The sequence below is a fragment of the Caballeronia sp. ATUFL_F1_KS39 genome (assembly GCF_023630985.1).
Classification (GTDB): domain Bacteria; phylum Pseudomonadota; class Gammaproteobacteria; order Burkholderiales; family Burkholderiaceae; genus Caballeronia; species Caballeronia zhejiangensis.
In genome coordinates, this window is sequence record NZ_JALQDZ010000064.1 from 1 (window position 1) to 53,376 (window position 53,376).

Sequence of the window (53,376 nt, forward strand, 5' to 3'; positions counted from 1 at the left end):
ATCATCGGCGGCGCGCTCGGCGGCGGTGCGGGCACGGCGGCAGGCAACGCCATGGGCGGCCGCGGCGGCGGTCTGATCGGCGCGGCGCTCGGCGGCGGCGCGGGCGCGGCATTGGGCGGCAATGTATCGCGCTCGAATTCGTACGCGGACGACTACAGCCGCGGCTATAACGGCCGTCGCGGCAAGCATCACAAGCATCATCGCCACGACTGACGTTCACGCGTCGGCATGCTGTCTGCGCGCGCCTTTCATCGCATCGAGCACGGTCCTTGAATGCGATGGATGCGCGCAATGATCACGCACGTCGCAGAGGCGCCGCTTTCGGCGTCCGCGCGCTCGCGCGCCGCTTCGCCGGCCCGAGCGCGCATCCAAACGCAAAGCGACGCGTCCTCACCCTGCGCGGGTGCGTCGACTAAGGCTTCAGGACCACCTTGATGCACCCGTCCTGCTTATCGCGGAAGGTTTCGTACATCTGCGGCCCGTCCGCCAGATTCATCCGGTGCGTGATGACGAAGGACGGATCGATCTGTCCTTCTTCGATGCGCTTGAGCAAGTCGTCGCTCCATCGATTGACGTGCGTTTGCCCCATGCGCCAGGTGAGACCTTTGTTCATCGCCGCGCCGAACGGAATCTTGTCGATCAGTCCGCCATACACGCCCGGCACCGAGAGCACGCCCGCCGGACGGCACACGTAGATCATCTCGCGCAGCACATGCGGCCGGTCGGATTCGAGCATGACGGCCTGCTTGATTCGATCGTAGATGCCGTCGAACGAGCGCGTCGCGTGCGACTCCATGCCGACGGCATCGATACACTTCTCGGGGCCTTTGCCTTGTGTCAGATCGCGCAAGCGGTCGAGCACGCTTTCGTCCTTGAAGTTGATCGGGATCGCGCCCGCCGCCTGCGCCATCGCAAGCCGCTCGGGAATGTGATCGATGACGATGACCTGTCGCGCCCCCAGCAATATCGCGCTGCGGATCGCCATCTGCCCGACGGGGCCCGCGCCCCAGATCGCGACGGTGTCGGTCGGTTCGATTTCGCAATTGACCGCGGCCTGCCATCCAGTCGGGAAGATGTCGCCGAGAAAGAGCACCTGTTCGTCGGAAAGGCCATCGGGGATCTTGATATGGGTCTTGTCCGCGAACGGCACGCGTACGTATTCGGCCTGTCCGCCCGCATAGCCGCCTGTCAGATGCGTGTATCCGAAGAGGCCGGCCGTCGTATGACCGAAGAGTTTGTCGGCGGCGTCCTTGTTCCGGTTCGAGCGTTCGCAAACGGAGAAATTGCCCCGCTTGCATTGATCGCATTCGCCGCAGATGATCGTGAACGGCACCACGACACGATCGCCCACTTTGAGGGCGGTGTTATCACGGCCGACTTCGACCACTTCGCCCATGAATTCGTGACCCATCACATCGCCCGATTCCATGCCGGGCATGAAGCCATCGAACAGATGGAGGTCCGAGCCGCAGATCGCGCAAGTCGATACCTTGATGATCGCATCGCGGCCGTGCTCGATCACGGGGTCCGGAACGGTGTCGTAACGGATGTCTTTCTTGCCATGCCAGATGAGTGCCTTCAAGGTCGCCTCCTGCGGATTGATCCGATCGTCGGATAGGTGCGTCGTCGCTGCCATTCGACTTGCGCAACGCGTATTCCCGCCGAGGCATGGCACATGCACATGCACGCTTGAACGATTCCTCCGACATAAAGGATAAAGCGCGATGACAAACGGTATGGCCGACCTCTTCCGGCGTCTGACGGCAGGCGTCCATGTGATCGGCGTGGCGGACGGCGCGACCAAGAACGCGTTTACGGCGAGCTCCGTCATGCAGGTCTCGTTCGACCCGCTGCTCGTTGCGATCGCAATCAATCCGGCGCATGCGTCCTATCGGATACTGCAACGCGGACGCGCGTTCTCCATCAACGTGCTGCGTTCGGATCAGCAGACGTTGGCCGCGCACTTCGGGACACAATCGGGCCGCACGATCGACAAGCTGTCGTCGACGCCTTGGAAAACCGGCCGAAGCGGCGCGCCGATACTGCCCGATGCGCTGGCGTATTTCGACTGTCAGGCTATCGGCGATATCGAAGCCGGGGATCATCGCCTCGTGACAGGCAGCGTGATAGACGGTGCGGTGCTTTCTCCCGAAGCGCAGCCGTTGATCTATGCCGCGACGGAAGATCTGGACCGGAGCGCGCAGCTCTACGCCAAGTCGTTCAACGAATCGAAGTAGAAGTTACGCTTGCGGCGGCCGGTGACGAAGCGCGTCGCATGCTGTGTCGAGATTCGTTCATGGATCGATCAGGGAAAGCGGGTTCTCATTTCAGATCGGCCGGCACCTTGCCGCCGTTCTCCGCGAGCTTCGTCATGACCTGCTTGTGCAGCCAGATGTTCATCGTGGCGGAGTCGTCGGTGTTGCCGGTGTAGTGCAGTTCTTGCGCCAGCGCCTTGCGCGATTCGAGACTGCTATCGAGATCGAGCAGCTTCAGCAGATCGACGATGGACGATCGCCAGTTCAGCGCCGCGCCGTTTTGCTGCTGCTTTTGCGTGAGGATCGCAATGACGTCCACTTCGGGCAATGGCGTGACCGGTGGCCGTGCAGGCTCGACGCCGGGCGTTGCGGGCGTGCCGGCGGCGCCGCTCGCCGAACCCAGAGGCGTGCTGGTCGGATTGCCCGATGACGTCGTGCTCGATGGCGGCGCCGCATTGGGTGCCGCAGGCGGCACGGTCCCGCCGGAAGCGGTCGCCGCCGGATGGTCGTGCGGAAAGATCTTGTTCAATATGTTCGAGAAGATGCTCATGTTTTCCTCTGTGCGTCAGTGATGTCGATGTTCCGCGCATCGCGCATCGAGCGTGCCGCGCGTCTCGTCATGCGACGGGCCCGTGCACGAAGTAACGAAGCAACGGCGCGAAGGTCATCGCGTCGGTCGGCTTCGCGCAAAATGCGTCGAATCCCGCTTGCTTCGCGCGTTGCAGATCGGCCTCGCTTGCTGCCGCCGAATGGGCGATAAGAATGGTCCCGGACGTGTTCGCGTCCGCGCGAAGGCGGGCGGCGACTTCGAGCCCGGACATGTCGGGCATCCAGATATCCAGCAGGACGACTTCCGGTTTGCATCGCGTGGTCGCGTCGATTGCGCCGAGGCCGCCGTAGACGGCATCGGCATCGAATCCGCACACGGCCAGAACCATGCTGATGGCGTCGGCCGTGTCCACATAGTCGTCGACGACGAGCACGCGCGGCGTGCCGGGCGCGGTTTTCGTTCTACGTGTCCAGATCGCGCATTTCGGTACCAGGTATTCGCTCACGGCACTCATGATTCGTTGGCGCATCGATAACGCTCGAACGGCGCTGCCCCGAACCGGAGCAGCGCCGCGGGTCTTACACTTCGTTCGCCTTTCCAGCGCCCAGGTCGGCGCCGGTGGTCGGATCGGCGGACGGATCCGAAGCCGTGCGCGATGCCATCGCCTGCAGCACTTCGACATCGCGTTCGGTCACGGTCACGGTGGCCGCTCCGTCGCCGCCATCGACGGCCGGTTGCGGATCTTCGACGAACTTCCAGTCGCCGCCTTCGTTCCACGGCCCGCGCGCGTCATTGCCCTTCGACATGTTGAAGTACACGCTCGTGAACTCCGGCTCGCCCGGCAGCTTGCCTTGCGGGAAGTTCGGCTGAATCGAATGAAGCGCCTTTTCAAACGACTTCTGATGCGCAATTTCGCGCGTCATCAAAAAGCCCAGCGCTTCCTTGATGCCCGGATCGTCCGTCACGTTGATGAGACGCTCATAGACGATCTTCGCGCGTGCCTCAGCGGCGATATTCGAGCGCAGGTCGGCCGTCGGTTCGCCGATGGTGTCGATATAGGCAGCGGTCCAGGGCACGCCCGCGGAGTTGGTGAGGGCAGGGCCGCCGCCATAGAGCAGCGCGGTGGTGTGCGAATCGTTGCCGCCGCCCGTGAGCGAGCGATACAACTCGGCTTCCGATTCCACTGCTTCCGCGAGCTGGCCCTTTGCGCCCTTGTTCAGCATCGCGACGATCGAGCCGATCACTTCGAGATGGCTCAGTTCTTCGGTGGCGATATCGAACAACAGGTCCTTGCGGCCCGGATCGTCTTCGCCGACAGCTTGCGTGAAGTACCGGCACGCGGCAGCCAGTTCGCCCTGCGGCCCGCCGAACTGCTCGAGCATCAGATTGGCGAGACCCGGATTGGGCGCGCTCACGCGGACGGTGTATTGCAGACGCTTGTTATGCACGAACATTGCATGGCTCCTTTTAGGGCGCACGAAACCCTTCACGGTCCCGGCGCGAATCATCAAGGTTGGACGGTTATGCTCGCAGCGACCAAGAGGACGTCGAAGGCGTCGGTTACGGTCATGCTGCTGCAAGCCTCAGCGCGATGCATCGCGCTGGCGTATCGCGGGGGAAAGCCGCGTCGTGGAATGGAAGGCCGGCTGTCCGGATCGAGTCCGCGGCATCGGCCTGAATGGGAATCAGCAACGCGTATGCCACGCGATCCAACTGACTTCGAAGGAGCGGGCATCGACGATGCTTGATGCCGAGCGGATGAATCAACGGAGACAACCATGAACGTCAAGTCGCTTATGGGACGAACCTTCGCGTGGCCCGCACGCACGTTCAAACGTTTCAGCGCGGATCGTGCTGCGCCGATGGCCGCGAGCATCGCGTTCTATTCAGCGTTCTCGCTCGCGCCGACGCTCGTCATGGTGATCGCCGTCGCTGGCATCGTGTTCGGCGCGGAGGCCGCTCGCGGTCAGCTCTTTCATCAGATCAACGGCATGCTCGGCAAGGATGCCGCCGCGAGCGTGCAGGCGATCGTCGAGCACGCGCATCAGAGCGGCGGAAGCGGCATTGCCGCGGTGATCTCGTTCGTACTGCTGGCCGTGGGCGCATCGGCGACGTTTTCATCGTTGAACACGGCGCTATCGATCATCTGGCCGAAAAGCGGCAGAGAAAAATCGGGCGTCGCCACGCTCGTCAAGGTTCGGCTGATCTCGTTCGGTCTCGTGATGGGCGTCGCGTTCCTGCTGATCGTGTCGCTCGTGCTGGACACCGCCGTGCAGGCCGCGGGCAAATGGGTGTTCGGGGAATCGCCGCTCGTCGTCATCGGCGACATCGTGCAGTTCGTGCTCGGTCTCGCGATCCTTTCGTGCGCTTTCGCCGCGCTGTTGAAGTATCTGCCCGATGGTCACGTACCGTGGCGCGATGCGCTCGTAGGCGGCGTTATCTCCGCGGTGCTGTTCTCGGTCGGCAAGAAGCTGTTCGCGCTCTATCTCACGCATGCCGGGACCGCGAGCGCATTCGGCGCGGCCGGCTCGCTCGCCGTGCTCCTGATGTGGCTGTATTTCGCGGCAGCCGTCATGCTGCTGGGCGCGGAAGCCGCTGCAACGCGAGTCGAGGCGCGCGAAGGCAAGACCGACGAATCGAACGAGAAGCGCGAGCCTCATGCAGCGCCGGCGACGAACGTGCCCGCCAAGACAGGTCCGCAAACCGCGCCCGCGATGCAAACGCGCCCGAGCGTCGCGCCGAACGGTTCGCCGGTGATCGCGAAGGTAATCGGTGCGGTAAAAGCGAACCCGAGTCGATTCGCAATCGCCGCGGCAGGCGCGACGCTCTTCGTGTTCGCGAGGGGCGGACATCGACATCACACGGAAAGACGTTCCTGAGCAACTTCGGCACGGCGGATGCTGCGAAACGCGTGAGCGTTCGGCAAGGAGCCACACATGCAAGGGCATTTCGACGACCTGATGAAGCGGGCCATCTATTCAGGCTCCGCTGCGGGACTGGCTTCGGCTTGCGCCGCGTCGACCGCGGCCGTTCGCGCGGGACACGAGCCATACGCGGCGATCAACGCCGTATCCCACTGCTTATGGCCGAGAGCAATCTGGCATGAAGAACCGAGCTTCAGATACAGCGCGTTCGGCGCAACCATTCACATGGGAAGCGCGGCTTTCTGGGGCGTGTTGTTCGAGTCGTTATGCGGACCGCGTTCCCGGCCGGCGACGATCGTCGCCGCCGCCGCGACGACCGCGCTCGTCGCCTATGTCGTCGATTACCACGCCGTGCCCAAACGAGTCACGCCCGGCTTCGAAGCTCATCTGTCGAAGCGCTCGCTCACGATGACCTACGTCGCGCTCGGCGCAGGCTTCGCGATCGCGGCGCTGATTCGCGGACGCGCGGCGCGCTGAAGGCATCGGCTGTCATCGCCATTTGTCCATCACACAGGAGCACACGATGAACAAGGATCAAAGGGAAGGGATCAAGGAACAGATCAAAGGCTGGACCGATACGGCCATCGGCACCGTGACGGGCAATGAAGATCGCAAGGTGAAAGGCGATGTCGAAATTACCAACGGCGCCAATCGCAAGGACTATGGCGATCAGAAGGACAACATCGAAAAGGGCGTGGAAGACCCGGGCGATCCGACCAACGAGTAATCGATAGCGCGCAAGCGTTGAAACAAGAGTGGCCGTATGGTGCGGCCGCCGTAACCGTAAGGAGCATCGAACATGAGCACGCCATCCCAGCAAAGCGGACAGGACCAGAAGCCCTCCGACGACGAAACCTTCACCACCGATGTCTCCGAAACGGACGACGAAGGCACGACCGTGCGCGAAGCCGAAGTGCGGAAGGACGACCTTTCCGAAGTCAAGCCGAACGAGGGCGCGGGCACGCCGGAGTAACGCACGTCATTTGTGGATGGTCGCGCGAAACGATCCCACGTCGTTGGCCGTGACCGGGCGCGCGTCGTTGCCCCACGACGCGCGCACATACGTGAGCACTTGCGCGATCTGTACGTCGGTGAGGCGTCCGGCGAAGGGCGGCATCGCCTGACGTGGCGGGCCGTGGATCGTCGCGGGGCTGTTGCCGCCTTCGACGAGCAGCCGGATCAGCGAGGTCGTATCTTCGCTGATGACCGAGGGATTGCCCGCCAGCGCGGGAAACGCATTCGGCACGCCCTTGCCATCGCTTCGATGACACTGCGCGCAAAACCCCGCATAGACCGCCGCGCCCTGTTCGGGCGCAACGTCGGGCGCGCGCGTCTTGAGACGTCCCGCCGACGCAAGCGACGGATCGAACACGCCGTCCGCCGCGCCGGTCGCGGGCAGCGTCTTCAGATAGACGGCGATCGAGCGCAGATCGTCATCGGTCAGGTATTGGGTGCTGTCCTCGATCGTTTCGACCATGCTGCCGAATGCGGCCATGCCCGCGCCGTGGCCCGTCTTGAGAAACGCGGCGATATCGTCCTGCGCGATGCGCCCGAGCCCCGAGCCGGAATCTCCGCGCAAATTCGGCGCGAACCAGTTGTCGTTGACGCCGCCGGAGAGGAACGTTTTCGATGACTCGTCGTATCCGCGTTCCTGATATGCGATGCCGCGCGGCGTGTGGCACGAGCCGCAATGCCCGAGCGACTGCACGAGATAGGCGCCGCGATTCCAGCTCGCATCGCGATCGGCGTGCGGTTCAAACCGCTGCTTCGGCGCGAACGCCATGCGCCACAGAGGCAACGCCCAGCGCTGGTTGAACGGAAAGGGTACTTTCGTTTCCGGCGGCCGGTGATTCACGGGCGGCACGCCATGCATCATGTAGGCGTAGAGCGCGCGCAGATCGTCGTCGCTGATCTTCACGAACGCCGGATACGGCATCGCGGGATAAAGCCCCTTGCCGCCCGGCGCGACGCCCTCGCGCAACGCCCTCGCAAAGTCCTCGTAGCTGTATGTGCCGATGCCCGTCTCGCGATCCGGCGTGATGTTGCTGCTGACGATGGTGCCGAACGGCGACGTCATCTCGAGCCCGCCCGCATACGGCGCGCCGTTCGAGGGCGCGGTATGGCATCCGGCGCAGTCGGCGGCTTTGGCGAGATACGCGCCGCGCGCAATCAGTTCGGGCGATGGCGACGCCCTGTCGTCCGCCATGACGGCGAGCGGCCACAGAAGCAGAACGGAGAGGATGCGGGATACGTTCATCGTTATTGGTGATACAGGTATGCGGCGATGTCACGCGCATCGATTTCGCCGACGCCGAGATCGGGCATCGCGCTCTGCGGTGAAATGCGCTGCGGAAAGCGGATCCATGTCTGCAGATTCTCCGGTGTGTTCGGCAGCTTGCCCGCGACATAAGCCCGCTCGCCGATGTTTTGCAGCGTCGGTCCGACCTTGCCGTAAGCGCCCGGCACGCCGTCGATCCGGTGACACGCGCCGCAGCCGTAACGCTGGATCGCATCGAGGCCGTGTCGCGGATTGCCGCCGGTGATCGCGTCGGCCGAAGGCGGCTTGTCCTGGCAAGCGGCGAGCGTAGCGATCAGAAGGAGCGCGATTGGAGTCGTGTGCATGTGCTCATCCTTCGCTGGCCACGTCGGCGACGGCGCGCGGCGGCGGCCGCCGCATCAGCCAGCGCGCGCCGACGAGCAATCCGCCGATCAGATACGCAAGCCCGCCCGGAACCCACATCACCAGACCGCCGAGTTGCTGATCCTGCAAGGGATCGAAGCCGAGGGCGCGCGTCGTCTCGATGCACGACGGATACCAGATACCCGGCGCGAGCGTCAGCAGCGCACCGAGCGCGCCGGTGTGGACCATCGTCGTGAAGAGGGAAAGCATCGCGTGGGCATTGGATGCGCCCTGCGCCTCCGATGCGCGGCCGAACACCGTCCACCAGAACAGCAGCGCGCTCGCCAGAAAACTGGCGTGCTGAAGCGTGTGGATGCCGGGGCGCGCGAGCGCCGCCTCGAAGAAGCGCGGCGCGTGCCAGCACCACAGCGCGGCGGCGTGCAACGTCCACGCGACGACGGGCAAGGTCAGGAAGCGCCATGGCAGTTTGATCCAGCGTGAACGCGTCGCCGCGCCGATGCGCGCTCTCGCGTTCGCGGGAAACGCCCAGAGCCACACGGCGAGCGGCCGGCCGATGACGAGCAGCGGCGCGGCCACGAGCATGAAGAGCTCGTGCTGCAGCATGTGCGCGGAGAAGAGCCATTCGCTCAATGCGTGCAGCGGCGAAACCAGCGCGACGACGAGCGTCGACCATCCGGCGGCGAACGCGATCAGCTTCGCGGTCCGCTCGCGACGGCCTTGCGCGCCGCGCTTGTGCAGCTTCAGATAGCCGGCGAGATAGAGCGTCAGGCTCGCCGCCAGCACGGCGACGATCCACGGTTCGAACGTCCACGCGAGCGGCGATGCCTCCGTCGCTGCGACGTGGGCATACCCATCGGCGGACGACAGGAGCACGCAAGGCAGCGCGCATTTCAGCAGGCGGACAGTAGCCATTGCGGTATCGAAATCGCGATCACGGAAAGCACCGACAGCGCGCCCACACCGGCTGCGACCGCCGCGATGAAACCGGCGCGTGCCGGACGGTCGCCGGTATCGGGCGTCGGCAGGGCGAGTTTGCGCCGCGCGTCGCGCCAGCGCTGCCATGCGAGCAGCGTCGCGGCCACGCAGACGATCGCGCTCGCGCCGCTCACGCCGTCGAGCAACGCATGGCCTCCGAGCCGGCACGCGGGCGTCACCAGCGCGTAGTTCAAGCTGAGACAGGCGAGAACGATGAACGGAGCGCCGAGCAGCGCGAGCCAGGTTTTCATAGCCGCGCCGCCCAATAGATGACGCCGTAGATCGGCAGCCAGCTCAACACGACGAAGTACCAATAGAGCGCGTTTTCGCTGACATCGACGAGCCGCTTGCCCTCGAACGGCCCCGTAAAGAGCAGCACCGTGAGCACGGCCGTATCGACGGTATCGGTGATGAGGTGAGTCGTGTGCAGACCGAGCAGCAGCCAGATGACCGAGCCATACGCGTTCGCGTACCAGCTCACGTTGAGCGATGCGAATTCGAATCCGCGTATCACGAGGAAAATCACCGATGCGACCAGGCACACCGCGAGCCAGATCGCCGCTTTCCGGCGATCGCCACGTTCCGCCGCGTTCTTCGCGAGCTGGTTCGGCCACAGGCTGGCGAGCAGCACGACCGTGTTGAGCGTGCCCCAGAAAAGACGCGGCGGCTCGGCCGCCATCGGCCAGGCGGGGGCGCGCGTGCGCAGATAGAAGACCATCATCACCGCGATGGCGAACACCGTGCCTTCGATCAGCATCAGACCGGCCGTGCTCCACCACATGAGGCTGCGGTGACTGAAGGCGAAGGTCGGCAACGCGCGCACGTCGAGCACGAGCTCGCCGGTGCCGTGCGCTTCGCGGCGCGTTTCGGCGTTCATGGCCGGCGCTCCCGCGCGACCGCGAGCCGGTTCTCGCCGCGACTCGGCCAGAACCAGCCGATCATCGCCACGGCGACCGGCAGCGACGCCCATACGATCGCCCACGGCGTGTAGATCGAGCCGATGAACAGAATCGTCGTGGCGACGGCGCTTGCGAACGGCCACAGAGAGGGCGTTGGAAACATCGGCCGATGATCGGGCTGCGCATCGAGCACGCTCGTCACGAGCACTTCGCGCGCATCGGCGGCGAGACCCGCGACGAAGGCCGGTTGCGCGGACGGCTCCCACAGCGGATCGCGTCCGTGCACGACCGGAATCGCATCGAAGTTATGCGGCGGCGGCGGCGACGGCACGCTCCATTCGAGCGTGCCCGCGCCCCACGGATCGGCGGCGGCGCGTTCGTCGCTGCGCATCGTCTTCACGACATTGACGATGAAAAGCAGCACGCTCAACGCGATCATGTAAGCGCCGAATGTCGCCGTGAAATTCATGCCGTCCCAGCCCATGCCGTGCGGATACGTCCACACGCGCCGCGGCATGCCTTCGAGTCCGAGCAGATGCATCGGAAAGAAGGTCACATTGAAGCCGATGAAGAACAGCCAGAATTGCCATTTGCCGAGCCGCTCGTCGAGCAAGCGTCCCGCGAATTTCGGAAACCAGTAGAAGAACGCGCCGAAGAGCGGAAACACCGCGCCGCCGAGCAGCACGTAATGCAGATGCGCGACGACGAAGTACGTATCGTGAACCTGGAGGTCGAGCGGCACCGACGCGACCATGATGCCGGTCATGCCGCCCATCACGAGGATGAAGAAGAACGCGAGGACGAACAATAGCGGCACGCGCAGATTGAGCTTGCCGGTCCATAGCGTGCCGATCCAGCAGAAGATCTGTATCGCCGATGGAATCGCGATCATCAGGCTCGCCGCCGTGAAAAAGCTCTTGCCGAGCTCGGGAATGTTCGTCGCGAACATGTGATGCACCCACAGCCCGAAGGCGAGGAACGCCGTGGCGATGAGCGACAGCACCATCGCCGGATAGCCGAATATCGGGCGGCGCGCGAACGTCGGAATGATCGACGAGATGAAGCCGAGCGGCGGAATGAAGATCAGATACACCTCGGGATGGCCGAAGAACCAGAAGAGGTGTTGCCACAGCAAAACGTCGCCGCCCTTCGCCGGGTTATAGAAATGCGTGCCGACGAGGCGGTCGAGAATCAGCGCTGTGCTGCACAGCATGACGGCGGGCATCGCGAAGATCACCATGAACTGCGTGACGAGCGTCGCCCAAACGAAGAGCGGCATGCGGTTGAGCGACATGCCGGGCGCGCGCAGCTTGAAGATCGTCGTGATGAGAACCACCGCTTCGAGCAGGCCGGAAAGCTCGGTGAAGGTAATCATCTGCGCCCAGATGTCCGTGCCCTTGTTCGGCGAGTAGTCGGGACCGGCGAGCGGCACGTAGCTGAACCAGCCGGTGTTCGGCGCGGTGTTCACGGCGAGCGCGGCGAACAGCAGCAAGCCGCCGAACAGGAACACCCAATACGCATACGCGTTCATGCGCGGAAATGCGATGCTGCGCGCGCCGATCATCAAAGGCACGAGGTACGCGGCGACGGCCTGCATCACCGGCACGGCGAAGAGGAACATCATCGTCGTGCCGTGCATCGTGAAGAGTTCGTTGTAGAGGTTCGGGCCGATCAGCCGCTGATCCGGACGCGCGAGCTGCGTGCGCATCGCGAGTGCGAGCAAGCCTGCGAGCACGAAGAACACGAAGGTCGTCACGATGAAGCGTCGCGCAATCGTCTTGTGATTGACCGCGCTCAACATGCCGATGAAGCCCGGCGGATCGCTCCAGGTTTTCGCGAGCGCATCGCGCACTTCGGGCGATGCGTGCGGACCGTCTGTCAGCGGTGCTTCACTCATTTGAGCGTCTCCATCCAGACGAGCAGCGCTTGCAGATCGGCGGGCGGCAGGCGCGTCGGCGGCATGACGGTGCCGGGCTTGAGCGCGCGCGGATCGACGATCCATCCGGCGAGATTGCCGCGATTGTTGGAAAGCGTCCCGGCCGCGATGAACTGCCTGCTCGCGACATGCGTGAGATCGGGGCCGATCGTGCCTTGCGCTTCGGTGCCGCGCACGGTGTGACAGCGCGCGCAGTCCTGGCTCATGAACACGTCGCGGCCGCGCACGGCGATGTCGTCCGATGGCGCGATGGACGGCTGGCGCTGACGGGCGGCCCACGCTTCATACTGCGCAGGCGGATCGGCGATGACCTGAAACGCCATCAACGCGTGTTCGTAACCGCAGAACTCGGCGCATTGTCCGCGATACACGCCCGCCCTGTCCGCGCGAAACTCGATGGTCGCATCGCGGCCGGGAATCATGTCTTTCTTGCCATGAAGATTCGGCACCCAGAACGTGTGGATCACATCGGCGGCTTTCAGCGACACGACCACCGGCCGTCCGACCGGCACATGGAGTTCGTTGGCGAGCGTGAAGCCGGGCGCGTCGCCATCGTTCGCGTAGCGCACCTGCCACCACCATTGATAACCCGTCATCTCGATGCGCAACGCGTTGTCGACGGGCAGGCGCGAGAGCGCGCGGTCCGTTAGGACATCGGCGAGAACGAGACCGAAGAGCAGAAAGGTGGACACGCCCGTCGCGGCGACGACCCAGAAGCGCACGCGCGGCTCGCGATGCCCGACAGCGGAGAGATCCGCAGGCGTTGCGCGATTCGCGCGAGGCGCGCGCATCATCGCGATGAGACACGCGAGCAGAATCGCCGCGAACACAACGCAGCAGACGGCCAGCGTCAGATGCCACAGGTCGAGTATGCGGCTGGCTTGAATGCCCGCGGGCGTCAATGCGCTTTGCATGGGTGCATCGTCTCTATGGACAGAAAGCGGACGTGCGACCTGATTAGCAATCGGCGTGCCGCACGCTGACGCGAGACGGGGGCATGACGGATGCTGTTTCTCTCATCGCGAGAACAGCGTGATTCAGACGGGAGAATGTCATGACCAAGGTAGCCGATGTAATGACACGAGACGTGCAGGCGATCGCGTCGGGCGACACGATTCGCCGCGCAGCCGAGCTGATGGACGAATTGAACGTGGGCGCGCTGCCGGTATGCGACGGCACGCGGCTCAAGGGCGTCGTGACGGATCGCGATATCGTGGTTCGCGCGGTATCGGCGGGCAAGGATGCTTCGTGCGCCGTGCAGGAAGTGGCGAGCGAGCCGGTGGAATGGTGCTTCGAGAGCGACGATATCGAAGACGCGATGCGCCGGATGGAACGGTTGCAGATACGCCGTATGCCCGTCGTGAACGGAGAAAAGCAACTCGTCGGGATGCTTGCGCTGGGAGATATCGCGACATGGTCGGACGGCGAAGTTGCGTCGACGCTCGGCGCGATATCGACGCCGTCCGTGCCGAGTCGCGATGAACCGAAATAGCGTCGTGTCGAAGTCCGTCCGAGCGGTACGGGATTTGCTCGCGTTGCGACAGGATGCGCGTCCCTTCAAACACCGGGAGCCGGCCGCAATCGGCCGGAATCGACAATGCTGTTTCTGTTCGTCGAAGATGATGCAAACGTCGCCGCGGCTTTCGCCGAACTGGCCGCCTCGCTCGGCCATCACGCGGACGTCGCGCGTACCGGCGGCGAGGCGCTGCGCATGACAGGCCAGACTCGCTACGACTCCGTGTTCATGGATATCGGCTTGCCGGATATCGACGGACGCAAGCTCTGCGAATTCGTGCGCTGCGCGGGCGCATCGACGGAGGCGTGCATCGTCGCGGTGACCGGTACGCGCGGATTCGACATGGATTCATCGCGTCAATTCGACGGCTATCTGCGCAAGCCCGTTACCGCATCGGAACTCACGGATGTCATCCGAAGCTGCTGAGGCACCGTGCGTGCGACGTTGCGCGGATCGCGCGGCTACGTATCCTGCATAACATTCGCTTGAGGTGAGCGACGCTACGATCGCAGCACGACAACGCACGTGCGCCTTCATGAACCGATACTTCACCAACACGCAGGGCGCCATCCGCCGCATCATCGATCTGAAGCGCAGCGGGCCCGAGGCGAGCCGCGCGAACGTCGTCGGCCAGCAGAAGGACGGCAGGGAAGTCCAAGGACTCGAGCAAGTGCTTCTTCACTTGCGCATCGGACGCATCGCCCATTTCACTTGCAGCAGTTCATATGTTCAGGAGATCGTCTTCGTCAGCTAGCGACGAAGACGGCATTCGCTAGCGTCCCCTGATCGCATAGAGCCGCGTCGGTAACGCGACGGGGCTTTGCGGGTCGAACCAGCTCATGTCGGGAATGCGCGAATCCGTGACGTAGATCGTGCCGTCCGCGCCTTCCGAGAACGTGTCGGGCCAGACGAGACGCTTGTCGCGCAGCAGCGTCGTGAAGCGATCGCCGTCACGCACGCGGATCGCGTGATGTTCGACCGACGACACGTAAAGCCGTCCGCGCTCGTCGAACCAGAGACCGTCCGCGGGACCGTCGATGCCGACCGCTTCGACGCGCGACGAAACCTGCTGCGCGCTCAACTGCGCGTTCTGAAGCGCGTCGGTCGCGATGCGATACAGCGTCTTGCCCTTCACCGCCTGCCAGTACAGATAGCGCCCATCGGGCGTCAGCGCGATGCCGTCGGCGGAAAAGCTCACGCGCCGTCCGTCGGTCTGCTGCAGCGGCTTGCCGTCGACCATCACGGTCACGCTCTTGTCGGCCTGCGTGCTCGGGTCGCCGTCGAGCACGCGGCGCGCCGAGCCGGACGCCGTATCGACAACGACGATCGCGCCGCGTACGCCCGAATCGGTGATATAGACGAAGCGGCCGTCCGGGCTGATGCGGACATCGTTGAGATAGCTGCCTTGCGGTGCGATGGTTTCATCGAACGAATAGACATGCGCGACGCGGTTCGATGCCAGATCGATCTGCACGAGCTTCGGCGCGCCCGGCACGACGAGCGACTGCGCCGGCGCACCCGGATCGATGACCCACAGATTGCCGCGCTTGTCCGCGACGACGGACTGAACGCAGACCCAGTGATCCTGCGGCGTGACTTCATCGCGACGTGAATTGCGCCAGCTATTCCAATCGGCATCGGGATAGGGTCGCAGATCGCCGGTGCTGCCGAGCTCGGCGACGGATATCGGCGCGTCTTCCGTCCAGCGCGGAAAGTTGACGAAGGTGCGGCCATCGGGCGTCACGGTGACGCCGGTCACTTGATGCTCGAAGGTCGCGACGAGCCGAAGCCTGGCATCGCCGCCTTGCCGGTCGTGTCGGCTGGCGGTTTCCTGTGCGGCGGCCATCGGCGAGAGGGCGGCGAGGCTCAGAACGAGGAGGGTTTTGACGAGCGGTCTCATGATCGGCTCCGATTCGGGGATGCGCCATTTCAGCAATCGCAATGCCGTGGCATGGGCACAGGCGATGCTCGCATCGTGCAAACCTCTCAGCGACTCAAGCCGAATTGACAATCATACGAAGACGCCCCCGACGCATCGGCCGGTTCGATGCGCTGCGCATGTGCGTGCAATCGCTCATCGCGAGCGTGCTGACGTATGCGTGCATGAATTTCATCGGTTCATCCAGTACAACGTGGGGCGTTTTTTCCAGCCTGTTCGCGCTGCAGGTGAGCTTCGACCGCAGCCTCAAGTACGGCGTAGGCCAGATGATCGGCGCGGCAATCGGCACCGTGGTAGGCCTCGCGACGCTGCATTTCTTTCCCGATGCCGCCGATGCCTTCCCGCGGCTCGGTCTCGCGACGCTCGTCACATGCCTTGCGTCGACGCTCTTCCCGACGACGAACTACAGCATCGTCGTGGCGGCGGCGCTCGCGCTCGAACCATCGGCGGGCGTTGCAGGCGCGGTGTCGCGCGCCGAAGCGATCGCGCTGGGCGCGGCCATCGGCATCGGTGTGTCGTTGAGCGTGTGGCCGCAACTGTCGCGTTCGCGCGCCTTCGAGATCATGGGCGAGCTTCTCGATGACTGCCGTGCGTTGCTCGCGACGATGCCGATCCTCGGTCCGCTCGAAAACCGCGAACGCGTCGATGCGCTGCATGAGCGCTTTCTGCGCCATCTCGTCGAAGCGCGCGCGGTCTGCGGCGAGACGCGCGTGCGTGCGCGCTTCGAAACCGGATCGTCGCTCGGCGCCGCGCTCGTCGCTTTCGAAACGCTATGGCATGGACTGGTGCTGCTCGATCGCATCGGGCAATCGCAATGCGGCTGGCTGACGAACGAGGAAACGGAGCCGCTCGCGGAGCGCATCGAACTCGTGCGCGATTGCGCAAGCGGCTATCTGCAGGCACTGGCTGCATGGATGCGCGGCGGCGCACCGCTGCCGCCTGCCGAACGCTTCCTCGGGCCGCTGAACGATGCGTCCGCTGCCGTCCAATCGGATATCGCGAACGTGATTCTCGGCTACGCGAACGACTCACGGCAGTTGCAGGCGTTGTCGACGCTGTCGTTCGCACTGGAACAGATCAAGGCGAATCTCGCGAATATCGCCGGCGTGCTGGAAACACGCTTCGATCGATCCGCGTAAGCCGTTTGCAAGACGACGGCACACCATCTGCTCTGTCTTCCGACCACCTACGGCGATCGGATATGAGCAAGAACAGCAAAGCGAACAAAGGCATGCCCGCGCCCGATGACCGGCAGGCGCTTCTGACCGAACTGCGCCGTTGCAAAATGGCGCGCTCGCCGCACGCGTACGTCAGGGGCAATACCGAACGATTCTATGAGTGGGTGATGGAGGCGAACGGCGATTCGTTGCCTCGCGGCCCGGCGGTGTGGATTTGCGGCGACTGCCACACAGGCAATCTCGGACCGATTGCCAATGCCAAAGGCAAAGTGGAAATCCAGATTCGCGACCTCGATCAGACGGTGATCGGCAACCCGGTGCATGACGTCGTTCGTCTGGGCTTGTCGCTTGCGACGGCTGCGCGCGGATCATCGTTGTCGGGGCTGAACGTCGTGCGAATGATCGAGGCGCTGGCCGCAGGATATGAATCGGCATTCGCGGATGAAGTCATCGACATCAAGCGTCCCGAACCCGTTCATGTGACGATGAAGGAAGCCGTGCATCGATCGTGGCAGCATCTCGCGCGCGAGCGCATCGAGGACCTGCATCCGACGATTCCCTTGGGCAAACGCTTCTGGCCGCTTGCCGGAGACGAGCGAAAGGCGATCGAAGCGCTCTTCGCCGATGAGGACATCGCAAGCCTGCCGACGAGCCTGAAGGGACGCAAGGATTCGGGCGAGATCGTCGTGCTGGACGCGGCGTACTGGGTAAAGGGTTGCAGCTCGCTCGGCCGTCTGCGTTATGCGGTCCTGCTCGATGTCGATGGTGGCGTCGTCGAAGGCGACGACCTGTGTCTGATGGACATCAAGGAAGGCGTGAAGGCCGCCGCGCCCCGTTACGACGACGTCGCGATGCCGCGCGACAACGCCTTGCGCGTCCTCGAAGGCGCGCGAAACCTGTCGCCGTTTCTCGGTGAACGCATGCGCGCGGCCCGCCTGCTCGATCGCGGCGTGGTGATCCGCGAGTTGTTGCCGCAGGACATGAAACTCGAGATCGAGCAACTCTGCAAGGATGACGCGATGCACGTCGCGCATTATCTCGCGGGTGTCGTAGGCAAGGCGCATGCGCGTCAGATGGACGACGCAACGAAGCGCGAGTGGCGAGCCGAACTCGGCCGCAATCGATCGAAGACCATCGACGCGCCGCTATGGCTTTGGAACAGCATCGTGCAGTTGGTGAGCAGCCACGAAGCGGGCTACCTCGAGCATTGCCGCCGTTACGCGACCGACGCGTGAGGGTACGCATCGCTTCAAAGCATCGGCATATGCAGATGATGCGGATCGGCCATCATGTCCGCCACGCGCCTTAGCGCTTCGCGGCAATCCTCGCGATCCTGTGGCCCGCCGAGACACAGCCGCAGCGCATTCGGCGGATTGCCATCGGTAGAGAACGCGGCGCCGGCCACCGCGCCGATGCCTTGATTGCGCAACTGCAACGCGAGTTCCGGCGCGCTCCAGTCGGACATCGAAGGCACGGGCAGCCAGAGATGAAACCCTTGCGGATCCGCGTCGAAGGCGAGACCTCGAAGCTCCGCCGACGCGATAGCCTGCCTCGCCGCCGCTTCATCGCGAATGGAATCGAGCACGTCGGCGGCGGTGCCATCGTTGATCCATTGCGTTGCGAGCAGCACGGTGAACGGGCTCGGCATGACCGACGTCGCCCGCAACGCTCCCGCGATGCGCTGAGTCTGCCGCGACGTCGGCGCCTTCAGATACGCGACACGCAACCCCGCGCCAAGCGTCTTCGATAAGCCGGTTACGTGATACGTCAGTTCGGGTGCGAGTTCGGCAAGCGTGGCGGGTGCATCGCAAGGCAACATGCCGTAAGGCTCGTCCTCGATGATCGGCACGTTATAACGCAAGGCCACATCGGCCAGCGCTTCGCGCCGCTGCCGCGTCAACGTCAACGTGCTCGGATTCTGCAAGGTCGGATTGCAATAGAAGCCGCCGGGCTTTTCCGTTCGGCACAATGCCTCGAACGCATGCGGCAGCGGCCCTTCATCGTCGCGCAACACGGCTTGCAGACGCACGCCCAGTTGCGATGCGATCGCCTTGATCCCCGGATAAGCGAGCGAATCCAGACAGATCATTTCACCCGGCCGCGCAAGCTGCGAAACGAGCGCGACGAGCGCGCCATGAATGCCGGGACAGACGAGCACGGTATCGACATCGACATCGGGAATGCGCGCCTTGAGCCACTCGCGGCCCGCAACGCGATCCGCCGTCGTGCCGCCGAAGTCCTGATAGCGCAGCAACTGAAACGGATCGGCTCGTTCCATCAGACTCGCCGCCGATGCACGCAGCCGCGCCGCGAGCGCGGGCGGTTCGGGTGGCATGTTCATCGACATCTCGACACTGCTGCCGCCCGCGAGCGGCAAGGTCTGCGTCCTGCCGCGCACGAACGTGCCGCTGCCCGCGCGTGAATCCAGCAGGCCGCGTTTGCGCGCTTCGGCATACGCGCGCGCGACGGTCGTGTAGTTGAGCCCGAGCAGATCGGCGAGGTCGCGCAGACCGGGCAGCCGGTCTCTCGGACGAAGCCGGCCGCTCGCCAAGTCTTCCTCGATCAGATCGGGAATCGTCAGATAAGCGGGCTTTCTGCTGTCTTCGAGCTTCCTGACCCAGTGATGCGCAAGCTGATTCATGACCGCGATGTCTCCGGCGATGGTTCGGATGACCTTAGCATGACAAAACAATCGATCGAAAAGAGATCGCATGCGTTGATCGCACTTGATTGCATTGATCGCATCGATGCACGGCTTCGGTGTGCCGCGCACCATGCACACGCTTTTCTGCGCTGAAATCGTGCGTGGGGTAGGCGGGCATGAGCGAGGCGGCGCGTCGCGAAGGCCCGTGAATCAAGGCTTCCGCAAAAAATTTTCGCTTCGCGCATGCAAGATCGTTTTGCTTGATTGCAAAGTGATTGCATTTCGCGGGCCAATTATTGGCATATCCGTTGCGTTTTAGCGTTCGCCGTCGCGATGAATGCGATCGACCACGATCGAGAGCGACGGCTCGTTCGCGAACCCATACATCGGAGAATGCCATGCCCGCAGTCAATCAACCGCTTCACAAGAACGGCGACTTTCTGGTCGACTACGAAGAGAAAGTCTTCGAGGATGTGAAGGCCGAACCCGGCGAAAAGGCGCTCGTCACGTTTCATACGGTTGCGTTCGAAGGCTCGATCGGCTTCGTGAACATGCTGCAGGCCACGCGTCTGCAACGCAAGGGTTTCGATACGTCGGTGCTGCTCTACGGTCCCGGCGTCACGCTCGGTCTGCAACGCGGTTTTCCGACGCTCGGCGACGAAGCCTTCCCCGGCCATCTCAACTTCAACAAGCAACTGCAGAAGTTCATGGCCGAAGGCGGCAAGGTGTACGCGTGCCGCTTCGCATTGCAGGCGCTTTACGGACACGGCGAAGCCTCGCTGATCGAAGGCATTCGTCCGATCAACCCGCTCGACGTGCTCGATCTCCAGCTGCTTCATCGCAAGGAGAATGCGCTCGTCATCCATACGTGGACCGTGTGACGATCATGGCCGATGCCCTTTCGAAAAAGCGCATCGTGCGCGCCGCCGCCGTGCAGATCACGCCGGACTTCGAGCGTCCGAACGGCACGCTCGACCGCGTCTGCACGGCCATCGACGAAGCCGCGGCGCAGGGCGTGCAGCTCATCGTGTTCCCCGAGACCTTCGTGCCGTATTACCCGTATTTCTCGTTCGTGCGCGCGCCGGTGGCATCGGGCGCGGATCACATGAAGCTCTACGAGGAAGCGGTCGTGGTGCCGGGGCCGGTCACGCAGGCGGTGGCCGAACACGCGCGGCTCGCGAACATGGTCGTCGTGCTCGGCGTGAACGAGCGCGATCACGGCAGCCTGTACAACACGCAGCTCATCTTCGATACCGACGGCAAGCTGCTGCTCAAGCGCCGCAAGATCACGCCGACGTTTCATGAACGCATGATCTGGGGACAAGGCGACGCAGCCGGTCTCAAGGTCGTCGAAACGGGCGTCGGACGAGTCGGCGCGCTCGCGTGCTGGGAGCACTACAACCCGCTCGCGCGCTATGCGCTGATGACGCAGCATGAAGAGATCCATTGCAGCCAGTTCCCCGGCTCGCTGGTCGGTCCGATCTTCGCGGAGCAGATCGAAGTGACGATCCGCCATCACGCGCTCGAATCGGGCTGCTTCGTCGTCAACGCGACGGGCTGGCTCACCGATGCGCAGATCGAAGCCGTCACGCCCGACCCGAATCTGCAACGCGCGCTGCGCGGCGGCTGCAACACGGCGATCGTCTCGCCCGAAGGCCAGCATCTCGCCGAGCCTTTGCGCGAAGGCGAGGGCATGGTGATCGCCGATCTCGACATGGCGCTCATCACGAAGCGCAAACGCATGATGGATTCGGTCGGTCATTACGCACGGCCCGAACTGCTGAGCCTCGCGATCAACGATCGCCCGGCATCGCCCGTCACTTCCTTCAAGGACACCGAACACGATGAGCGCCCGAGAGAACCTGCCGGCATCGACACGGCAATTGATGACTGAGCTTCAGTCGACGGGCCTGCGGCTCGTCGATCCGCGCGCGGGCGTGTCGAGCCGGCGCGGCGGCGCGGGACCGTCGGATCACAAGGCGGTCACGGTCGATGGCGTGACCATCATGGTGCCCGTGCATACGAGCACCGCGTGGGAATCGCCGTTCGTCGCCGGGGAGCCCGATGCGAACGGCAAAAGCGCGCTGATGCGCAACACCATTCCGATCGCGAGCATCAGCTTTCCGAAGGCGCCGCGCTTCTATGCGATGCAGACGCTCGACGGCGTGCCTTACTCGCACATCGCGACGCTGCATAGCGCCGACGTGCTCGCGACGACCGTGCTGCAAACCTGCATCCGCTACGAGAGCCGGCGCAAGTCGTGCAGGTTCTGCGCGATCGGCCAGTCGCTCGCGGCGGGGCGCACGATCGCGCGCAAGACGCCGGAGCAGCTTGCCGAAGTCGCGCGCGCTGCCGTGCTTCTCGATGGCGTCAAGCATATGGTGCTCACGACCGGCACGCCGCCCACATCCGATCGCGGCGCGCAGATCCTTTGCGAAAGCGCGTTCGCGATCAAGGCCGCGGTCGATCTGCCGATCCAGGCGCAATGCGAGCCGCCCGACGACGATCGCTGGTTCGAGCGCATGAAGGCAAGCGGCATCGACACGCTCGGCATGCATCTCGAAGCGGTGACGCCTTCCGTGCGCGAACGCATCATGCCGGGCAAGGCGACGGTGCCGGTCGCGCGTTACATGGAAGCCTTCGAGGCGGCGGTCGCCGTATTCGGACGCGGACAGGTGAGCACGTACATTCTCGCGGGGCTCGGCGACAGCGCGCAGGCCATCGTCGATACGGCGCGTGAGCTCATCGCGCTCGGTGTGTATCCGTTCGTCGTGCCCTTCGTGCCGATCAGCGGCACGCCGCTCGAAGATCATCCCGCGCCCACGCCCGAATTCATGCGCTCGGTGCTGGCGCCCATCGGCGCGATGCTCGCAAACGCCAACATGCGTTCCGCCGATATCAAAGCGGGCTGCGGCAAATGCGGCGCGTGCTCGTCGCTTTCTTCGTACGAGGTGTGACATGTTCGTCGAAGCCATCGAGGGCGATGCATTCGATCTCGCCTATACGCCGGTCGAATATCGCGTCAAGTGGGCGACGCTGCCGTGGGAAGCGGATGAAGCGTACAAGCTGCGCCGCGCGGTGTTCTGCATCGAGCAGGGCGTGTTCGTCGGCGACGATCGCGACGAGACCGACGAACGCGCGCAACTGCTCGTTGCGCTGAGTTGCGTCGCGGGCATGCCGGAGCAGGTCGTCGGCACGGTACGCATCCACGAGACGCAGCCGCGCGTGTGGCTCGGCTCGCGGCTCGCCGTGCACGCCGCTTTCCGTTCGCACGGCAAGATCGGCTCGACGCTGATCCGGCTCGCGGTGTCGAGCGCACACGCGCTCGGATGCGAGACTTTTCTCGCGCATGTGCAGGCGCAGAACGTGCCGCTTTTCCGGCGTCTGCGCTGGGATACGCAGCGGGAAGAGACGCTCTTCGGCCGCCCGCATCATCTGATGCGCGCGCAACTCGATGCGTATCCGCCGTGCGTCACGCCGCAAAGCGGATTCGTCGCGCTGGCGCGGAGGCCGTCGTGAACGCGCTGGCCGGTCTCGTCGAACGCTTGCGCGAGAGTCGCGGCTTTCGTCACAAGAGCGATATCTCGGGCGTGTTGTCGCGGCTGCCTGAAGGCGCTCAGGCCGTGCCGATAGGCGACGACTGCGCCGCGATGCCCGATGGCGACGGCTATCTGCTCTTCGCCATCGAAGGGCTGGTGAGCGACTTCGTGCGCGCGATGCCGTGGTTCGCGGGCTACAGCGGCGTGATGGTGAACGTGAGCGATATCTACGCGATGGGCGGACGTCCGATCGCCGTCGTCGATGCGCTGTGGAGCGGCGACGCGCAAGCGGCATCCGAGGTGCTCGCGGGCATGGCGGCGGCATCGTCGGCGTATGGCGTGCCGATCGTCGGCGGCCATAGCAACGTGCGCAGCGACGGCGCGCAGCTCGCGGTGGCGATCGTCGGGCGGGCCAGGAAGCTTTTGACGAGCTTCGACGCGCGCCCCGGCGATGCGCTCGTGATGGCCGTCGATTTGCGCGGCCGTTTCGAGGAGCCTTATCCGTTCTGGAATGCATCGGTGAGCGCGCCTGCTGGCCGCGCGCGCGGCGATTACGAACTGCTGCCCGCGCTAGCCGAAGACGGCCTGTGCGACGCCGCGAAGGACATCAGCATGGCGGGCGTGCTCGGCACCGCGCTGATGTTGCTCGAATGCTCGAAGGCCGGCGCGCGCATCGATCTCGATGCGTTGCCCTGTCCCGAAGGCGTCGATTTCGAGCGTTGGCTCACGGCGTTTCCGAGCTTCGGCTTCGTGCTGTCCGTGCGTCCCGAACAGGTCGATGAAGTGCTCGCGCGGTTTGCTTCGCGCGACCTCGCGAGCGCGGTGATCGGCGAAGTGGATGCATCGCGTGAAGTCGTGTTGACGCGCGACGGCGATGCCGCGTTGCTATGGAACCTGCACGAGGAGCCGTTCATATGCGCGCGATGAACCCCGCAACCGAGGCTACACCATGCCAGTGATGCATTTTCTGATTCGTTGGCCCGACGGCGTCGAGGCGAACTGCTATTCGCCTTCGACGGTCGTCGGCGAGTATTTCGCGGCAGGCGAAAGCTATAGCGTCGGCGATTTCGTCGCGCGTTCGCGCGAGGCGCTGCACATCGGCTCGGAGCGCGTGCGGGAGAAATACGGCTTCGCGTGCTCGGCCGCGCTCGATCAGCTTGCGCGCATCGAAGAGGATGCGAGCCGCTTCAGCGAAGCGCACGAGGCACGCGTCACCGTGCTGGCGCTCGATTGACTCACTTGTCGAATGGTAGAGGGATTGAATATGTCGAACATCGATTCAGCACAGACCGCGCCGGCGCATTACAGCGTGATCGTCATCGGCGGCGGACAGGCCGGGCTTTCGGCCAGCTACTTCCTGAAGCAGGCCAGCATCGATCATCTCGTGCTGGAGAAGCACAGCGTCACGCACACATGGCGCACGCAACGCTGGGACACGTTCTGCCTCGTGACGCCCAACTGGCAATGCGCGTTGCCGGGGCATCCGTATCAGGGCGCGGACCCGCACGGCTTCATGAAGAAGGACGAGATCATCGACTATCTCGATGCGTTCATCGCCAAGGTGAATGCGCCGGTGCTCGAGGACGCGGCGGTCACGCGCGTCACGCGCGACGCGCAAGGACGCTTCGCCGTGACGAGCACGCGCGGCGCGTTCACGGCGGATCAGATCGTGGTCGCGTCGGGCGGCTATCACACGCCGATCGTGCCGCGCATGGCCGAGCGTCTGCCCGCTGACATCGTGCAGGTGCAGTCATCGGAATATCGCAACGCCGGTGCGCTGCCGCCCGGCGCGGTGCTCGTCGTCGGCTCGGGTCAGTCAGGCGCGCAGATCGCGGAAGATCTGCATCTGTCGGGACGCAAGGTTCATCTCGCGGTCGGCGAGGCGCCGCGTTGCGCGCGGTTTCATCGCGGTCGCGATGTCGTCGACTGGCTCGCGGACATGCGCTATTACGACATGCCCGTGACCGATCATCCGCTGCGCGAAGGCGTGCGCGACAACACCAATCATTACGTCACGGGCCGCGACGGCGGACGCGACATCGATCTGCGCCGCTTCGCGCTCGAAGGCATGGAACTGTTTGGCCGGCTCGAAGACTTCCGTGACGGCAAGCTGCGTTTCGCGACCAACCTGCGCGCGAATCTCGATGACGCCGACGATACCTATAACCGCATCAACGCGAGCATCGACGGTTTCATCGCGAAGCACGGCATCGACGCGCCTCCCGCCGCGCCTTATGTACCCATCTGGCAGCCGCAGGAAGAGCGCGCGGAGCTCGACCTGCAGGCGAGCGGGATCACATCGATCGTATGGTGCATAGGGTTCACGCCGGACTTCGCGTGGCTCGATGCGCCGGTGTTCAACGGACGCGGTTATCCATCGCATACGCGCGGCGTGACGGCGGTGAAGGGCCTCTATTTCGTCGGCTTGCCGTGGCTGCATACGTGGGGCTCGGGCCGCTTCTCCGGCGTGGCGCGCGATGCGCAATACATCGTCGATGCGGTGTGCGCCGAGCGGGCAAACGCGCCGGAGCGCGCGTCGATCGCGTGCGCGTAAAGGAAGCTCATGCCTCGTCACGACGATACGTATCGCGCCGGCATGCCGCAGCTCAATTGCGCGGGGCTCTCGGAGAACTGGCTGCTGAAAGAGTGCGGCGACCGGCATTGGGACGCGCTCGCACGCGAAACGGCGAGCGACTTCATCTCCGACGAAGGCGGTCGCGCGTATGCCGCGTTCACGTCGATCCGGCTGCGCGCCGAAGGCATGCACGATGTGCGCGAGAACGACGCGCTCTGCATACGCACCGAGCTTTCGCGTGTGGGTCCGGTGCGGCACTTCAGCGAGCATCGCGTAAGCGGCAAAGGCGGCACGATCGCCGCGTTGTCGATGATGTCCACCTTCGTGCGACGCACCGAAGCGCGCAACAATCGCTCGGTCGCGCGGGCGAGCTTTGCGAACCTCAAAGGCGAGATCGCGCCGATGAATCCGCTCATCGCCGACATGCAGGATAGGGCGCGCAAGCTGCGCCTGCGTGAAGCAGGAGCGAGCATCGACGGATTCGCTTTGCACGAGGCAGAATGCGCGCCGGTCGAGTTTTTGCCATGCCCGTACAGCGACTTCAACGGCGCCGACTTTCTGTACTTCGCGAGCTTTCAGGCGTTCGTCGATCGTGCGGAATGGCAAACGTGGCGTCTCGCGGACTTGCCCGCGCTCGTGTCGCGCGAGCTGCATTATCACGGCAACATCAACGTCGGCGAAGGGCTGCGGGCCACGTTTCGGCGCGCGTCGATCGACGATGCGCGCATCGCGCACTGGTGCGAGATCGAGCGCACGCGCGATGGCGTGAAGATCGCCGACGTGCTGACACACAAGACACGGAGACGCGCATGAACCGCGTACCGCGCAAGCCGCTTTACACGGCGGCCGATCTGGAAGGTCTCGCGCATCTCGACTCGATGCCCGGCGCCGCGCCGTTCGTGCGCGGACCGTATCCGTCGATGTACACGACGAGACCGTGGACCCTGCGCCAGTACGCCGGTTACGCCGATGCCGCCGATTCGAACCTCGCGTTTCGCCGGGCGCTCGATCGCGGCGCGCAGGGCTTGTCCGTCGCGTTCGATCTGCCGACGCAACTCGGCTACGACTCGACCGACGATGAAGCGCGCGCCGATGTCGGTCTTGCGGGCGTGGCCATCGATACCGTCGACGACATGGCGCGTCTTTTCGAAGGCATCGCGCTCGAACGCGTCTCCGTGTCGATGACGATGAACGGCGCCGTGTTGCCGGTGCTCGCGGCGTACATCGTCGCGGCGGAGGAACGCGGCATCGCGATGGCGTCGCTCTCCGGCACCGTGCAGAACGACATCCTCAAGGAGTTCATGGTGCGCAACACCTGCGTGTTCGCGGCGGAACCGTCGATGCGAATCGTCGCGGATGTCGTGCAGTTTTTGAGCGAGCGGATGCCGCGCTTCAAGGCGCTGTCCGTTTCGGGTTATCACTTTCAGGAAGCGGGCGCGGATGCATCGCTGGAGCTGGGGTTGACGTTCGCCAACGCCCGCGCGTATGTGCGTGCGCTGCGCGCGCGCGGCCTGAACGCGGATGCCGTCTGCGAGCAACTCAGCTTTTTCTTCGGCGTCGGCGCGGACTTCTTTGCGGAGATCGCGAAGCTGCGCGCGGCGCGACTCATCTGGTCGGGCATGGCCGAAGAAGAGGGCGCGACGTCGGCGAAGAGTCGCGCGCTGCGGATGCATTGCCAGACGTCGGGCTGGTCGCTCGGCGCGACGCGCACGCAAAACAATATCGTTCGCACGACCGTCGAAGCGATGGCGGCAGTGTTCGGCGGCACGCAATCGCTGCACACGAATGCACATGACGAAGCGCTTGCGTTGCCATCGGCATCCGCTGCGCAGCTCGCACGCGACACGCAATTGATTCTTCAGCACGAGATGGGGCTGTGCGAGGTCGTCGATCCGTGGGCGGGTTCGTACATGATGGAATCGCTGACGGCGAGCGTCGCGGCTCAAGCGCGCGAGATCGTCGACGAAATCGAGGCGCGCGGCGGTGCGCTCGAAGCAATTCGCACCGGGTGGGTTCATCGGCGGATTCAGGAGCGTGCGGCGGCGACGCAGGCGCGCATCGATTCGGGAACGCAGACGATCGTCGGCGCGAACGCGTTTATTGCCGACGATGCCGACGACGATGCGCCCGCCTGTCTCGCGATCGATGGCGAACGCGTGCGCGTGCAGCAGTCGCACAGAATCGCCGACGTGCTGCGTCGGCGTGACGAATCTCGCGTGCGTGCCGCGCTCGCCGCATTGACGCGCGCCGCACGCAACGATGCCGGCAATCTGCTCGCGCTGACGATCGATTGCATGCGCGCCCGCGCGACCGTGGGTGAATGCACGCGCGCGCTCGAAGCCGTGTGGCCGCGTCATGATCCGGCATCGGCGAATACGACACGCGTGTACGGAGAATGTCGCCATGACGACGCATGGCACGCGGCGTGCGCTCGCGTTGCGCAACTCGGCGAAACGCTCGGCCGAAAGCCACGCATGTTGATCGCGAAACTGGGACTGGACGGACACGATCGCGGCGCGAATGTCGTGGCGTGCGCGCTGGAAGATGCAGGCTTCGATGTTACGGCTACCGGATTGTTTGCATCGCCGGCGCAGGCCGCGAAGCTCGCTGCGCAACGGCCGTACGATGTCATCGGCGTCTCGTCGCTTGCCGGTGCGCACGGCACGCTCGTGCCTCGATTGCTGCGCGAGCTTGCGGAGCGCGGCGTGCACACGCCGCTCGTCGTCGGCGGAATCGTGCCCGACGAAGACGCCTTCTTGCTGCGAAAGAAAGGCGTCGCCGACATATTCAATCCAGGTTCGACGATGCACGAGATCGTAGAACGGCTGGTGAAGTTGATCTGCCCGGACGCGCGCTCCGAATCGCGCCTGGTCACTTCGCAGGCCGACTTCAGATGACGTCGCTCAGCGACTTGATCCATCCGGCGATGACCACGATCCCGAGCATGGCGACGACCGCTTTGCGAACCATCGACAAGCGGTCATGTCCGTCCGAAGACCTGCCCAATTTGCCGGCGAGCGCGCCGATCATCGAAGCGGGAAGGGCGGCCAGCGACGCCACGCCGAGGTACAGCAGCACCGACGTCATGCTCGACTCGAACGTCGATTGCGCGTTGAGGTCGATGGTCACGAGGCCGCCCACGCTCATCACCGCGCCCGCGATCGATCCGGCGCACAAGCCGTAGAGCGCGTTGAAGGCGCCCCGACGCGACGCCGCGATCAGCGCCGCGAGCGCCGCCGTCAGCGCGATCGGCATGACGATCGCGAAGCCGCTTTCGCCCGCGCGTTGCGCGACGTGCAGCAGCGCGGAGAACGTCGCGTAGATCGTGCTTTCGGCATCGTGCGGAAGGAAGCGGCGAAACCGCAACAGTTCGATCCAGAGACAGAAGACGAGCCCGGCGATGATGCCCGTCGACAGCGCGCGGCCCGGTCTGAACTCGGGAAGACGCAAGCGGAATGCGTCGTCGAGAAAGACCCACGACGACGGCGCGAGCTCGCGGCGCGCGCGGCCGAACCATCGCGATGCCCACGGAAAAAGCCACGACCCGAACGCCGCGATGACCACCGGCGGCGCGGCCATCACGAGCGACGTATAGAACGTCTGATGCGGCCCGAGCGTCACGATCGACATCGACGCGAACGTGCCCCACGCGAACATCCCCGCGACGCCCGCGATGGAAACCGCGCTCGTCAGCCTGAGCGCGAAAAGCGGCGAGCGGCTTCTCACGGCGACGCCAGTCCACGCGGCGGCCGAGCGCGCGATCCAGTCGCAGATCATCCAGCATCCGATGGCCGCGAGCACGAGCGCGACCGCGTGGACTTCGAGCACCGTCGTCAGCGTGTCGGCGGTCATGCGCGGCTGGGCCGGGCCGCCCCAAAGCAGCCCCGCGCCGAGGAGCATCTGATTGACGAAGTAGCCGAGCGCGAACACGGCGCCCGCCGCCGCCGTGCCCTTCACCGGATCGCGGCCGTTCAGCACCGCTGCATAGGCGCCGCGCCAGACGCCCGTCGTGAGCGCGCCGATCGCGAAGATCATCACGGCGAGCGGCACCACCGCCGACGCGATGATCGTCACGCGCAAGACCGCCGCTTGCGCTTCGCCGGGCACGAGGCCGAGCACGAGACCGTTCATCGTTTCGATGACGACGCCCGCGCCGAAGCCGATGCCGAGCGCATCCCACTTGCCGAGGCGAAAGAGCGGCGTGGTGTCGGCGAGCACGGCGCGACGCGCATCGCCGCGCGGATGCAGGCTCAGGAACGTGCGCGCGCGCTTCTTGCTGTCGTCGCGCATCCGCGCGAGCACACGATCGACGTGAACGGGCGAGCCGTCCCATTGCGACGCTTGCACGTCCGCGTAAAACTCCCTCACGCGCAGCACCGACGCGCCCGACAGCAGCACGAGCGCGCTCCACAGCCCGGTCTTTGCGAGCAGCCAGGCGGTGTCGCGCAGCGCGTGCCCGGCAAACAGAGTGACGCCGAGCAAGGGCACGACGCTCACGATGACGAACGCCAAACACGCGGCAATCGTCATGAACGTCTTGTCGATGTCGCGGTTACGGATGTGCGCCAGTTCATGCAGGACGATCGCGCGGAAGGCGGCGCGATCCGCGTAGAAATAATTGGCGACGAACGCGCCGGAGAGCGCGACGTAATAGTCGCGGCGACGCCCGAACGTGACCGGCAGGCCGGTCGCGAGCGGATTCCAGACGAACGCGGGCGGCGGATTCAACTGCGCCTCGCCGCAAAGGGCGATGAGGGCATCGAAAAGACCGGGCGGATCGTCCTTTGCGATCGGCACGAGCCGCTGCGACTTCAGCTTCCACGCGGGAAAGCGCCAGTAGAAGACGCCGGCGAGCGCGAGCGTCGCGACGATTCCCGCGCCTTTCCACGCCATTTGCGGCCGCAGAAGCGCCATGCAATGCGCGAATTGCGGTGCGAACTGCACACGCATTTCCGAAGCGGACAGCACGTCCCGAGTCAGTAATCGCGGATCGAAAACGCCCGCGAACATATCCGACGCGCACGCGACGAGCTTTTCCGTCGCCTCGACGTGCAGGCTTTCCCAGAAATGCCCATAGAACTGGATGCTGACGCACACGATAAGCACGATCAGCAGATCGAACCTCAGCGCGATGTCGGACGGAAACGGCAACGGATTGAGCCGCGGCCTGCGCGTGTTCGTCGTGACGGATTGCAGCACGATTCGCTCACTTCTTCGGCAGGGCCAGTTGCGCGACGACGGCATCGGCAAGGTGCGCGGCTCGTGCGCGATCGAGACGCAGGCGCGAGCCGGCCGCGATCACATGGCGATGGACTTCGCCCAACTGTTCGGGGCTCAGGATCGCGACGGCTTCGGGTTCTTCGCCCCGGAACATCTTCCGCACGCGCGCGGACACTTCTTCGCCGATGGCCGTTTCCGCCGCCTTGAGCGCGATGCCGCCGAGGATCGGCATGATTTCCGACACGACTTGAAGCACGAGCGGCGTGAAGAGGATCGAGAACGATTCGGCGCCAAAGCCGAGCGCGGCATCGCGATTTTTCGATGCCTTCATCGCGGCGTCCGGATCGGCAAACCACGCCGCGCTCGCCGCCGCGAAAAGCGGCAGCTCGTTCGGCGCGAGCTGCATCAGGACATTGCGGGACAAGTCCCGGATCAGGTCGTGTTCGGCGGTCGAGCCCATGTGTTGTCTGAACGCGTGGCTGCGTCTTCGTGTGTGGAAGAAAAGTGTTCGTCGTTAAGGACGAAGCAGCGCATCCGGTTCTGAACCGTTGCGGTCAACACTTCTGAACGAAATGTGCGCTACCGCGCGTTTCGCCGCCTTTCAGTTTGTTTTTACGATTGAAGCCCGTTCGCCGATAACACGACTAGCGCGACTGACGCGACTCAAAACAGGGCATGTTTTCGCTTCACTGGTGCTCGGTGAAAGCACGCGTCACTTCCCAAACGTTTGCTTCGTAAAACTCAATCGTCAGACAAACAGGCGCGAACCTTGCATTGATCGGGATACGAAACCGACCCTACGAAGAAGCCACATGTCCAATCCGCAAGCTATCGTCGATCTGACACATGAAGTCAAACGCCTCGCCTCGGGCAAGATCAGCGACATCAACGATATCAACCGCGAGACCACCTTCCTGGCACTGAACGCGCTGATCGAAGCTGCCCGCGCCGGCGATGCGGGCAAGGGCTTCGCTGTCGTCGCCAAGCAGGTGAAGCATGTATCGACACGCATCTCCGACATCACGGCCGGCCTCAACAAAGAGCTTGCCGGATCGCTTGCGACGCTCACGGAACTCGGCGACAGCATGATCGAGCGGATGCGATCGCTCGACGGTCAGCGGTACACGGACCTTGCGTTGAACATGATCGACATCATCGACCGCAACCTGTACGAGCGCTCCTGCGACGTGCGCTGGTGGGCGACGGACTCGGCATTGGTCGGATGTCTCGCCGATGAGCGCGCGGCGGCGCGCGATCATGCCTGCAGCCGCCTCAAGGTCATCCTGGATAGCTACACGGTTTATCGGGATCTCTGGGTCGTCGATGCGAACGGCGTGGTCGTGGCGAACGGACGTCACTCGACTTACGCGGTGCGCGGGCAGAACGTGGCGGGCGCGGAGTGGTACAAGGCCGCAATGAAGACGGCGTCGGGCGCGCAGTACGTGGCCTCGGATGTCGAGACAGTCGCGCCGCTCGACAACGCACAGGTCGCGACGTATTCGACGGCGATTCGCGAGGGCGGCGCGCCGGATGGTCGCGTGCTCGGAGCGCTCATCATCTTCTTCGACTGGGCGCCTCAAGCCGAGACCGTCGTCAAAGGCGTTCGCCTGAGCAACGAAGAGTGGGCGCGCTCGCGCTGTCTGATCCTGGATTCGTCGTTTCGGGTGATCGCCGCGTCGGACGGCAAGGGCATCCTCAACGAGCGCTTTCGCTTGCAGACGGGCGGCAAGGAATCGGGCTTCTACCGCGATGCCGGCGGTGCAGTCGTATCGTTTGCAGCGACGCCCGGTTACGAGACCTATCGCGGTCTGGGCTGGTACGGCGTCATCTGCCAGATGCCGGCATGAGACATCGGCGGTCGCTCAACGGCGCGGACTTCGCTTCTTGCGCTCGCGAAGTTCGCTGCCTGTATCGACCGGCGTGAACGGCGCCTGAAACCGGCCGACCAGGAAATCGATGAACGCGCGCGCGCGAGCAGTCTGATTCTTCTGCCGCGGATAGTAGACGAAGAGATCGGCCGAGGGCAGCACGGTGTTCGGCATCACGAGATTGAGCCTTCCGCTTTGCACGTACTTCGCGAGATCCCATTCCGAGCGGATCAGAATGCCGTGTCCGTCGAGCGCCCAGCGAAGCACGATATCGCCGTCATTGCTCGACAGCGCGCCCTTGACCTTGATCGCCTCGATGTGGTCATTGACGATATAGCGCCACACGCCGTAGGCATCGTCGTTCTGTCGATGAATGATGCAGCGATGCCGAGCCAGTTCTTCGACGCGCTCCGGCGTGCCGTATTTCTCGAGATATTTCGGCGACGCGCATAAGAACCGCCGGTTGCTCATGATTCGCCGCGCACTGAGCCGGCTGTCCGGAAGATCGCCGAAGCGTATCGCCAGATCGAACGCGCCTTCGATCAGATCGACTGGACGGTCCGTTACTTCGAACTGGACTTCGACGCCCGGATAGCGCTTCGCGAATTCCGAAACGATCGGGGCGATGGTCGTCCGGCCGAATCCGAGCGTTGCATTGATGCGCAACGGGCCTTGCGGATCGCGGCTCGCGACCGATAACGCCTCTTCCATCTCACGCACCTGTCCGACGATGTGAGTCGCGTAGCGCAGATACGTTTCCCCTTCGGGCGTGAGGCTGACGCTGCGGGTCGTCCGGTTGACGAGGCGCACGCCGAGCCTTTGCTCGATGACGCCAAGCCGCTTGGTCGCGGCGGGCGGAGACAGATCGAGCGCACGCGCCGCCCCCGACAAACTCCTGAGCTTCGCAAGCAGGATAAAGAACTCGAAGTCGGTCGCGGTCTGCGTTTCGGTATTCACCGGATGGGAATAATGATGTGAACGGAAGTGCAGTTTAGCAGCGTTCGTCGCGGGTAAGCTACGTTCCACGTTGCAGCCGCCGGGTTGCAATACCTGCCAAGACCCTGGAGACATTGCCGTGAGAATCGTCGAAATCCGCGAGAAGACCGTACCGATCAGTTCACCCATTCGTAACGCCTACATCGACTTCAGCAAGATGACGTTGAGCGTGGTTGCCGTCATCACCGATGTCATGCGCGATGGCGAGCCGGTCGTCGGCTACGGCTTCAACTCGAACGGCCGCTACGGCCAGGGCACGCTGATGCGCGAGCGCTTCATTCCGCGCATCCTCGAAGCCGATCCCGCTTCGCTCGTGAACGACGCAGGTGACAATCTCGACCCGCACAAGATCTGGGCGACCATGTTCACGAACGAGAAGCCGGGCGGTCATGGCGAACGCTCGGTCGCCATCGGCACGATCGACATGGCGATCTGGGACGCGGTCGCGAAAATCGAGGGCAAGCCGCTATTTCAACTGCTCGCCGACCGCTATGGCGACGGTGAGCCGGACCGCAGGATTTTCGTGTACGCGGCGGGCGGTTACTACTATCCGGGCCAAGATCACGAAAAGCTCAAGGACGAGATGCGCAGCTACATCGATCGGGGTTATACGGTCGTGAAGAAGAAGATCGGCGGAGCATCGCTCGATGAAGACCTGCGCCGTATCGACTCCATCCTGAGCGTGCTGCAGGACGGCCAAAAGCTCGCAGTCGATGCAAACGGCCGCTTCGACCTCGACACGGCCATTCGCTATGCGAAGGCGCTCTCGCAATACGACCTCTTCTGGTACGAAGAGCCGGGCGACCCGCTCGACTTCGAACTGCAAGCCACGCTGCGCAACTACTATGCCAATCCGATGGCCACGGGCGAAGACCTGTTCTCGATGCAGGACGCTCGCAATCTCATCCGTTACGGCGGCATGCGTGCCGACCGCGACTGGCTTCAGTTCGACTGCGCGCTGAGTTACGGTCTCGTCGAATATCTGCGCACGCTCGACATGCTGCGCGAGCACGGCTGGTCTCCGAGCCGATGCATCCCGCACGGCGGCCATCAGATGTCGCTGAACATCGCGGCGGGCTTGGGTCTCGGCGGCAACGAGTCGTATCCGGACCTGTTCCAGCCATACGGCGGCTTCCCCGACGGCGTCAAGGTCGAGAACGGCTACATCACGATGCCGGACCTGCCGGGCATCGGCTTCGAAGGCAAGTCCGATCTCATCGTCGAGATGAAGAAGCTGCTTACCTGAGCGGCAATGCGCTGCGCGCGCCGTCTACCGACTCAGCCTTCTTCCTGACCGACTGCCTTCGACACTTCCGCGGGCGTCTGAAACTGCTGATCCGGCAACGCATCGAGCGCGGACATCACGTCTTCGCTTGCGCCGTTGCTGCGCGCGGTTTCGACGAGCGTCTGCTTGTCGGCGGGATAGTCGACGCCCTTCAAGGCTTTCTGCATGTCGATGAACACGCTGTTGGAACCGCCGGAGGATGAGTTGCTTGCCATGATTCGCTCCCTTGATCGATGAATCATGGGCTTCGACAGCAGCCGTTGTGCCTGTCCAGCGCGGGGCACGGCATCGCAATTGCTGACATATGCCGCGAATCGACCATTTACTCAGGAGGCTTCCATGAAGGCACATTCGGCTCTCGTTACACTCGTCGCGGCAGGTTTCATCGGCGCGGCGCCTATCACCGTGCTGGCACAGACGCAGGCAGCGAGCACCACCCAGGCCAACGACCTGCCGGCGGTGGACAAGGCTTTCGTACAGGCCGCCAGCGAATCGAGCTCGACCGAGATCGACACGGCCAAGCTGGCGACCAGCCAGTCGCAGGACAAGGACGTGAAAAGCTTCGCGCATCACATGATGATCGACCATACGAAGCTGACGATGCAGCTGAAGATGGCGGCGCCGCATGGCGTCGAAGTGCCGAAGGACAATTCGGACACGACGGTTATCGATGCGCTCAAGCCGCTCAAGGGCAAGGAATTCGACACCATGTACATTCAGAAGGTCGGCGTCGAAGGGCATCAGAAGGCCGTCGCCGCTTTCCAGAAGGAAGCGCAGGAAGGCCAGAACGCCGACCTCAAGAAGGCGGCGCAGAAGGCGCTGCCGACCATCCAGAAGCACCTGAAGATGGCGCAGGATCTCGCCGCGAAGAAGGGCGTGCAATAAGCCCGGCTGACGGTTTCGGAGCACCGAAGCCGAAGCGATGGACGACGCCCCGCGCGGAACCACGCGGGGCTGCTTTTTCTTGCGGGCTCGCTGGCGCGTCTACGAGGCAGCGCGGGTTCGCCGGATTCATCAGACCGAACGGGTAACGCATGTCAGATACACGAACCGGATCCCTGCTCTCGCGCCGCGCGATAGCCGGCGGCGCGGCTGTCGCGTCGATCGGTCTTGCCGCATGGACGGCCATGCGAGCGCGGCGCGCGGAACGCGACTTTCCGCCCACGGGCCAATTCATCGATGTCGATGGCGTGCGCCTCCACTATCTCGACGAAGGAGAAGGCCCGGTCGTCGTCCTGCTGCATGGCAATCTGGTCGCGTCGCAAGACTTCGTGGCGAGCGGATTGTTCGAGCGGCTCGCCCGGCGTCACCGCGTAATCGCCTTCGATCGTCCCGGCTTCGGGCACAGCGAGCGGCCGCGCGCGCGCATCTGGACGCCGCAGGCTCAGGCCACGTCGATCCAGCTTGCGCTTAAAAGGCTGGGACTGACGCAAGCGGTGGTCGTCGGTCATTCGCTCGGCAGTCTCGTCGCAGCGGCGATGGCGCTCGAACCACGTCTGGACATTCGCGGGCTCACGCTGATCTCGGGTTACTACTATCCCACTGCGCGCGCGGACGTTGCGATCAGCGCGCCCGCGGCCATGCCGATCGTCGGCGATGTGCTGCGCTACACCGTGTCGCCGATCGTCGCTCGCATGATGTACGGCCGCACGGTGCAGGCCATGTTCGCGCCGCGCGCCGTACCCGATGCCTTTCACGGCCATGTACCGCGCGAACTGGTCTTGCGCCCGTCGCAGATGCGCGCGACGGCAGAGGACGCCGCTTGCATGATTCCGGCCGCGGCATCGATGTCCGGGCGATACGGCGAGATCGACGTGCCGGTTCGCGTTTTTGCCGGCAGCGACGACGCAATCGTCGATACGGACTCGCAGTCGGGCCGTCTTTACAAGGACATCGCACAAAGCGCGCTTTCGATCATGCCGGGCCTCGGGCATATGGTGCATTACGACGACGCGGGCCGCATCGGCGACGCCATCGAGACGATGGCGCTCGAATAGCCGCGACTGCGCATCCAGAACCGTTAGGCAAGCTGATCAAGATTGCACGGCACGCGAATTGCGCGGAGAGAAGCGGGCGCCGGTCGAGCCGGCGCGTCCCATCAACCCGATCCCGAACCGGAGGCATCATGGCATCGAAAACGTTGCAGGACCTTTTCATTCATGCACTTTCCGACGTGTACAGCGCCGAGAAGCAACTGACGAGAGCGCTGCCGAAGCTCGCACGGGCGACGACCAACGGGCAACTGAAGCAGGCGTTCGAGACGCATCTGGAGGAAACGAACGGGCAGATCGAGCGCATCGATCAGGTGGTCGAACTCTTCGGCGTCAAGTTGAAGCGCATCAAATGTGCGGCGATGGAAGGTCTCGTCGAGGAAGCGCAGGACGAAATCGAAACCTTCGAGCAGGGCCCGATTCGCGACGCCGCGTTGATCGCTGCCGCGCAAAAGGTCGAGCACTACGAGATCGCGACCTACGGCACGCTGGCGACGCTCGCGAAGCAACTCGGCAACGAGGACGCGATGAAACTTTTGCTCGATACCTTGCAGGAAGAGAAGGCCACGGACGAGAAACTGACCCAGCTCGCGAAGACGCAACTCGCCGAGGAAGTGCAGCAAAAGGGCTGAAATTCGTTCACTCTGGAGATGAAGATGGCAGGCGACAATTCATACAAGCCGGGCGAGATCGTGAAGGTCTCGGGTATCTACTCGGTGGTCCACGATGACGGCAAGGACACGTTCGAAGTGACCTGCGTGGAAGGCGAGCACTTTCCGCCTACCCGGAGCGGAAAAGGCGCGCACTTCGAGCTGAAGTACGGCGCCACGCATGCTCACAAGCATGGAAATCTCAAAGGAACGGAAGCCCGGTCCTGATCGACGCCTTGCCGTAAGCGCGACATCGACGCACGCCGACAGGGTTCGGCGTGCGTCGTTTTTCTTTGCGGCTGTCACACGACATGCCGGGCTCCCGCAGTGGCATACGAACTGCTAACAGCATCGCAACAGACCAGAACCTTTCGGAAGGCCGAATCATGGACATTCCCCGTCAGGCCGTGTCATTCCTCACCTCGCGCGGACTCATGCTCGCGACAGCCGAATCGTGTACCGGCGGATTCATCGCCTCGCTGGTGTCGTCGGTGCCCGGCAGCGGAAGCTGTCTCGACGTGGGCTTCGTCACGTACTCGCCGACTGGCAAGGCGGGCTTCCTCGGCGTGCGCGAGGACACCATGCAGCAGCATGGGCTGACGAGCGAAGCCGTCGCGCGCGAGATGTCGGAGGGCGCGCTGCGGCAGGAAGCATGTTGCGCGCAGATCGCGGTATCGAATACGGGCGTCGCCGATGCGGTGCCCGACGGGCCGCCATCGGGTACGCAGTGCTTCGCGTGGTCGTATCGTGCGCGCGATGGCACCATCGTCACCTTCAGCGAGACGAAGAAATTCGAAGGCGAACGCAACGATGTCCGGCGCGAAGCGGCGCTTTATGCGCTATCGCGCATCGAACACTACTTCGATCAGCAGCACGCACAGCGAGTCAGGGAGAAACGATGAACGAGCACGCTACCGATTGGCGCAGCTGGCAGGCAGCCGTGATTCGCGAACTGGGTGTCGCGAGCGATTTCGACGTCGAAGCCGAGCGCGAGCGGCGCATCGACTTTCTTTGCGGCTATCTCTCATCGCAGGGACTTCGCACTTACGTGCTGGGGATCAGCGGCGGCGTGGATTCGTCGACGGCGGGGCGCCTCGCGCAACTGAGCGTCGAACGTCTTCGCGCGAGCGGTTATGACGCGCACTTCGTCGCGCTGAGACTGCCCTATGGCACGCAGCGCGATGAGGAAGACGCCCGGCTCGCGCTCGATTTCATACGTCCGGACGAAACGCTGACCGTCAACGTCAAGGGCCCATCCGACGCCATGCTCGCGGCGCTCAAAGAGGGTGGCGCGCAGTACACGGACGACTTCCAGGAAGACTTCGTGCTCGGCAACATCAAGGCGCGCGAGCGCATGATCGCGCAATACGCCGTTGCGGGCGCGCGGGTGGGCGTCGTCATCGGCACCGATCACGCGGCCGAATCGCTGATGGGATTCTTCACGAAGTTCGGCGACGGCGGCGCGGACGTGCTGCCCTTGTCGGGTCTGAACAAGCGCCGCGTGCGTGCGCTTGCGCGTTCGATGGGCGCGGCGGATCGCCTCGTGATGAAAGTGCCGACAGCCGATCTCGAATCGCTTACGCCGCAACGCCCCGACGAGGATAGCTATGGCGTGAGCTATGAAGACATCGACAACTTTCTGGAGGGCAAGGAAGTCAGCGAAGAAGTGCGGCTGACCATTCGCCGCTTCTATACGGCGACGCGCCACAAGCGCGCGCTGCCGGTCGAAGTGCCGCGCGAAGACCGCTCTGCTTGAGGCATGGCGTGCGTGTTCATCACCTCAACTGCATATCGAGTTGTCCGCTCGGCGGCAAGCTCTTCGATGGCCGCACGCCCGGCCTTCTGCGCCGGGGCGAACTGACGTGCCATTGCCTGCTCGTCGAAACGGTCGAAGGGCTCGTTCTGATCGATACAGGCTTCGGATTGCGCGATGTCGCCGATCCGCGCAGCCGCCTGTCGGCGTTCTTCCTGCTGATGCTCAAGCCGGACTTTCGCGAGGAGATGACCGCGCTACGCCAGATCGAACGGCTGGGCTTTTCGGCCAGCGACGTGCGTCATATCGTGCTCAGTCATCTCGACTTCGATCATGCGGGCGGCCTCGATGATTTCCCGCACGCGAAGGTGCATATGCTGCGCATCGAGCGCGACTATGCGGTGCGTCAGCAGACGTGGCTCGATCGGCAGCGCTTCAGACCTCAACAATGGTCGACGCAGCCGAACTGGCAACTTCACGACGCCACCGCCGGCGACCGCTGGCATGGCTTCGAATGCGTGCGGCCGCTCTCGGATTCGTTGGACGGTATCGCACTCGTGCCGCTCAGAGGACACACCTTCGGTCATGCGGGCATCGCGGTACGCAAGGAAAACGGTTGGCTGCTGCTGGCGGCCGACGCGTATTTCTTTCATACGGAGATGGATCTCGAACATCCGCGCTGTACACCGGGACTGGCGTTCTATCAATGGATGATGGAAAAGGACCGCGCGGCGCGGCTAAGGAATCAGGCGAGGCTGCGTGAGCTGTGCGCCAGCGTCGATTCGCGCGGCAAGCTCGACGTGTTTTGCAGCCACGACCCGATCGAATTCGAGCGCATGGCCGGACGATCGGCGGGCATTCCGGCCGACGCTTTCATACGGCCCGCGCGCTCGTGGGCGTAACGCGGCATGTCGCATGCTCTCCCGGTTTGGTCCAACCATAACCGGCGAGATCATCATGCGAGTACAGCTCAAACCACTCAGCGAACAAGTGATCGTCATCACGGGGGCGACGAGCGGTATCGGTCTCGTCACCGCGAGAATGGCGGCGAAGCGCGGCGCGCGCCTCATGCTCGTGGCGCGCGACGAAGCGGCGCTCAAGGCGCTGTCGGACGAGTTATCGCACGGTGACACCCAGCGAGCGGCTTACGCCGTTGCGGACGTGGGCGACGCGGCGCAGTTGCAGGCCGCAGCCGATGCGGCCATCGCGCGATTCGGGCGCTTCGATACATGGATCAACAATGCGGGCGTATCGCTCTATGGCCGATGTACCGACGTCCCGCTCGAAGACCAGCGCAAGCTCTTCGATACGAATTTCTGGGGCATCGTGAACGGCTCGCTCAGTGCGTTGAAGCATCTGCGCGAGCATGGCGGCGCTTTGATCAATCTCGGCAGTGAACTGTCGGATGTCGCCATTCCGCTGCAAGGGGCATACGTCGCGTCGAAACATGCGGTGAAGGGCTATACCGATGCGTTGCGCATCGAGCTGGAAAACGATCGTGCGCCGGTGTCCGTCACGCTCATCAAGCCTGCGGGAATCGACACGCTCTTCGTCGAGCACGCGCGAAACTATCTCACGCACGAGCCGAAGCTGCCGCAACCGGTCTATGCGCCCGAGGTGGTCGCTAAAGCGATATTGCATTGCGCCGAGGTGCCCGAGCGCGATGTCCATGTCGGTGGGGCGTCGCGCGCGATGGCGTCGTTCGGCCAGCGCGCACCGCGACTGTATGACAGGCTGGTCAGTCTCGTCGGCGTGAAGGCGCAACTCACGCGGCAGCCTCATGGCGAAGGCGACGCGTTGTATGAAGGGGCGGGCAGTCTGCGCGAACGGTCGGGCCGCAACGGCAAGGTGCGCGAGCGAAGCCTTTACACCGATGCGCGCATCGATCCGCCCGGCACGCGCGGCGTGGCGATGGGCGTCGCCGCCTTGCTGCTGCTCGACGCCGGCCGCCGCTATCTTCGGGCGACGCGCAAACCGAGGTTCGAGTAAGCGCGTCGTCGAGTCATCTTCGAGATCAGCGAGAGGACGGCGATGCGCCGGCGGGCTCGCCTCCCGGCAATTCGTTGCCGCCCATGCCAGGCTCGGTCGCCAGTTGCTGCTGCGCGATGATCCAGAACTCGTCCGAGCGGCCTTCAGGGCCGCCCGCTTCTTCCCAAAGCCGATAAGCGAGTGCCCGAATCTGTTCTTCGCTAGCCGGGACGTCCATGATGCTTTCCTCCTTGTCAACGAACGAGCGATGCTCAGCGCGCGGCGAGCATGCCCACGACCACGCCGACCAGCGCGGCCATCGTGATCGCCTTCCACGGATTCTCGTGCACGAAGTCGTCGGTCGTATCGGCGGCGGCGCGGTACTTTCGGGTCATCGCGTCTTGCATGTCGGCGAACCGGGCCTTCGCATCGGAGCGCAGATTGCTCGTCGACGTTGCATCGTTGCCTGCATCCCATGACTTCGATGCTTCGCGAAAGCTGCTGTGGTCTCCATTCGAGGATGTCATGTTGTCGCTCGTCGGGAATTCATAGGCGCTGTCGGCTCTTTCGGTCTTGATAGCGTTGACGGGTTCGAGCGCGCGGTCGTTGTCAGCCATGCTTGCCTCCACTGGAAATCGTTTGAATGCGATGAAGTCGCGGTGCGCGTCGAGAGACGCGCATGTGCGTGGCGCAATCGGCGTGCCGTCCTGACGAAACGAAAGTCCCGCGTGTATGGCATACCCGTTGCTCCCTGATTCGCCGACTTTCATCGCTAATGGAGCGTACAAATGTTTCCTGTTCTGATGCAGCCTTTCTTCTCCGTCGCGCGCACGAATCTCGAGACGGGCTTGCGCGCCGCTTCCAGTTTTGCGGTCGGTTTCCGGCAACTCGGAGAACTGAACGAAAAGACGATGCAATCCGCGCTCGCCGATGTGCGCGTTCAGTGGGGCGCGCCGCAGGCCAGCGAAGCGCAGCCTGCATTGCCGGTCGCGTTCCTGTCGTACGCAAGCGATCTGCTGTCGATCATCGCCGCGACAGCCGCCGATGTCATCGATGCAATAGGCGCCACGTCATCGCAGCCGGACGCGGGCGCGCCGAAACTCGTGCTCGCGGAATCGATCGAGCCGCCGGCATCGGTGAGCGCATCGGGCGAGACCGCAATCGTCGACGCGACCGGCGCGGTCGTGGCCCACGTCCCCAAGTAAAGCAAACGACAGGCACGACGACTGCTGCGTTGCCGGCAACGCATCCTTTTTCCATCGAATGAACACATCCTCCTCGCCGCCGCCCGCGCGGCATCGTTCGCCTTCGTCCGTGCCGAAGTGGATCACGATCGTCTTTCTCGTTCTGTCGGGGCTTTACATGGCCGTCGGCGGCGGATGGCTGATCGCGGTGGGCGGCTCGCCATACTACGTGGTCGCCGGCGTGGCGATGCTCGTGATCGCGTGGCTCGTCTGGCGCGCCAACGGCCTCGCGCTGTGGCTCTACGCGGCGCTGTTGCTCGGCACGCTGATATGGGCGATCGTCGAGTCGGGCTTCGACTTCTGGGCGCTCGCGCCGCGTCTCGATGTGCTTGTCATCGTCGGCATATGGATGGTGCTGCCATTCGTGCTGCGCATCTTTACGTGGCCCCGGCAGTCCGGCGCACTCGCGCTCGGTGCGACCATCGTGCTGTCGGGCATCGCGCTCGCATATGCGGTGTTCAACGATCCGCAGGAGCTGGACGGCACGGTGCGCGCGGCGCCGTCGGCTGCCGCCACTGCGCCCGCGCAGCAAGATGGCGACTGGCGCGCTTACGGCAATACGCAGACCGGCACGCGCTATTCGCAACTCGCGCAGATCAACGCGGGCAACGCGCACGAACTGAAGGAAGCCTGGCGCTTTCGCACGGGCGACATGAAAGGCCCGAACGATCCGGTCGAAATCACCGATGAAGTGACGCCGCTCGCCATCGACGGCACGCTCTTCTTCTGCACGCCGCATCAGAATGCGATCGCGCTCGATGGCGCCACGGGCAAGGAGAAATGGCGCTTCGATCCGAAGCTCAAGCCCGATCCGAGTTTCCAGCACGTGACTTGCCGCGGCGTGTCGTACTACGAGACGCCCGCCGCCGAGCAGGCGCGCGCCGCCGGCAACACGACGAATCTGCCGATGTGCGCGCGCCGCATCGTGTTGCCCGTCAACGATGGGCGTCTCTTCGAACTCGACGCCGCGAGCGGGAAGCCGTGCCCCGAGTTCGCGACGAACGGCGTGCTCGATCTTCAGCATCTGCAGCCGGTCAAGACGCCCGGCCAGTACGAGCCGACGTCGCCGCCGATCGTCACGTCGAAAGTGATCGTCGTCGCGGGCGCGGTCACGGACAACTACGGCACGCGCGAGCCGTCGGGCGTGATCCGTGGTTTCGACGTGAACACCGGCAAGCTGCTGTGGGCCTTCGATCCCGGCGCGCACGACCCGAACGCGATCCCCGACGATCAGCATAGCTACACGCAGAACTCGCCGAACTCGTGGGCGCCCGCTGCCTACGATGCGAAGCTCGATCTCGTCTATCTGCCGATGGGCGTGACGACCCCCGATATCTGGGGCGGCAACCGCACGCCCGATCAGGAGCGCTATGCGAGCGGGCTGCTCGCGCTCAACGCATCGACGGGCAAGCTGGCGTGGTTCTATCAGACCGTGCATCACGATCTCTGGGACATGGACCTGCCCGCGCAGCCGACCATCGCGGATATCAGGGATCAGAGCGGCAACATCGTTCCGGCGATCTACGCACCGGCTAAGACCGGCAACATCTTCGTGCTCGACCGTCGCACCGGCAAGCCGATCGTGCCCGCGCCCGAGCAGCCGGTCCCGCAAGGCGCGGCGAAGGGCGATCGCCTCTCGCCGACGCAACCGTTCTCGCAGCTCACTTTCCGGCCCGCAAAGAACCTGACCGACGCGGACATGTGGGGCGCGACGATGTACGACCAGCTCATGTGCCGCGTGATCTTTCATCGGCTGAAGTACGAAGGGCCGTTCACGCCGCCGTCCGAGCAGGGCACGCTCGTGTTCCCCGGCAATCTCGGCATGTTCGAATGGGGCGGGCTCGCCGTCGATACGGACCGACGCATCGCAATCGCCAATCCGATCGCGCTACCGTTCGTCTCGAAGCTCGTGCCGCGCGGCCCCGGCAATCCGATCGATCCGCCGCAAGCGGGCCAGGCGGGCACCGGCACCGAAGTCGGCATTCAGCCGCAATACGGCGTGCCGTATGGCGTGGAGCTGAATCCTTTCCTGTCTCCGCTGCGTCTGCCTTGCAAGCAACCCGCGTGGGGTTATGTCGCCGCGCTCGATCTCGACACGAACAAGGTGATCTGGAAGAAACGCATCGGCACGACGCGCGATGCATCGCCGATTCCGGTTCCGTTCCGCATGGGTATGCCGATGCTGGGCGGACCGATGACGACCGCCGGGCACGTCTTCTTCATCGGCGCGACGCAGGACGATTACCTGCGCGCCTTCAGCACCGACACCGGTGAAAAGCTCTGGGAAGCGCGTTTGCCCGCCGGCGGCCAAGCCACCCCGATGACCTACGAAGCGAACGGCAAGCAGTACGTGCTGATCGCGGCGGGCGGTCACGGCTCGTTTCTGACGAAGCTCGGCGATTACGTGATCGCGTATGCGCTGCCGGACAAGCATTGACCGCGACTCGTCCCGCCTGATCGATCGATTCGGGCGGGACGCGGAGCCCGGCTAGTCGCCTTGCTCGTCGAGGTTCTTGCTCGATGAATTCGATCCTTCCGTGTCCGGTTTCGACGACTGGTCTTTTCCGGACTCGGTTGTCGATACGTCCAGTTCATCGAGCTTTTTGTCGATTTTTTCCTTGTCGCCGCGGTCCAGCGCTTCGCGAGCCGCGCGGTCTTTTTCGCGCTCGTCCTCTGCATTGGCTGCGTTGTTTTCCGGCTGGTTCATGCTTTCGTCTCGGTGGTCGATATCAGGGATGGGATCGTGCGGACGCGTCATCGCGTATTGAGCCGCACGAAAGCGTCGATCCAGTCGCGGGCCCAGATCCTTGCGTACGCGATCGCGTCTTCGCGCGTGTCGAATCCGGCAAGATCGCCGCTCATGAAGATCTGGCCCTCGCTTCCGTTTTCCGCGGGCATGGTGATTCGCGCGTGGGCCATGAACTCGCCGTCTGCCCGGCGCGGGGTGGGATCGATGTCGAAAGTAAGGGAAGTGGGGCCCATGGCGTTGCTCCGGCTGACATCTGATCGGACGCGGCGACGTCGCGCTTCCTTACATCAGCATTGATCGGGCCTGGCAGGATCGGCTTCGGTACGCTCGCGCCTCACGACGCCGATCACCAGCGCAGCAGCCTGGGCCCGAGCCAAGCGCCGATGCCCGCGGGCAGCATCATGCCGATTGCGTACCACACGCTCCAGAACGCCGGGCTCATCTCCGGGCAATGCAGGCAATAGGCGACGGTGGCGATCGCGCTCGCGAGCAGACCGGCGACCGCGCCCACGAGGCGAAGGCGTGTGGGCGCGAGACTCTTCATCGCCCAGAACACGGCGGGAAAAGTCGGGACCGACAGCAGCAGAATGTTGAACGGACACGTACGCCACGACTGGCCGAGCACGATGGGCAGACGTTCGGCCGGCGCGGCGCCCTCGAGCACCAGCCAGCCCGCGAGCCACACCGCGACGAACGGCACGCCGACGAGCGCCCACGCATAACCCGCACGAACGCCCGGACGCCCGAGCCGCGTCACGGCGATGAACGCGCCGATCGCCACCACGAACGGATACGCCATCTTGGCCCAGAACACCGGCGTGCGCGCGATGCTCGCGAGATCCGGCCGCACGCCGTAGACGATGGCCATCAGGATCACCGAGCCGAGCGCGCCCAGCAGCAGCGCCCTGGCGAAGCGCCGCGCCACCGCGCCGCGATCGATGCGCGTCACCTGATTCGCGAGCAGCCCGATGAGGTCGTCGGTTTTCATCGCAACCCCCGAAGCCGTGCGGCGAGCGCCTTGAGCCCACGATGCACGCCGACCTTGACCGCCGATTCCGACAGCCCCGTGATGCGCGCGGTTTCCATCACCGACAAGCCTTCGAGTTTCATATGCACGATCGGCAGGCGCTGCTTGTCCGGTAAGTCCTCCAGCAATTTGCCTATGTCGCGCCGCGCTTGCGCGGGTTCGTCGTCGGAGACGGCGAGCAAGTCGGCATAGTCGTCGATGGGATCGTTCAGGGATTCGCGGCGTGCGCGCGAGCGGAAATAGTCCATCAGCTTGTAGCGCGCGATTGCGTGCAGCCACGCGGTCAGCGGTTCGTCGGTGCGATAGGTGTGACGCGCATTATGCACGGCGAGCAGAATGTCCTGGACGAGATCTTCGACATCGTCGCGATGCTGCGGAATGCGTCTGCGCAGATAGCCGCGCAAGTGCCGCGTAAGCGCCTGCAGAAAATCGCGGTATGCGTTCGGGTCGCCATCGAGTCCGGCGATGAAAAGCACTCTCAGGCGGTTTTCCGCTTCTTGCAAGATGGTTCCCGTATTGGCGAGACGGCCGGACGGCGATTCATACACGGCGCCTGACGTGCGCGTACGGGGCGCGGACGCGTCGTGTGTCAGATCGGGCGCTTCAGAATAGACGAAGCCGTGATGCGCCGCAATAGCGCTCACGAGGGTCGAAAACGCGCCGTCGCGGTCCATCTTTTTCATTGCGCAAGCGTGTTGAAAGCCGTGCGTATCCGCATGACGAACTCCTTGCATGTCTTGTGAGCTAGTTCGTCTTTGCGTGCCGATTGGTTACACGACGGGAAACAGAAAAAGAAAAACCCGTCTGTAACCGAACGCGGACTCGCGACGAATTCACCCGTATCCGACGCTTCATCACGGGGACCGACATGCAAACGACACTCACGCAGACGCGCGAAACCGCGCAACGCATTCCGCCCATTCATCCGCTCTGGCTGCGCATCACGCATTGGCTCAACGCGTTCGCCGCGCTGATCTTGATGCTTTCGGGCTGGCGCATCTACGACGCTTCGCCGGTGTTTCCAGGCATCGTCATTCCAACGTCGATCACGCTCGGCGGATGGCTCGGCGGGGCATTGCAATGGCATTTCGCCGCGATGTGGCTGCTGGTCTTCAACGGCATCGTGTATCTCGCGCTCAATCTCGCGAGCGGCCGCTTTCTTGCAAAGTTCTTTCCGCTCTCGCCGCGCGCCGTCCTGCACGATCTGATCGCGGCGCTCACCGGCAAGCTTTCGCACGCGGACCTTCGTCAATACAACGCGGTGCAGAAGCTCGCTTATCTCTTCGTCGTGATCGATCTGATCGTGCTCGTCCTGTCCGGTCTCGCGATCTGGAAGTCGGTGCAGTTTCCCTTGCTGCGCGAAATGATGGGCGGCTATGACCGCGCGCGCGTCGTGCATTTCTGCGCGATGGCGTTGATGGCTGCGTTCGTGGTCGTGCATGTCGCGATGGTCGCGCTCGTGCCGCGTTCGCTGCTCACCATGCTGCGCGGCCGCTGATCGGGAGACTCGCGATGAACACGAACGACAGAAAGATCATGAAGCTCGACCGCGCCTCGATACTCGCGGACGCGCGCCGCGAACTCGACATGCCTTCGCGGCGTCTCTTCGGCAAGCGCATGCTGACGCTCGGCGGCCTGTCGCTGTTGACCGGCTGCTCCATCACCGATGAAGACTCGGTCAACACGTTCCTGACCGCCGTCTCGCGCCTGAACGATCGCGCGCAGGCGCTGCTCTTCGACCCGAAGCGTCTCGCGCCCACTTATACCGAAGCGCAGCTCACGCGACCGTTTCCGTTCAACGCGTATTACGGCATCGACGACGTGCCGCATGTCGATGGCGGCGACTATCGGCTGAAGGTGAGCGGCCTCGTCACGGGCAAGCGTGTGTGGACCTTGCCCGAGCTGTATGCGCTGCCTCACGCGGAGCAGATCACGCGGCACATCTGCGTCGAAGGCTGGAGCGCGATAGGGCGATGGGGCGGCACGCCGTTCTCCGAGTTTCTGCGTCGCGTGGGCGCGGACACGACCGCGAAATACGTCGGCTTTCGCTGCGCGGACGACTACTACGAAAGCATCGACATGCCGACCGCGCTGCATCCGCAGACCTTGCTCACGTTCGAATACGACGGCGAGCGTCTGCCCGCGAAATACGGTTATCCGATGAAGCTGCGCATGCCGACCAAGCTCGGCTACAAGAACCCGAAGCACATCGTCGAGATGTTCGTCACCAATACGTATCCGGGCGGCTACTGGGTCGACCAGGGCTACAACTGGTTCGGCGGTTCCTGATCGCCGCACCGCATTTTTTGCTTTTCAACCCACGAAGGAGATGCACCATGAAGCGACTGATGACCGCAGTGTTTGCAACCATGATGGCGCTCGGCGCTTCGTCCGCGTTCGCGCAGGCGAGCGGCGCGATGTCCAACGACGCCATGTCTCACGATGCCATGAGCAAAAACAGCATGTCTCACGACTCGATGAGCAAGGACGCGATGTCGCACGACTCGATGAAGAAGAGCGACAAGATGAAGAAGAACAACGCGATGGGCATGGACCATCCGGCTTCGGGCGCGATGTCGCAGTAAAAGCGAAGGCCGGGTGCGCGCCCGGCCTTGCTTACCCGTGATTAGTCGGCGAGGAATTCCTTGATCGCCGCCGCGATCTGCGCCGCGTGCGTTTCGAGCGCGAAGTGGCCCGTATCGAAGAAGCGCACGTCCGCGTTCGGGATGTCGCGCTTGAACGCTTCCGCGCCCGGCGGCAGGAAGAACGGATCGTTCTTGCCCCACACGGCGAGAAACTTCGGCCGATGCTCGCGGAAATACGCCTGAAACGCCGGATAAAGCGCGACGTTGTTGCGATAGTCGGCGAACAGATCGAGCTGCACTTCGTGCGCGCCGGGACGGTTCAGGTAGTAGTCGTCGAGCGAGTAACCATCGGGCGAAACCGCCGACGCATCGGGCACGCCGTGCGTGTATTGCCACTTCGTCGTGTCCTTCGTGAGCATCGCGCGCAACGCATCGCGATTCGTCTGCGTCGGCGTCTGCCAATACGCGCGGATCGGACTCCAGCCGTCGCTCAGTCCTTCCTCATAGGCATTGCCGTTCTGCGAAACGATCGCCGCGATGCGTTCCGGATGCTTCAGCGCGAGGCGGAAACCGGTCGGCGCACCGTAATCGAAGACGTAGACCGCATAGCGATCGAAGCCGACCCGTTCCGTGAAGCGGTCGATCACGCCGGCGATGTTATCGAACGTGTATGCGAAGCTGTCGCGGCTCGGCATGTCGGAGAGGCCGAAACCGGGAAGATCGGGCGCGACGATATGAAAGCGGTCGGCCAGGAGCGGAATCAGGTCGCGAAACATGTGGCTGGAACTGGGAAAGCCATGCAGCAAGAGCAGCTTCGGCGCGTCTGCCGGACCGGCTTCGCGATAGAACACGTTGAAACCGTCGACGTCGATATGGCGATGAGCAATGGTGGACATGGTTGTTTCTCCGCGAGTGAGGGCGTTCGTTCGTGTAACCGTTAAACGTCTGCGATGAAGGTTACTTATCGACTGTGTAACTTGTCAAGTGCGTTTTTAGCGGTTACGATGAAGTCATCGTAGAAACACCGCTGGACCGAAGAAATGGAATACCGCTCACTTCCCGCATTCTTCGTGGCTGACGCGCCCGGCCTCGACTTTCTCAACTCGGTTGCCACGCCGGTCGATGAACCCGTCGACTGGCTCGCCGACGGCGAAGGCTTTTTGTCATGGCTCGAACAGGCGAGCCTCGTGCCCGCCGACGTGCTTGCGCACATGCGTTCGCAAATCGCACCCGCCGAACTGGACGAGGTCGCGGCGAAGGCGCGCGGCTTGCGCGAATGGTTCAGATCGTTCGTGCAGAAGAACAAGGGGCGGCCGCTTGCGGCTAAAGACCTGCGCGAACTGGAAGCGCTGAACACCGTGCTGATGCGCGATGAACAACACGGCGCGATCGTCGCGGATGCGAGCGCTTCGAGCGGGCTTGCATTCGCGATGCAGCGCCGCTATCCGACGGCCGAGTCGCTGCTGATGCCGATTGTCGAGGCGCTCGCGAAACTCGTCTGCGAAGAGGATTTCACCTACGTCAAAGCGTGCGAAGGTCCGACATGCACGCTGCTATTCGCCGATCACACGCGCGGTCACGCTCGCCGCTGGTGCAGCATGGCCAGTTGCGGGAACCGCGCGAAAGTCGCCGCGCATCGCGCGCGGCTCAGGGAAGGAAAGGGCGGTTGAGTTCTAATGGCGTGACGCGAGATCGAAGGTCCGGCCCCTGCTCGAGGTTACCGGACGCCGGGACAAGGTCGCGCACTCATTGTTCGCCGCAGGTCTGGAGCGCTGGTGTCGCGTGCGACGGTTCACTGGATCGGCGGCACCACGCCGAGCTTTTCGGCCAGCATTCTCTCGTAGACTCCGAAGTGCAGATCGACCTCTTCCTGCGTGACCACCGTCACGGAAATATTGATCTTCGTGGGCTGCAGGCCGAGGACCGTCGCGATCGCCACCTCCAGTTGCGGCGCACATAACCGGTCGTCGGCGAACGTGGTGCCGACGGCAATCTCGTAAGCAGATTCCTGCTGGAAGACGACTTCAACGAGCCGCGCACGCGCGCTCATGTTGCTGTCGATCGCCAGCCGGATGACCTCGACCGCCGTACGCATCGTCTCGGTCGGAAAACCCCTTGTCGAGCGCAGCCGGATTCGGTGCCGGCCCAGGGTCAGCCAATCGTATTCGAATTCCATGATGTCCTCGCATGGTCCGTCGGAAGCGTCGTGAAGATAGGGTGCGAGCATTCCAATTCAAGAGCGGAAAGTCGCAAAAATCCCCTTGAAATTTCCGCTCGGGATCCTATCTTGAATTCCGCTCAGGCAGTCGCGCCAGCAGTCCGGCGCGCTGCGTGTTTCGATTTGTTTGCCCGCAGCATGGCAGACGAACTGGAGCGCGTAGGCCGGTTCGTCTTCCTGCTGGTTTCAAGGAGGAAATGACCATGAGCGATCTCTACTTCGGGACCGACCTTTTCAGCGAGTTCGACCGTCTGCAACAGCAGATGGCGAGCCTCTTCGGCGGTTTCCCCTCCAGCATCCGTTCCGGGCGCTCGGGCGCCTTCCCGCAGGTCAACATCGGTTCGACCGACGACTCGATCGAGATCGTCGCGTTCGCGCCGGGTGTCGATCCGGCCAGCCTCGATGTATCGATCGACAAGGGGCTGCTGACCATCAGCGGCGAGCGCGGGAGCGCACAGCCGGAAGCCGGCGACGACACGCGTACCTATGCGCAGGAGCGGTTCGTCGGCGCTTTCCGGCGCGTCATCGAACTGCCGCAGCACGCGGACCCGGACAAGGTCACTGCGCAGTACACCAATGGCTGCCTGACCGTGAGCATCGGCAAGCGGGAGACGTCGAAGCCGCGCGCCATCACGGTTCAATGAAACGCGTCGCAGAACGTAGGAGGACATCATGAACGACACGACCAAACTTGCCAGGAAAGACGACACGACGGTGGCTCGGCGCGACGACGAGCAGTCGCCACGCCGGATCACGCTGGCGCCGCCCGTCGACGTCTTCGAGGATAGCCAGGGCGTCACTCTGTGGGCGGATCTGCCCGGCGTGACGAAGGACCGGCTCGATGTGAAGGTCCACGACGGCAACCTGTACATCGAGGCCGAGGCGGTGGTGCCCACGCCGGCAGGACTGCGCCTGCAGCATGCGGAGATCCGCCAGCCTCATTTCGCGCGGGCGTTCTCGCTGGGGGCTGACTTCGACGCATCGAAAATCGATGCGAACCTGAAGAACGGCGTGCTGAAGCTGACGATACCGCGCCGCGACGAAGCCCGGCCGCGCCGAATCGAAGTGCGTACGAACTGAGGCCGGCGGGCGGGCAGCAACGACAGGAGAACGTGGGTGGCGGCCGTCTGCCGCCACCCTCCGACTGCGCAGACCCGGATGCGCACCGTCATCAAGGAGCGCTCGCGCGGACATACACGCGATTGCCGGCCATCGGCCAGGGCAGGCACCCAAGAAGCGCCTCTGTGGCGGGCGGAGATCGGGCGAGCCGGGCCGTTAGCTCAGTTGGTAGAGCAGCGGACTTTTAATCCGTTGGTCACTGGTTCGAATCCAGTACGGCCCATATCGGCATCACACGTCGCGGCTTTCGCCCAGGCAGGGCACATTCTTTGCGCAGCAAGGGGCATTGCAAGGAGATCCCAGCATGACCCAGAAATCCGCCGATCCGCAAGACAACCCCAAATCGCACCCGACGTCGAACGCGGAAAAAGACCCCGCCGACTGGACCACAGGCGATGAGCCGATGACCGGCGCGCAGGCGTCTTACCTCAAAACGCTCTGCGAAGAAGCCAAGGAACCTTTCGACGAAACCCTGACGAAAGCCGACGCGTCCCGCCGCATCGACGAACTTCAGCAAAAGACGGGGCGCGGTAAATCAGGCTGACGGCACGCGTCCGAATCCGGCACGCGTGCCTAAATTTTCCGATTCTGCAGCCGTAAACGAGTCATGTCAGATCGTCTTCGGCCGGAAGAAGGCTTAACGAGCGCATGCGTGTCGACCTCATCACCCTTTACCTGTTAGCGATAGGAACGCTCCTCGCCAGCAGCGCGCTGACGCTCTGGGAGCGCCGGTCGTATCCGCGGCGCAGGCGCGAACTCGGCGTGCTCGCGGCCGGTTATGCGACGCTCGCGCTCGGCTGCGCCGCCGCGTCGATGCGGCACGGCGTGCCCGGCCTCCCCGGCGTCGTGGGGGCCGCGGTGTCGAATCTCATCATCGTCGGCGGGTATCTGCTCAATCTGCAAGGCGTCGCGCTCCTGAACGGACGCCGCTACGGCCGGTTCGCCGTCGGCATCCTGTCGATGCTCGCGCTCGCCTGGGCCATCGCGGGCAAGCGCGGCGAAGCGGTCATGTGGGCGTACATCAGCGCCATTCCCATTGCCGTGGTGTGCGGTCTGACTGCGCGCGAACTCCTCGGCACGCGGGATTCGAAATGGAAGCAGTCGCGCAACATCGCCGTGGCCGTCACGGGCG

At 63.9% G+C, this 53,376-nt stretch carries 64 protein-coding genes, 1 tRNA gene and 1 pseudogene (1 of these 66 only partly in view); 41 read left to right on the top strand and 25 right to left on the bottom strand.

The features are described from left to right. Positions 1-213, top strand: a pseudogene (locus NCR93_RS30370) (hypothetical protein); the annotation flags it as partial. Positions 214-412: 199 nt separating this feature from the next. On the opposite strand, the gene NCR93_RS30375 reads toward NCR93_RS30370, so the two are convergent. Beyond that, positions 413-1,582 (bottom strand): zinc-dependent alcohol dehydrogenase, encoded by a 1,170-nt coding sequence (locus tag NCR93_RS30375; RefSeq protein WP_175982182.1) that lies wholly within the window; start codon positions 1,580-1,582, stop codon positions 413-415. Between the two features lie 142 nt (positions 1,583-1,724). Here NCR93_RS30375 and NCR93_RS30380 point away from each other — a divergent pair, with 142 nt between their 5' ends. After that, positions 1,725-2,237, top strand: coding sequence for a flavin reductase family protein (locus NCR93_RS30380; protein ID WP_033535646.1), 513 nt, complete (start codon positions 1,725-1,727; stop codon positions 2,235-2,237). Between the two features lie 85 nt (positions 2,238-2,322). Here NCR93_RS30380 and NCR93_RS30385 read toward each other — a convergent pair whose 3' ends face one another. The 3 genes from NCR93_RS30385 to NCR93_RS30395 form a co-directional block, all read right to left on the bottom strand. Beyond that, complete coding sequence (locus NCR93_RS30385; protein WP_175982181.1) at positions 2,323-2,805, bottom strand: DUF3597 domain-containing protein; 483 nt, start codon at positions 2,803-2,805, stop codon at positions 2,323-2,325. A gap of 67 nt (positions 2,806-2,872) precedes the next feature. Next, positions 2,873-3,334, bottom strand: a complete 462-nt coding sequence (locus tag NCR93_RS30390; protein ID WP_235366132.1) for a response regulator — start codon at positions 3,332-3,334, stop codon at positions 2,873-2,875. A gap of 49 nt (positions 3,335-3,383) precedes the next feature. Then, positions 3,384-4,259: a manganese catalase family protein gene (locus NCR93_RS30395; RefSeq protein ID WP_008345754.1), complete on the bottom strand. Its 876-nt coding sequence runs from the start codon at positions 4,257-4,259 to the stop codon at positions 3,384-3,386. A 324-nt stretch (positions 4,260-4,583) separates the two neighbouring features. On the opposite strand from NCR93_RS30395, the gene NCR93_RS30400 reads away from it, so the two are divergent. The 4 genes from NCR93_RS30400 to NCR93_RS30415 all read left to right on the top strand — a co-directional run bounded on the left by NCR93_RS30400 (position 4,584) and on the right by NCR93_RS30415 (position 6,702). Further along, positions 4,584-5,684, top strand: a complete 1,101-nt coding sequence (locus NCR93_RS30400) for a YihY/virulence factor BrkB family protein (protein WP_175982180.1) — start codon at positions 4,584-4,586, stop codon at positions 5,682-5,684. Positions 5,685-5,741: 57 nt separating this feature from the next. Further along, on the top strand, positions 5,742-6,206 hold the full coding sequence (locus NCR93_RS30405; RefSeq protein ID WP_175982179.1) for a hypothetical protein: 465 nt from the start codon (positions 5,742-5,744) through the stop codon (positions 6,204-6,206). A gap of 46 nt (positions 6,207-6,252) precedes the next feature. Further along, positions 6,253-6,456, top strand: coding sequence for a CsbD family protein (locus tag NCR93_RS30410; RefSeq protein ID WP_008345751.1), 204 nt, complete (start codon positions 6,253-6,255; stop codon positions 6,454-6,456). Between the two features lie 72 nt (positions 6,457-6,528). Next, complete coding sequence (locus tag NCR93_RS30415; protein WP_008345750.1) at positions 6,529-6,702, top strand: hypothetical protein; 174 nt, start codon at positions 6,529-6,531, stop codon at positions 6,700-6,702. A gap of 6 nt (positions 6,703-6,708) precedes the next feature. Here NCR93_RS30415 and NCR93_RS30420 read toward each other — a convergent pair whose 3' ends face one another. The 7 genes from NCR93_RS30420 to coxB are packed head-to-tail and all read right to left on the bottom strand — an operon-like array spanning position 6,709 to position 13,094. Continuing rightward, positions 6,709-7,935: a c-type cytochrome gene (locus tag NCR93_RS30420; protein WP_239295273.1), complete on the bottom strand. Its 1,227-nt coding sequence runs from the start codon at positions 7,933-7,935 to the stop codon at positions 6,709-6,711. Positions 7,936-7,988: 53 nt separating this feature from the next. Then, positions 7,989-8,351, bottom strand: coding sequence for a c-type cytochrome (locus tag NCR93_RS30425; protein WP_175982177.1), 363 nt, complete (start codon positions 8,349-8,351; stop codon positions 7,989-7,991). A 4-nt stretch (positions 8,352-8,355) separates the two neighbouring features. Further along, positions 8,356-9,282, bottom strand: coding sequence for a cytochrome c oxidase assembly protein (locus NCR93_RS30430; protein ID WP_175982176.1), 927 nt, complete (start codon positions 9,280-9,282; stop codon positions 8,356-8,358). Continuing rightward, a complete protein-coding gene (locus tag NCR93_RS30435; RefSeq protein ID WP_033535647.1) occupies positions 9,261-9,596 on the bottom strand; it encodes a hypothetical protein in 336 nt (111 codons plus the stop codon). The genes NCR93_RS30430 and NCR93_RS30435 overlap by 22 nt, the downstream gene beginning before the upstream one ends. Continuing rightward, positions 9,593-10,222: a cytochrome c oxidase subunit 3 gene (locus NCR93_RS30440; RefSeq protein ID WP_175982175.1), complete on the bottom strand. Its 630-nt coding sequence runs from the start codon at positions 10,220-10,222 to the stop codon at positions 9,593-9,595. The genes NCR93_RS30435 and NCR93_RS30440 overlap by 4 nt, the downstream gene beginning before the upstream one ends. Further along, complete coding sequence (gene ctaD / locus NCR93_RS30445; RefSeq protein ID WP_175982174.1) at positions 10,219-12,141, bottom strand: cytochrome c oxidase subunit I; 1,923 nt, start codon at positions 12,139-12,141, stop codon at positions 10,219-10,221. The genes NCR93_RS30440 and ctaD overlap by 4 nt, the downstream gene beginning before the upstream one ends. Next, on the bottom strand, positions 12,138-13,094 hold the full coding sequence (coxB, locus tag NCR93_RS30450) for a cytochrome c oxidase subunit II (protein WP_175982173.1): 957 nt from the start codon (positions 13,092-13,094) through the stop codon (positions 12,138-12,140). The genes ctaD and coxB overlap by 4 nt, the downstream gene beginning before the upstream one ends. A gap of 140 nt (positions 13,095-13,234) precedes the next feature. On the opposite strand from coxB, the gene NCR93_RS30455 reads away from it, so the two are divergent. The 3 genes from NCR93_RS30455 to NCR93_RS30465 all read left to right on the top strand — a co-directional run bounded on the left by NCR93_RS30455 (position 13,235) and on the right by NCR93_RS30465 (position 14,450). After that, positions 13,235-13,672 (top strand): CBS domain-containing protein, encoded by a 438-nt coding sequence (locus tag NCR93_RS30455; protein ID WP_033535648.1) that lies wholly within the window; start codon positions 13,235-13,237, stop codon positions 13,670-13,672. A gap of 105 nt (positions 13,673-13,777) precedes the next feature. After that, on the top strand, positions 13,778-14,122 hold the full coding sequence (locus NCR93_RS30460; RefSeq protein ID WP_008345740.1) for a response regulator: 345 nt from the start codon (positions 13,778-13,780) through the stop codon (positions 14,120-14,122). Positions 14,123-14,231: 109 nt separating this feature from the next. Beyond that, positions 14,232-14,450, top strand: a complete 219-nt coding sequence (locus NCR93_RS30465) for a hypothetical protein (protein ID WP_175982172.1) — start codon at positions 14,232-14,234, stop codon at positions 14,448-14,450. 18 nt (positions 14,451-14,468) lie between these two features. On the opposite strand, the gene NCR93_RS30470 is transcribed toward NCR93_RS30465, so the two are convergent. Then, positions 14,469-15,596: an L-dopachrome tautomerase-related protein gene (locus tag NCR93_RS30470; RefSeq protein WP_175982171.1), complete on the bottom strand. Its 1,128-nt coding sequence runs from the start codon at positions 15,594-15,596 to the stop codon at positions 14,469-14,471. Between the two features lie 158 nt (positions 15,597-15,754). Here NCR93_RS30470 and NCR93_RS30475 point away from each other — a divergent pair, with 158 nt between their 5' ends. Together NCR93_RS30475 and NCR93_RS30480 are read left to right on the top strand one after the other, a co-directional pair. After that, positions 15,755-16,774: an FUSC family protein gene (locus NCR93_RS30475; protein ID WP_175982170.1), complete on the top strand. Its 1,020-nt coding sequence runs from the start codon at positions 15,755-15,757 to the stop codon at positions 16,772-16,774. Between the two features lie 62 nt (positions 16,775-16,836). Beyond that, positions 16,837-18,048: a DUF2252 family protein gene (locus NCR93_RS30480; protein WP_175982169.1), complete on the top strand. Its 1,212-nt coding sequence runs from the start codon at positions 16,837-16,839 to the stop codon at positions 18,046-18,048. A 14-nt stretch (positions 18,049-18,062) separates the two neighbouring features. Here NCR93_RS30480 and NCR93_RS30485 read toward each other — a convergent pair whose 3' ends face one another. Then, positions 18,063-19,454 (bottom strand): aminotransferase-like domain-containing protein, encoded by a 1,392-nt coding sequence (locus tag NCR93_RS30485; protein WP_008345729.1) that lies wholly within the window; start codon positions 19,452-19,454, stop codon positions 18,063-18,065. 401 nt (positions 19,455-19,855) lie between these two features. Between NCR93_RS30485 and NCR93_RS30490 the strand changes: the two genes are divergently transcribed. The 9 genes from NCR93_RS30490 to scpA are packed head-to-tail and all read left to right on the top strand — an operon-like array spanning position 19,856 to position 28,468. Beyond that, entirely contained in the window at positions 19,856-20,338 is a 483-nt protein-coding gene (locus tag NCR93_RS30490; protein ID WP_008345727.1) for an MSMEG_0572/Sll0783 family nitrogen starvation response protein, read from the top strand. 5 nt (positions 20,339-20,343) lie between these two features. Then, positions 20,344-21,351 carry a Nit6803 family nitrilase gene (locus NCR93_RS30495; RefSeq protein WP_033535685.1) on the top strand — a complete coding sequence of 336 codons (1,008 nt, stop codon included), beginning with the start codon at positions 20,344-20,346 and terminating at the stop codon, positions 21,349-21,351. Then, positions 21,344-22,414 carry an MSMEG_0568 family radical SAM protein gene (locus tag NCR93_RS30500; protein ID WP_175982168.1) on the top strand — a complete coding sequence of 357 codons (1,071 nt, stop codon included), beginning with the start codon at positions 21,344-21,346 and terminating at the stop codon, positions 22,412-22,414. Before NCR93_RS30495 ends, NCR93_RS30500 begins: the two co-directional genes overlap by 8 nt. A 1-nt stretch (position 22,415) precedes the next feature. Continuing rightward, the gene (locus tag NCR93_RS30505; RefSeq protein WP_175982167.1) at positions 22,416-22,976 is read left to right on the top strand and encodes an MSMEG_0567/Sll0786 family nitrogen starvation N-acetyltransferase; all 561 of its coding nucleotides are present in this window, start codon (positions 22,416-22,418) and stop codon (positions 22,974-22,976) included. Continuing rightward, on the top strand, positions 22,973-23,923 hold the full coding sequence (locus tag NCR93_RS30510) for a sll0787 family AIR synthase-like protein (protein WP_175982166.1): 951 nt from the start codon (positions 22,973-22,975) through the stop codon (positions 23,921-23,923). Before NCR93_RS30505 ends, NCR93_RS30510 begins: the two co-directional genes overlap by 4 nt. Positions 23,924-23,945: 22 nt before the next feature. Then, positions 23,946-24,230 (top strand): MSMEG_0570 family nitrogen starvation response protein, encoded by a 285-nt coding sequence (locus tag NCR93_RS30515; protein ID WP_008345717.1) that lies wholly within the window; start codon positions 23,946-23,948, stop codon positions 24,228-24,230. 30 nt (positions 24,231-24,260) lie between these two features. Further along, positions 24,261-25,550, top strand: coding sequence for an MSMEG_0569 family flavin-dependent oxidoreductase (locus NCR93_RS30520; RefSeq protein ID WP_008345715.1), 1,290 nt, complete (start codon positions 24,261-24,263; stop codon positions 25,548-25,550). Between the two features lie 9 nt (positions 25,551-25,559). Next, complete coding sequence (locus tag NCR93_RS30525) at positions 25,560-26,384, top strand: Pnap_2097 family protein (protein WP_008345713.1); 825 nt, start codon at positions 25,560-25,562, stop codon at positions 26,382-26,384. Continuing rightward, on the top strand, positions 26,381-28,468 hold the full coding sequence (scpA, locus tag NCR93_RS30530; RefSeq protein ID WP_175982165.1) for a methylmalonyl-CoA mutase: 2,088 nt from the start codon (positions 26,381-26,383) through the stop codon (positions 28,466-28,468). The genes NCR93_RS30525 and scpA overlap by 4 nt, the downstream gene beginning before the upstream one ends. On the opposite strand, the gene NCR93_RS30535 is transcribed toward scpA, so the two are convergent. Then, the gene (locus NCR93_RS30535; protein ID WP_175982164.1) at positions 28,461-30,770 is read right to left on the bottom strand and encodes a M48 family metalloprotease; all 2,310 of its coding nucleotides are present in this window, start codon (positions 30,768-30,770) and stop codon (positions 28,461-28,463) included. The two genes, scpA and NCR93_RS30535, sit on opposite strands and share 8 nt — an antisense overlap. A 7-nt stretch (positions 30,771-30,777) precedes the next feature. Further along, entirely contained in the window at positions 30,778-31,251 is a 474-nt protein-coding gene (locus NCR93_RS30540; protein ID WP_175982163.1) for a hypothetical protein, read from the bottom strand. Positions 31,252-31,603: 352 nt separating this feature from the next. On the opposite strand from NCR93_RS30540, the gene NCR93_RS30545 reads away from it, so the two are divergent. Then, entirely contained in the window at positions 31,604-32,638 is a 1,035-nt protein-coding gene (locus tag NCR93_RS30545; protein WP_008345706.1) for a methyl-accepting chemotaxis protein, read from the top strand. Positions 32,639-32,653: 15 nt separating this feature from the next. Here NCR93_RS30545 and NCR93_RS30550 read toward each other — a convergent pair whose 3' ends face one another. Next, the gene (locus tag NCR93_RS30550; protein ID WP_008345704.1) at positions 32,654-33,616 is read right to left on the bottom strand and encodes a LysR family transcriptional regulator; all 963 of its coding nucleotides are present in this window, start codon (positions 33,614-33,616) and stop codon (positions 32,654-32,656) included. Between the two features lie 118 nt (positions 33,617-33,734). On the opposite strand from NCR93_RS30550, the gene NCR93_RS30555 reads away from it, so the two are divergent. Beyond that, entirely contained in the window at positions 33,735-34,901 is a 1,167-nt protein-coding gene (locus NCR93_RS30555; RefSeq protein WP_175982162.1) for a mandelate racemase/muconate lactonizing enzyme family protein, read from the top strand. Between the two features lie 32 nt (positions 34,902-34,933). Here NCR93_RS30555 and NCR93_RS30560 read toward each other — a convergent pair whose 3' ends face one another. Then, a complete protein-coding gene (locus tag NCR93_RS30560; protein WP_008345700.1) occupies positions 34,934-35,155 on the bottom strand; it encodes a DUF2795 domain-containing protein in 222 nt (73 codons plus the stop codon). A 124-nt stretch (positions 35,156-35,279) separates the two neighbouring features. Here NCR93_RS30560 and NCR93_RS30565 point away from each other — a divergent pair, with 124 nt between their 5' ends. The 8 genes from NCR93_RS30565 to NCR93_RS30600 all read left to right on the top strand — a co-directional run bounded on the left by NCR93_RS30565 (position 35,280) and on the right by NCR93_RS30600 (position 41,323). Beyond that, positions 35,280-35,825: a DUF4142 domain-containing protein gene (locus tag NCR93_RS30565; RefSeq protein ID WP_008345698.1), complete on the top strand. Its 546-nt coding sequence runs from the start codon at positions 35,280-35,282 to the stop codon at positions 35,823-35,825. Positions 35,826-35,974: 149 nt separating this feature from the next. Continuing rightward, a complete protein-coding gene (locus NCR93_RS30570) occupies positions 35,975-36,937 on the top strand; it encodes an alpha/beta fold hydrolase (protein WP_175982161.1) in 963 nt (320 codons plus the stop codon). 128 nt (positions 36,938-37,065) lie between these two features. Beyond that, complete coding sequence (locus tag NCR93_RS30575; RefSeq protein WP_008345694.1) at positions 37,066-37,563, top strand: YciE/YciF ferroxidase family protein; 498 nt, start codon at positions 37,066-37,068, stop codon at positions 37,561-37,563. 24 nt (positions 37,564-37,587) lie between these two features. Continuing rightward, positions 37,588-37,809, top strand: a complete 222-nt coding sequence (locus NCR93_RS30580) for a hypothetical protein (RefSeq protein ID WP_008345692.1) — start codon at positions 37,588-37,590, stop codon at positions 37,807-37,809. Between the two features lie 158 nt (positions 37,810-37,967). Further along, positions 37,968-38,483 (top strand): CinA family protein, encoded by a 516-nt coding sequence (locus tag NCR93_RS30585; RefSeq protein ID WP_008345691.1) that lies wholly within the window; start codon positions 37,968-37,970, stop codon positions 38,481-38,483. Continuing rightward, positions 38,480-39,337, top strand: a complete 858-nt coding sequence (gene nadE / locus NCR93_RS30590; protein WP_175982160.1) for an NAD(+) synthase — start codon at positions 38,480-38,482, stop codon at positions 39,335-39,337. Before NCR93_RS30585 ends, nadE begins: the two co-directional genes overlap by 4 nt. An 8-nt stretch (positions 39,338-39,345) precedes the next feature. Further along, positions 39,346-40,236: an MBL fold metallo-hydrolase gene (locus NCR93_RS30595; protein ID WP_175982159.1), complete on the top strand. Its 891-nt coding sequence runs from the start codon at positions 39,346-39,348 to the stop codon at positions 40,234-40,236. A 55-nt stretch (positions 40,237-40,291) separates the two neighbouring features. Beyond that, complete coding sequence (locus NCR93_RS30600; protein ID WP_175982158.1) at positions 40,292-41,323, top strand: SDR family oxidoreductase; 1,032 nt, start codon at positions 40,292-40,294, stop codon at positions 41,321-41,323. 25 nt (positions 41,324-41,348) lie between these two features. On the opposite strand, the gene NCR93_RS30605 is transcribed toward NCR93_RS30600, so the two are convergent. Together NCR93_RS30605 and NCR93_RS30610 are read right to left on the bottom strand one after the other, a co-directional pair. Continuing rightward, positions 41,349-41,540: a DUF2934 domain-containing protein gene (locus tag NCR93_RS30605; protein ID WP_008345682.1), complete on the bottom strand. Its 192-nt coding sequence runs from the start codon at positions 41,538-41,540 to the stop codon at positions 41,349-41,351. A 34-nt stretch (positions 41,541-41,574) separates the two neighbouring features. After that, positions 41,575-41,919 carry an ElaB/YgaM/YqjD family protein gene (locus tag NCR93_RS30610; protein ID WP_061164684.1) on the bottom strand — a complete coding sequence of 115 codons (345 nt, stop codon included), beginning with the start codon at positions 41,917-41,919 and terminating at the stop codon, positions 41,575-41,577. 171 nt (positions 41,920-42,090) lie between these two features. Here NCR93_RS30610 and NCR93_RS30615 point away from each other — a divergent pair, with 171 nt between their 5' ends. Both NCR93_RS30615 and NCR93_RS30620 read left to right on the top strand, forming a co-directional pair. After that, positions 42,091-42,507 carry a hypothetical protein gene (locus NCR93_RS30615; protein WP_175982157.1) on the top strand — a complete coding sequence of 139 codons (417 nt, stop codon included), beginning with the start codon at positions 42,091-42,093 and terminating at the stop codon, positions 42,505-42,507. 58 nt (positions 42,508-42,565) lie between these two features. Beyond that, entirely contained in the window at positions 42,566-44,983 is a 2,418-nt protein-coding gene (locus tag NCR93_RS30620; protein WP_008345677.1) for a glucose/quinate/shikimate family membrane-bound PQQ-dependent dehydrogenase, read from the top strand. A 51-nt stretch (positions 44,984-45,034) separates the two neighbouring features. On the opposite strand, the gene NCR93_RS30625 is transcribed toward NCR93_RS30620, so the two are convergent. From NCR93_RS30625 to NCR93_RS30640, 4 genes are all read right to left on the bottom strand, one after another. Continuing rightward, positions 45,035-45,304 carry a hypothetical protein gene (locus NCR93_RS30625; RefSeq protein ID WP_235366133.1) on the bottom strand — a complete coding sequence of 90 codons (270 nt, stop codon included), beginning with the start codon at positions 45,302-45,304 and terminating at the stop codon, positions 45,035-45,037. After that, the gene (locus NCR93_RS30630; RefSeq protein WP_008345673.1) at positions 45,301-45,528 is read right to left on the bottom strand and encodes a hypothetical protein; all 228 of its coding nucleotides are present in this window, start codon (positions 45,526-45,528) and stop codon (positions 45,301-45,303) included. The genes NCR93_RS30625 and NCR93_RS30630 overlap by 4 nt, the downstream gene beginning before the upstream one ends. A gap of 113 nt (positions 45,529-45,641) precedes the next feature. After that, positions 45,642-46,283, bottom strand: a complete 642-nt coding sequence (locus tag NCR93_RS30635; protein ID WP_175982156.1) for a DUF1109 domain-containing protein — start codon at positions 46,281-46,283, stop codon at positions 45,642-45,644. Further along, complete coding sequence (locus tag NCR93_RS30640) at positions 46,280-46,825, bottom strand: sigma-70 family RNA polymerase sigma factor (RefSeq protein ID WP_033535687.1); 546 nt, start codon at positions 46,823-46,825, stop codon at positions 46,280-46,282. The genes NCR93_RS30635 and NCR93_RS30640 overlap by 4 nt, the downstream gene beginning before the upstream one ends. A gap of 365 nt (positions 46,826-47,190) precedes the next feature. Here NCR93_RS30640 and NCR93_RS30645 point away from each other — a divergent pair, with 365 nt between their 5' ends. Genes NCR93_RS30645 through NCR93_RS30655 form a run of 3 tightly spaced genes read left to right on the top strand, consistent with a single transcriptional unit; the run spans position 47,191 to position 48,907 of the window. Next, a complete protein-coding gene (locus tag NCR93_RS30645) occupies positions 47,191-47,820 on the top strand; it encodes a cytochrome b/b6 domain-containing protein (protein WP_175982155.1) in 630 nt (209 codons plus the stop codon). 14 nt (positions 47,821-47,834) lie between these two features. Further along, positions 47,835-48,611 (top strand): molybdopterin-dependent oxidoreductase, encoded by a 777-nt coding sequence (locus tag NCR93_RS30650; protein ID WP_175982154.1) that lies wholly within the window; start codon positions 47,835-47,837, stop codon positions 48,609-48,611. 47 nt (positions 48,612-48,658) lie between these two features. Further along, positions 48,659-48,907 carry a pentapeptide MXKDX repeat protein gene (locus tag NCR93_RS30655; RefSeq protein WP_008345665.1) on the top strand — a complete coding sequence of 83 codons (249 nt, stop codon included), beginning with the start codon at positions 48,659-48,661 and terminating at the stop codon, positions 48,905-48,907. 41 nt (positions 48,908-48,948) lie between these two features. On the opposite strand, the gene NCR93_RS30660 is transcribed toward NCR93_RS30655, so the two are convergent. Next, on the bottom strand, positions 48,949-49,803 hold the full coding sequence (locus NCR93_RS30660; protein ID WP_034471088.1) for an alpha/beta fold hydrolase: 855 nt from the start codon (positions 49,801-49,803) through the stop codon (positions 48,949-48,951). A gap of 144 nt (positions 49,804-49,947) precedes the next feature. Between NCR93_RS30660 and NCR93_RS30665 the strand changes: the two genes are divergently transcribed. Further along, entirely contained in the window at positions 49,948-50,577 is a 630-nt protein-coding gene (locus NCR93_RS30665) for a CGNR zinc finger domain-containing protein (protein ID WP_175982153.1), read from the top strand. A 122-nt stretch (positions 50,578-50,699) separates the two neighbouring features. On the opposite strand, the gene NCR93_RS30670 is transcribed toward NCR93_RS30665, so the two are convergent. Continuing rightward, entirely contained in the window at positions 50,700-51,083 is a 384-nt protein-coding gene (locus tag NCR93_RS30670) for a hypothetical protein (protein ID WP_033535688.1), read from the bottom strand. Positions 51,084-51,328: 245 nt separating this feature from the next. Between NCR93_RS30670 and NCR93_RS30675 the strand changes: the two genes are divergently transcribed. The 5 genes from NCR93_RS30675 to NCR93_RS30695 all read left to right on the top strand — a co-directional run. Further along, on the top strand, positions 51,329-51,769 hold the full coding sequence (locus NCR93_RS30675; protein ID WP_008345658.1) for an Hsp20/alpha crystallin family protein: 441 nt from the start codon (positions 51,329-51,331) through the stop codon (positions 51,767-51,769). A gap of 28 nt (positions 51,770-51,797) precedes the next feature. After that, the gene (locus NCR93_RS30680) at positions 51,798-52,205 is read left to right on the top strand and encodes an Hsp20/alpha crystallin family protein (protein WP_008345656.1); all 408 of its coding nucleotides are present in this window, start codon (positions 51,798-51,800) and stop codon (positions 52,203-52,205) included. 189 nt (positions 52,206-52,394) lie between these two features. Next, positions 52,395-52,467, top strand: a tRNA-Lys gene (locus NCR93_RS30685). A gap of 81 nt (positions 52,468-52,548) precedes the next feature. After that, the gene (locus NCR93_RS30690; RefSeq protein WP_008345654.1) at positions 52,549-52,788 is read left to right on the top strand and encodes a DUF3072 domain-containing protein; all 240 of its coding nucleotides are present in this window, start codon (positions 52,549-52,551) and stop codon (positions 52,786-52,788) included. A 104-nt stretch (positions 52,789-52,892) separates the two neighbouring features. Further along, positions 52,893-53,376, top strand: partial view of a GGDEF domain-containing protein gene (locus tag NCR93_RS30695; RefSeq protein WP_008345652.1) — the start only. Its footprint extends 734 nt past the window's final position; the window shows 484 of its 1,218 coding nt (coding positions 1-484); it begins with the start codon at positions 52,893-52,895; the stop codon falls past the right edge of the window.

What these genes read in the sequence shown, in the direction of transcription:
- NCR93_RS30650 (WP_175982154.1), top strand. Translation starts at nt 47,835, where the DNA reads ATGAACACGAACGACAGAAAGATCATGAAGCTCGACCGCGCCTCGATA.
- NCR93_RS30490 (WP_008345727.1), top strand. Translation starts at nt 19,856, where the DNA reads ATGCCCGCAGTCAATCAACCGCTTCACAAGAACGGCGACTTTCTGGTC.
- NCR93_RS30455 (WP_033535648.1), top strand. Translation starts at nt 13,235, where the DNA reads ATGACCAAGGTAGCCGATGTAATGACACGAGACGTGCAGGCGATCGCG.
- NCR93_RS30400 (WP_175982180.1), top strand. Translation starts at nt 4,584, where the DNA reads ATGAACGTCAAGTCGCTTATGGGACGAACCTTCGCGTGGCCCGCACGC.
- NCR93_RS30560 (WP_008345700.1), bottom strand. Translation starts at nt 35,155, where the DNA reads ATGGCAAGCAACTCATCCTCCGGCGGTTCCAACAGCGTGTTCATCGAC.
- NCR93_RS30605 (WP_008345682.1), bottom strand. Translation starts at nt 41,540, where the DNA reads ATGGACGTCCCGGCTAGCGAAGAACAGATTCGGGCACTCGCTTATCGG.
- NCR93_RS30505 (WP_175982167.1), top strand. Translation starts at nt 22,416, where the DNA reads ATGTTCGTCGAAGCCATCGAGGGCGATGCATTCGATCTCGCCTATACG.
- NCR93_RS30625 (WP_235366133.1), bottom strand. Translation starts at nt 45,304, where the DNA reads ATGACGCGTCCGCACGATCCCATCCCTGATATCGACCACCGAGACGAA.
- NCR93_RS30385 (WP_175982181.1), bottom strand. Translation starts at nt 2,805, where the DNA reads ATGAGCATCTTCTCGAACATATTGAACAAGATCTTTCCGCACGACCAT.
- NCR93_RS30390 (WP_235366132.1), bottom strand. Translation starts at nt 3,334, where the DNA reads ATGCGCCAACGAATCATGAGTGCCGTGAGCGAATACCTGGTACCGAAA.
- NCR93_RS30620 (WP_008345677.1), top strand. Translation starts at nt 42,566, where the DNA reads ATGAACACATCCTCCTCGCCGCCGCCCGCGCGGCATCGTTCGCCTTCG.
- NCR93_RS30410 (WP_008345751.1), top strand. Translation starts at nt 6,253, where the DNA reads ATGAACAAGGATCAAAGGGAAGGGATCAAGGAACAGATCAAAGGCTGG.
- NCR93_RS30460 (WP_008345740.1), top strand. Translation starts at nt 13,778, where the DNA reads ATGCTGTTTCTGTTCGTCGAAGATGATGCAAACGTCGCCGCGGCTTTC.
- coxB (WP_175982173.1), bottom strand. Translation starts at nt 13,094, where the DNA reads ATGCAAAGCGCATTGACGCCCGCGGGCATTCAAGCCAGCCGCATACTC.
- NCR93_RS30690 (WP_008345654.1), top strand. Translation starts at nt 52,549, where the DNA reads ATGACCCAGAAATCCGCCGATCCGCAAGACAACCCCAAATCGCACCCG.
- ctaD (WP_175982174.1), bottom strand. Translation starts at nt 12,141, where the DNA reads ATGAGTGAAGCACCGCTGACAGACGGTCCGCACGCATCGCCCGAAGTG.
- NCR93_RS30660 (WP_034471088.1), bottom strand. Translation starts at nt 49,803, where the DNA reads ATGTCCACCATTGCTCATCGCCATATCGACGTCGACGGTTTCAACGTG.
- NCR93_RS30480 (WP_175982169.1), top strand. Translation starts at nt 16,837, where the DNA reads ATGAGCAAGAACAGCAAAGCGAACAAAGGCATGCCCGCGCCCGATGAC.
- NCR93_RS30655 (WP_008345665.1), top strand. Translation starts at nt 48,659, where the DNA reads ATGAAGCGACTGATGACCGCAGTGTTTGCAACCATGATGGCGCTCGGC.
- NCR93_RS30415 (WP_008345750.1), top strand. Translation starts at nt 6,529, where the DNA reads ATGAGCACGCCATCCCAGCAAAGCGGACAGGACCAGAAGCCCTCCGAC.
- NCR93_RS30600 (WP_175982158.1), top strand. Translation starts at nt 40,292, where the DNA reads ATGCGAGTACAGCTCAAACCACTCAGCGAACAAGTGATCGTCATCACG.
- NCR93_RS30430 (WP_175982176.1), bottom strand. Translation starts at nt 9,282, where the DNA reads ATGGCTACTGTCCGCCTGCTGAAATGCGCGCTGCCTTGCGTGCTCCTG.
- NCR93_RS30540 (WP_175982163.1), bottom strand. Translation starts at nt 31,251, where the DNA reads ATGGGCTCGACCGCCGAACACGACCTGATCCGGGACTTGTCCCGCAAT.
- NCR93_RS30475 (WP_175982170.1), top strand. Translation starts at nt 15,755, where the DNA reads ATGTGCGTGCAATCGCTCATCGCGAGCGTGCTGACGTATGCGTGCATG.
- NCR93_RS30435 (WP_033535647.1), bottom strand. Translation starts at nt 9,596, where the DNA reads ATGAAAACCTGGCTCGCGCTGCTCGGCGCTCCGTTCATCGTTCTCGCC.
- NCR93_RS30380 (WP_033535646.1), top strand. Translation starts at nt 1,725, where the DNA reads ATGACAAACGGTATGGCCGACCTCTTCCGGCGTCTGACGGCAGGCGTC.
- NCR93_RS30610 (WP_061164684.1), bottom strand. Translation starts at nt 41,919, where the DNA reads ATGGCTGACAACGACCGCGCGCTCGAACCCGTCAACGCTATCAAGACC.
- NCR93_RS30570 (WP_175982161.1), top strand. Translation starts at nt 35,975, where the DNA reads ATGTCAGATACACGAACCGGATCCCTGCTCTCGCGCCGCGCGATAGCC.
- NCR93_RS30635 (WP_175982156.1), bottom strand. Translation starts at nt 46,283, where the DNA reads ATGAAAACCGACGACCTCATCGGGCTGCTCGCGAATCAGGTGACGCGC.
- NCR93_RS30515 (WP_008345717.1), top strand. Translation starts at nt 23,946, where the DNA reads ATGCCAGTGATGCATTTTCTGATTCGTTGGCCCGACGGCGTCGAGGCG.
- NCR93_RS30680 (WP_008345656.1), top strand. Translation starts at nt 51,798, where the DNA reads ATGAACGACACGACCAAACTTGCCAGGAAAGACGACACGACGGTGGCT.
- NCR93_RS30395 (WP_008345754.1), bottom strand. Translation starts at nt 4,259, where the DNA reads ATGTTCGTGCATAACAAGCGTCTGCAATACACCGTCCGCGTGAGCGCG.
- NCR93_RS30545 (WP_008345706.1), top strand. Translation starts at nt 31,604, where the DNA reads ATGTCCAATCCGCAAGCTATCGTCGATCTGACACATGAAGTCAAACGC.
- NCR93_RS30405 (WP_175982179.1), top strand. Translation starts at nt 5,742, where the DNA reads ATGCAAGGGCATTTCGACGACCTGATGAAGCGGGCCATCTATTCAGGC.
- NCR93_RS30665 (WP_175982153.1), top strand. Translation starts at nt 49,948, where the DNA reads ATGGAATACCGCTCACTTCCCGCATTCTTCGTGGCTGACGCGCCCGGC.
- NCR93_RS30425 (WP_175982177.1), bottom strand. Translation starts at nt 8,351, where the DNA reads ATGCACACGACTCCAATCGCGCTCCTTCTGATCGCTACGCTCGCCGCT.
- NCR93_RS30575 (WP_008345694.1), top strand. Translation starts at nt 37,066, where the DNA reads ATGGCATCGAAAACGTTGCAGGACCTTTTCATTCATGCACTTTCCGAC.
- NCR93_RS30645 (WP_175982155.1), top strand. Translation starts at nt 47,191, where the DNA reads ATGCAAACGACACTCACGCAGACGCGCGAAACCGCGCAACGCATTCCG.
- NCR93_RS30495 (WP_033535685.1), top strand. Translation starts at nt 20,344, where the DNA reads ATGGCCGATGCCCTTTCGAAAAAGCGCATCGTGCGCGCCGCCGCCGTG.
- NCR93_RS30440 (WP_175982175.1), bottom strand. Translation starts at nt 10,222, where the DNA reads ATGAACGCCGAAACGCGCCGCGAAGCGCACGGCACCGGCGAGCTCGTG.
- NCR93_RS30485 (WP_008345729.1), bottom strand. Translation starts at nt 19,454, where the DNA reads ATGAATCAGCTTGCGCATCACTGGGTCAGGAAGCTCGAAGACAGCAGA.
- NCR93_RS30520 (WP_008345715.1), top strand. Translation starts at nt 24,261, where the DNA reads ATGTCGAACATCGATTCAGCACAGACCGCGCCGGCGCATTACAGCGTG.
- NCR93_RS30525 (WP_008345713.1), top strand. Translation starts at nt 25,560, where the DNA reads ATGCCTCGTCACGACGATACGTATCGCGCCGGCATGCCGCAGCTCAAT.
- NCR93_RS30565 (WP_008345698.1), top strand. Translation starts at nt 35,280, where the DNA reads ATGAAGGCACATTCGGCTCTCGTTACACTCGTCGCGGCAGGTTTCATC.
- NCR93_RS30670 (WP_033535688.1), bottom strand. Translation starts at nt 51,083, where the DNA reads ATGGAATTCGAATACGATTGGCTGACCCTGGGCCGGCACCGAATCCGG.
- NCR93_RS30470 (WP_175982171.1), bottom strand. Translation starts at nt 15,596, where the DNA reads ATGAGACCGCTCGTCAAAACCCTCCTCGTTCTGAGCCTCGCCGCCCTC.
- NCR93_RS30465 (WP_175982172.1), top strand. Translation starts at nt 14,232, where the DNA reads ATGAACCGATACTTCACCAACACGCAGGGCGCCATCCGCCGCATCATC.
- NCR93_RS30585 (WP_008345691.1), top strand. Translation starts at nt 37,968, where the DNA reads ATGGACATTCCCCGTCAGGCCGTGTCATTCCTCACCTCGCGCGGACTC.
- NCR93_RS30615 (WP_175982157.1), top strand. Translation starts at nt 42,091, where the DNA reads ATGTTTCCTGTTCTGATGCAGCCTTTCTTCTCCGTCGCGCGCACGAAT.
- scpA (WP_175982165.1), top strand. Translation starts at nt 26,381, where the DNA reads ATGAACCGCGTACCGCGCAAGCCGCTTTACACGGCGGCCGATCTGGAA.
- NCR93_RS30500 (WP_175982168.1), top strand. Translation starts at nt 21,344, where the DNA reads ATGACTGAGCTTCAGTCGACGGGCCTGCGGCTCGTCGATCCGCGCGCG.
- NCR93_RS30580 (WP_008345692.1), top strand. Translation starts at nt 37,588, where the DNA reads ATGGCAGGCGACAATTCATACAAGCCGGGCGAGATCGTGAAGGTCTCG.
- nadE (WP_175982160.1), top strand. Translation starts at nt 38,480, where the DNA reads ATGAACGAGCACGCTACCGATTGGCGCAGCTGGCAGGCAGCCGTGATT.
- NCR93_RS30420 (WP_239295273.1), bottom strand. Translation starts at nt 7,935, where the DNA reads ATGGCGGACGACAGGGCGTCGCCATCGCCCGAACTGATTGCGCGCGGC.
- NCR93_RS30675 (WP_008345658.1), top strand. Translation starts at nt 51,329, where the DNA reads ATGAGCGATCTCTACTTCGGGACCGACCTTTTCAGCGAGTTCGACCGT.
- NCR93_RS30630 (WP_008345673.1), bottom strand. Translation starts at nt 45,528, where the DNA reads ATGGGCCCCACTTCCCTTACTTTCGACATCGATCCCACCCCGCGCCGG.